This window comes from Pseudoxanthomonas beigongshangi, assembly GCF_016820515.1.
GTDB classification, from domain to species: Bacteria; Pseudomonadota; Gammaproteobacteria; order Xanthomonadales; family Xanthomonadaceae; genus Pseudoxanthomonas_A; species Pseudoxanthomonas_A beigongshangi.
In genome coordinates this window covers 1-56,414 of sequence record NZ_JADHDV010000022.1, presented here as the reverse complement: position 1 = coordinate 56,414, position 56,414 = coordinate 1, and the positions used below count along the sequence as shown (strand labels likewise).

Here is a 56,414-nt window from a genome sequence, read left to right as displayed (position 1 = left end):
CGCCGCCGCCTACTGGAAACGCGGCGCGCAGGGCGTGCACGAAAACCTGGAAGACTGATTCCATTCCCCCATTGCTCCGGTCGTCAGACCGCAAGGACGTTGCATGTATTCGTTGAGCGCTCCCCGCGAGCGTCACCTGCTCTGGCTGCTGATGCTGACCCAGTTCACCCTCATCATGGATTTCATGGTGATGATGCCGCTGGGTCCGCAGATCATGCAGGCCTTCCATATCACTCCCGCCGCGTTCGCGGCCGCGGTGTCGGCCTATTCCTGGTGTGCCGGCCTGTCCGGCCTGCTGGCCGCCACCTATATCGATCGTTTCGACCGGCGCAAGCTGATGCTGGTCGTGTACGCGCTGTTCGCGTTGTCCAACCTGGCCTGCGCGATGGCGGACAGCTACGCGCTGCTGCTGGCCTCGCGCGCGCTGGCCGGCATCAGTGGCGGCGTGCTCGGCTCGATCGTGATGGCGATCATCGCCGACGTGATTCCCGGTCCGCGCCGCGGCGCGGCCACCGGCACGGTGATGATGGCGTTCTCGCTGGCCTCGGTGCTGGGCGTACCGGCCGGCGTGTTGCTGGGCGCGCATTACAGCTGGGCTGCCCCGTTCTGGCTGCTGGTCGGCCTGTCGGTGGTGATCTGGTTCGCCGGATCGCGCGTGCTGCCGCCGCTGGATCAACACCTGGCGCGGCAGGCGGTTCCGTGGAAGCAGGCGTTCCCGAACCTGTTCGGCTTGTTCACCCAGGCGCGCTACCTCAATGCGTTCGTGCTGACGCTGCTGCTGATGGTCGCCTCGATGCTGGTGATTCCCTTCATGTCACCGGTTCTGGTCGCCAACCACGGCATCGCTCCGGATCAGTTGTCGTGGTTGTACATGGTCGGCGGCGCGGCGACGTTCTTCACCTCGCGCGCTATCGGCAAGCTGGCGGATCGGCACGGCAAGCATCGGGTGTTCCGGGTCGCGGTGCTGCTGTCGCTGGCGCCGATGCTGTTCGTGACCCATCTGCCCCACATCGGCTTCATCGCGATGCTGGCGTTCTTCCCGTTCTTCATGGTGCTGATGTCCGGCCGCATGATTCCGATGCAGGCGCTGTTGACCACGGTGCCGGCGCCGGCCGAGCGCGGCGCGTTCCTCAGCGCCAACAGCGCGGTGCAGGCGCTGGGCACCGGCTGCGGCGCCTACCTGGGCGGATTGATGCTGTCCTCGTCAACGCCCGCCGGCCCCATCGGCGGCTACGGCACCGCGGGCTGGGTGGCGGTGGCGCTGTCGTTGCTGGCGGTGTGGTGGGTGGGACGGGTGAGCGCCGACGGCGATCAACCGCAAGCGCCGGCCATCGTCGTTGAGCCCGAGCCGGACGCGCTGGCGCGGGGCGAAGGCTGAAGTTCCAGTCACCACCACGCCACTCCGAGAGCGTCCCGCATGACCGACCCCACCTCCGCGTTTTCCGACGCCGCCGCCGTGGCGCGCTACGCCGAGGGACCGCCGCGGCTGGTGCCCGGATTCGTCGGTCTGCAACGCATGGCCACGATCCTGCTGGCCGAGCGGGCGCCGGCCGATGCGCGGGTGTTGGTGCTCGGCGCAGGTGGCGGGCTGGAACTGAAGGCGTTCGCCCAGGCCCATCCGGGCTGGACCTTCACCGGCGTGGATCCGGCGCGGGCCATGCTGGATCTGGCCGCGCAAACGCTGGGACCGCTGGCGGCGCGCACGCAATGGGTGCCCGGCACCATCGACGACGCGCCCGACGGTCCCTTCGACGCGGGCGCCTGCCTGCTGACCCTGCATTTCCTGTCCGCCGGGGAGCGCCTGCGGACCCTGCGCGAGGTCCGGCGCAGGCTGCGGCCGGGTGCGCCGTTCGTGGTGGCCCACGCCAGCTTTCCGCAGGACGGGGAGCAACGCGCACGCTGGCTGTCGCGCTACGCCGCCTTCGCGGTGGCGTCCGGCATCGAACCGGCGCAGGCGACGGCCGGGCGTGACGCCATCGATCGGCACCTGCATCTGCTTGCACCCGCCGAGGACGAAGCGATCCTGGCCGACGCCTGCTTCACCGGCATCGAGCTGTTCCACGTCGGATTCACCTTTCACGGCTGGGTGGCGTACGCCTGAGCGGCGTCCCGATTGCGGTCCCCGGCGTTGATCGGCGCCTGGCGGACGACATGACGGCGCGGCTCGGCCCCGGCCTCCCGCCATTCGTCCCCGCGGCCCGCGATCCATCCCTTCCCTCTCCCGCCCCGCGCCGTTGCGCGCACACTCCGCCGGCAACGACACGGGAGCGAAGACCTATGGTGGGCAAGGCGTGGTACGGATGGGTGGGTGGCGTGGTCCTGGCATTGGCAGGCGCGGGCACCCGGGCGGCGGATGCGGACAACTGGTCCAGCTACGGTGGCGGCCCCGGCGGCGGCCAGCATTCACCGCTCACCCAGATCACCCCGGCCAACGTCGGCCGGCTGCGTATCGCCTGGTCGTTCCGCACCGGCGAACTGGGCGCGGGCCTGCCGGATCCGGAGCGGCGGCGGTTCGAAGCCAATCCGCTGGTGGTGGACGGTCGCATGTACCTCAACACCGGCACCGGCATCGCCTTCGCGCTGGACGCGGCCAGCGGTCGCGAGCTGTGGTCGTTCAACGCGAAGGTCGCACGCAACAAACGCTACAGCGATCCGGCCTCACGCGGGGTGAGCTACTGGCGCGATCCGGAAGCCGCCGCCGGCGCGGCCTGCCGCGAGCGCATCATGTTCGGCACCCTGGATGCGCGCCTGATCGCGCTGGATGCCGCCAACGGCCAGCCCTGTGCCGGATTCGGCGTGCAGGGCACGATCGATCTGCGCACCGGCATCACCCTGCACGACGAACCCGACAGCGAATGGCGCAACTACGCGGTGACCTCGCCGCCGGTGATCGCCGACGGCGTGCTGGTGGTCGGCAGCTCGGTCGGCGACAACCGCGCGCATGCACTGGAAGAAGGCGTGGTGCGCGGCTACGACGTACGCAGCGGTGCCGAGCTGTGGCGCTGGGATCCGGTACCCCGGGATCCGGCCGAAGCCGCCGCGCGCGGCTGGCAACCGGAGCAGGCACGCACCGTGGGCGCGGCCAACGCCTGGGCGCCACTGTCGGTGGATCCGGCGCTGGGGCTGGTCTACGTGCCGACCGGTTCGGCCAGCCCGGATTACCACGGCGGAGAACGCCTGGGCGAAAACCGCGATGCCAATTCGCTGGTGGCGCTGGATCTGCGCAGCGGCCGGCGCGTGTGGGCGCAGCAGCTGGTGCACCACGATCTGTGGGATTACGACCTGGCCTCGCAACCGGCCCTGGCCACCGTGCAGACCGCGCAGGGTCCGCGCGATGCGGTGTTGCAGGCGACCAAGACCGGTTTCCTGTTCGCCTTCGATCGGCGCACCGGCGAACCGGTGTTCCCGATCAGCGAAGTGCCGGTGCCCGCCTCGGATGTGCCCGGCGAGCAGGCCTGGCCGACCCAGCCGATGCCCGAGCCGTCGTTGCGCCTGGCGCGCCACGCGCCGCTGACGCCGGACGATGCCTGGGGCCCTACGCCCGGCGAGCGCCGCGACTGCGCGCAACAGATCGCGCGGCTGCGTTCGGAAGGCATCTTCACCCCGCCCAGCGTGCGCGGCACCATCGCCCTGCCCGGCTGGGCAGGCGGGGTGAACTGGGGCGGCATCGCGATCGACGCGCAGCGCCAGATCGCCATCCTGCCGGTGTCGGATCTGCCGATGCAGGTGGCGCTGATCCCGCGGCCCGACTTCGACTGGGACAAGGACGACGCCTATCCGGAGCAGGAGTTCAACAGCATGGACGGCACGCGCTACGGCATGCGCCGCGGTGTGCTGGCCTCGGCCAAGGGAACGCCGTGCGTCAAGCCGCCGTGGGGACGCGTGGTCGCGGTGGACCTGCGCGCGCGCAAGGTGCTGTGGGAGCGTCCGCTCGGAACGCTGGAGGAGGAACTGCCGTGGCTGCCATTGAACGTCGGCATGCCGGTGCTCGGCGGCGCGGTCACCACCGCCAGCGGCCTGACCTTCATCGGCGCCTCCGCCGATGCGCGCTTTCGCGCCCTCGACAGCAGGACGGGCGAGATCCTGTGGGACGCCAAGCTGCCGGCCGGCGGACAGGCCACGCCATCGATCTACGCGGTGAAAGGGCGGCAGTACGTGGTGATCGCGGCGGGCGGGCGGGAAGGCCTGGGCCCGATGGGCGACTACGTCATCGCCTACACGCTGGATGGCGAGGGCGAGGAAGTGGTGTTCCAGCATGGTGTAGCGGTCCGCATGACGGTGCTGGCGACCGCCGCGCTCGCGTTGCTGGGGGGCGTGGTCGCCCTGTGGCGATACAGGCGGCGGCGCAGGCGCCAGCGCCGGCACACCGCATGACACCACGTCAGCGTCGCCAACCGCCAAGCCGGCGTGACATGACCTGGACCTGGCGGGGCTTCGCGCTACCTGCTACCTGAAATGTATGGCACGACGTTGTTTTCATCTCCACTTCACACAGCCGACCTGCTTTTTTCATGCCTGGCCGGCACGCTGGGCCACCTCGGAAGGGAGACAAGCTCATGACCACAGACGCGCGACATCCCCGTGAACCGCATTTCGCCGGCTGGCGCCTGTTGATGTGGGGCGCCGCCGCCTGCCTGCTGTCGTTGCCGCTGATCGCCATGCAGTTCACCGACGAAGTGAACTGGACGCTGTCCGATTTCGTCGTCTTCGGCGGCATGCTCGCCGTCGCCTGCGGCGCCTGCGACGTGGCGATGCGCAAGGGCGGCAACTGGCGGTACCGGGCGGGCGCGTTGCTCGCGGTCGGCACCGCGTTCCTGCTGGTGTGGGTGAACCTGGCGGTCGGGTTCGTCGGCAGCGAAACCAATTCCTACAATCTCTGGTATGCCGGCGTGCTGGCGATCGGCGTGGCCGGTGCGTTCATCGCACGCTTCCGTCCGGGCGGCATGGCCGCCGCGCTCACCGCCACCGCCATCGCCCAGGCCACGATCGGCCTGGTTGCCCAGTTCTCCGGCATGGATCATCCGTGGCCGGCGACGGTGGTGTTCACCGGCCTGTGGCTGGTGTCGGCGGCGCTGTTCCTCGCCGCGGCGCGCTCCGGTACACGCTCCTTGTCATGACCCCGCCAGCGTCCGGGATGCGTCGGACGAACGGCGAACGAGGGGTTCCGGTTCCGATGGCAGAATCGACCCACCGGTTCGGAACCTGGTGGAGCGCCTTCCCATGAACAGCGATCGCCTCGACCGCATCCGCGATGGCCGCACCGATCTGGTGTTCGAGCATGTCGACGACGGCCATGCCGCCACCGACGCGGATAGAAATGGTGTTCGGCTCATCCAGTGGTGCGCGTACTACGGCGACGTCAGCGCCATCCGCTTCCTGCTTGCCCATGGTGAAACCCTCGCATCGCTCGGCGACAATCTCGGCCTGGGCGATGCGGTCTTCCACGGCCACTGGCCACTGTGCCAGTTCCTGATCGAACAGGGCGCCAACCCCGGCCATGTCCTGCCCGACACCGGCGAATCGCCGCTGCACCTGGCCCTGTGCAAGGCCAATCGCCCCGCCTACGACACCATCGTTGACATGCTGCTGGCCGCCGGTGCAGATCCCGATTGCGCCACCCTGCCGGGCATCGAAACCGGCAGCTTCATGCGCGATGCCCGCACCCAGGGGGAAACGCCGCTGCATCGCGCCGCCGCATTCGGCAGCGAGCGCGCCATCGATCTGCTGCTGGCCGCGGGCGCACGCATCGATGCCCGCGACCGGAATGGCGATTCACCGCTGGGCTGGGCCAGCTGGCACCTGCGGCCCGACGCCATCCTGCGCAAGCTCTGCTTCGGCGATCACTTCATCCATCCGGCGCGCAATTCCACCTACGACCATGGCACCGGCTGGGGCGTGATGGGCGTGGGCAAGCCGCATCTGTCGCGCCGCTAGCGCAGCTCGATGCCCGGCCGCCAGCCGCTGCGTGCGAGGAACGCCCGTGCATCCTGCAAACCGATGATGTCACGCAGCGCCTGCCGCTTGTCGCTGGCGTTCTGGTAATACGATTTCACGATCCGGTAGCCGACCCAATAACCGAGATCGCCCGGGTTTCCGGGTTTGCTGTTGTAGATCCAGTCGGACAGATCGCGCTTGTCCATGTCGGCCTGGAACTTGGTTTCGATGGCCAGCTCCTGCCCCTTCGTGTTCTGTTTCAGATGCAGGTACGCCACCTCGCCGGAGATCAGCTCGCCGACGAATTCGGCGGCACCTTCCATCAGCGCGCTCTCCAGCACCGTGGCCTGCTCGGTTTCGACGAACGCCGGCACCTGCTGGACGTGCACATATTCGTGCGCGATCACGTGGACGAAGCGATCCTCCAGGTCGGGATTGAGCCAGTCGGTCGCGCACAGCGCTTCCAGTCCGATCTGCACGCCAGTGTCGGCGCTGGCGGTGCCGACCGGCTTGCCGCGTCCCACCGCTATCGTGACCGTGGGCAGGCGCGCTTCCGGATACAGTTCCACCAGTTTCCGCAAGGAAGCCCTGAGCCGGTTCCGGGTGTCCGGCAGCACTTCCATGCAGCGCTTGGCATCGATGTAGGCCTGCGGATTCTTCGCCAGGTTCGCGGCGATCGCCTCGCCGGTGATGCGGCGGGCCTTGGCGAAGTGGTGTAGTCCCTCGGATCCAGCATCCAGGTAATCGCGCTGCAATTGTTCGGCGCTCGGGTGTCCCTGGACGCTGTCGTAGAGCCGGTAGAAGCGCTCGACATCGTCGATATCGACAACCGGATCGCCGGCCTTCGCGTCCGCCGCCCATCCTTGCGATGTGGTCGCGCCCAGCACCGCGCACACCATCACCGCCATCAATGCCAAGCGCATGTTCCGTTGCTCCGTGGGGAATGCGGACCACGCTACGGAGGGGACAGGTACCGGATCAATGGCCGTTGGTCACGGTGACTCCCGCCATGCCGCGTCATCCGCTCCAGGCGCTAGGGCCCTGGCCGGCTTTCCAGACCGATGGCCTGCCGCATGCGCGCAACCACGCTGTCGTCGGGCGCGGCGTCGGTATCGGCGCGCTCGGCATAGATGAGCATCAGTTCCTTGCGCTGCGCCGCGTCCGGCAAATGCACCAGACGGACGAAGGCCATGTGCTGCGGCAACCTGAGCTTCGCGGCGGCGACCAGCTGTTCGACCTGTTCCAGATCCGAGTCGGCGGGCGCCTCGTCGCTCAGCGCGCGACCCCAGGTGTCAAGATGGAAATCCAGTCCACCCATCTTCAGCGCGCGGGACTTGGCGTAATCGCCGGCATGGGTCAGTTCGGGCCGGCTGGGAATGTAGGCTTCCGACTGTATCCAGTACAGCCGCTGCACCATGCCCTTGGCGTCCTTCTGCGCGTATACATGCAGATCGCAATCGGCATAGCCGTACAGCACCCAGCGCCGGTTGCCGAGGTATTCGGCGGAAGCCGGCACCCGCACCGTGGCTGGCGGTTCGAACGATTCCACGCTGGCGCCATCGACGCGAAGGCGGGGTTCGACCGCGCCGGCGCCGGCAACCCAGGCCACCAGCAGCACCAGTCCCGACACACCCGGAAGCACGCGCCGGGCACACCATGGGAGAACGGAACGACACGGGTTCATCTGCTGCCTCCACCGGATGGACGTCCGGCCCGCATGCTCGAGGCGATGCCGGACGCGTGCATGTGCCGGAAGTATTCCGGCCTTTCCGCCCGTCGCGGAATACAGGTGGAGTCCGCTTGCCTGTCCGCATGCTCGTGGCGACGCGGAAGACGTCATCCTTCACGCCAGTGCTGTTGCTGCGCAACGCACCCTCGCGCCGGCGATTCGCGTTGATGCGGTCATGCCATCCACGACAGGATCTTTCCGCTCAGATACAGGCCGACGCCGAACATCGCGTGCGTCACCAGGCTGTGCAGGCGTGTGCGGCCGGGATGCGGCGCGCGGCGGGCGGCGATGCCCAGCGCCATGCCGGGCTGCATCAGCAGAAACGGCGCAACCACGGAACCGATGCCGACCATCAGGGATAGCGGAAGCGTTGGCGCGCGAAGCCACGCTTCACCTCCGAACATCAGCAGAATCGCAGCGAAGACAATCCCGGTCAGCACATGCGCCGCGATGCCAATCACCCGCTCGCCATGCACCGGTGGAGTGGCCGCGATGGGATCGTGAAGAAAACGGCCACGCGGCAACCACGCCACCCAGCGTCCAAGCAGTGTGTAGTTCAGTCCCGGCACGCCCAACCAGCGCTGGCGCAGCCAGATCCAGGCATCCATCAGCGCGGTGGCGCCCAGGCCAAGCACAATCGCATGCACGACGAATTCCGACGGCGGCATCATCGCGCTGCACTCCCTCGGCGCGCATCGATCCGCCAGCAGGCGGCGGTGAAGCGGACTTCGGATCCCCGCACGTAGGATTCGAACGCGGCACGCATGGCGCCGACGACCTGCGTTCGGGTTTCGGCATCCGCCTCCTGCAATGCCTGTCCCACCGGCCCCAGCCGGGTGAAGTAGGAAACCAACCGGGATTCGGGCAGCGAGCAGATCGGATCGACCGGACGGATCTCGATGTCGCACCAGCCGGCTTCCTCGAGCAGTCGATGGACGCGATGCGGGTCGGCGAACGCGAACTGGCCGGGACCATCCGCGCGCCGCTCGGGCAAGGCAAGCCACGGTGCGGCGGCACGTTCCGCCGTGGTCATGAACGGATTGTCCGCGGCGCTGCGCCAGGCGATGAAACACAATCGTGCATCCGGCCTTGCCGATCGGTGAAGGTTGGCGAACGCCCGTACCGGATCGGCGAAGAACATCACGCCGAAGCGCGAGATGATCCGATCGAAGTGTTCCGCTGGAAACGGGTATGTCTGCGCGTCGGCCTGGACGAACCGCACGCGCAGGTCTTCGCGCTGCGCACGCTCGCGGGCCAGCGCCAGCATCGGCGCGGAAATGTCGACACCGATGCACTCGCCCTGCCCCGCCAGCACCCGCGCCATCGCCAGGGTGGTGGCACCGGTGCCGCAGCCAATGTCCAGCACCCGCGCGGCAGGCTCGTTCAATGCCTCCCGCAGGATGGGAATGAACGGTTCCAGCATCGCGTCCAGCAGCGCCTGCTGGTCCACCCAGGCTTGGCCGCCGGTGCCGTTCCAGAGCCTGGCCTGCTCATCGGCGATCGTCTTCGTATCCATGGTTTTCTGCGCCCGCTTGCGCCGGGGGAGGAGTAAGGGCACTGTGCGACTTCAAGTCGACTTGAAGTCAAGCCCATGCAGGAACTGGATATCGGCCAGGTGGCCGAACGCACCGGGGTACCCGCTTCGACCTTACGGTACTACGAGGAAAAAGGCCTGATCCGCGCCATCGGTCGGCACGGGCTGCGGCGCGTGTTCGACGCCCGCGTCCTGGACCGGCTCGCGCTGATCGCGCTGGGCCGGGCCGCCGGTTTTTCGCTGGACGAGATCGCGGCGATGTTCGCGCCCGACGGGCAGCCGCGCATCGATCGGCAGATGCTGCTGGACAAGAGCGCCGAGTTGGACCGCACCATCCGCCAGCTCGGCGCCATGCGCGATGGCCTGCGCCACGCCGCCGCCTGTCGCGCGCCCAGCCACATGGAATGCCCGACGTTCCGGCGGCTCCTGAAGGCGGCGTCGGCGGGTGCGCTCGCCACGCCCGGCCGGAACGCCAGGAAGCATCGGTCGCGTGCGCGCGTTGCGGGCCCTCGATGACCCTTGATCGGGATCGAGGATGCGAAAACGACGAAGCCGGCTTGCGCCGGCTTCGCGATCATTGCGTGTTGGATGTGGAACTCAGTCCGACTCCCACCACATCCAGAAGGCGTCCCACAGGCGCTTGAAGAAGCCGGCTTCCTCGACGGCGTTGACCGCCACCAGCGGGGCCTGGGCGACGACCTTGCCGTCCAGGGTGACCTTCACGTCGCCGATGGCCTGGCCCTTCGTGATCGGCGCGACCAGGGTCTTGGGCACGTTCATGCTCGGCTTCAGATCGGCGTAGCGGCCACGCGGCACGCTGACCAGCATCGGCTGGGCCACGCCCAGCTGCACTTCCTTGGCCTGGCCCTTCCACACGCGCTGGCTGGCGATGACCTTGCCCGGCTCGTACAGGCGGTGGGTTTCGTAGAAGCGGAAGCCCCAGTTGAGCAGCGCCAGGCTGTCGTCGGCGCGCTGCTTCTCGGAGGTCGAACCCATCACCACCGCGATCAGGCGCTGGTCACCACGCTTGGCCGAACTCATCAGGCAGTAGCCGGCGCCGGAGTGGTGCCCGGTCTTGATGCCGTCCACGCTGCCGTCGCGCCACAACAGCAGGTTGCGGTTGGGCTGGGTGATGGTGCCGACGGTGAATTCCTTGATCTTGTTGAACGCGTAGGTTTCCGGATAGTCGCGGATCAGCGCGCGGCCCAGCAGGGCCAGATCGTAGGCGGTGGAATAGTGCTCCGGCGCGGACAGGCCGTGGGCGTTGGCGAAGCGCGAGCCCTTCATGCCGATCTTGGCGGCATAGTTGTTCATCAGCGACGCGAAGGCTTCCTGGCTGCCGGCGGCGTGTTCGGCCAGCGCGATGGCGGCATCGTTGCCCGACTGCACGGCCATGCCCTTTTCCATGTCCAGCAGCGGCGCGGTCTTATTGACCGCGAAACCGCTGTAGCTGCCATCGGTGCCGGCGCCGCCCTCGCGCCAGGCGCGCTCGCTCATCATCACCTGGTCTTCCGGACGGATCTTGCCGTTCTTCTGCTCGGCCGCCAGCACGTAGGAGGTCATCACCTTGGTGATGCTGGCCGGCTCGACGCGCTGGTCGTAGTTCTCGCCCGCCAGCACCTGGCCGGTGATGTAGTCCATCAGCACCCATGCGGTGCCGACCGGCTTGGGCGGCGGCGGGATGGCGACGGATTCGGCGGGCGGGGCGACCGGCGCCGGCTGCGGTGCCGGGGTCTGCGCGATCGCCGCGCCGAAGGCGGCGGTGGCCAGGGCGGCCAGGGCGAAACGGAACTTCATCTGCTGCGAACTCCTGACTGGGCGCGGGGCCCGTTCGACGAAAACGACATTTTAGGCAGGCATTGGCGGCTGGGAATCCACCAAGGCCGAAAAACAGGCGAAAAAACCGCAGCGCGGTTCAGTCGCGGACCAGTTGCGGGCGTCCGAAGCCCAGTTTGGCGATGCGGCCGGCCAGTTCATCGGCGCCGGCCGGGTCGGTCGCGCCGACCCGCAGTCGCCACAGCACCCGTCCGTTGCTCTGCACATCGCTCAGGCTGGCCCCGGCGATGCCCGCCGCGACCAGCCGGGCCAGCGCCCGGTCGGCATTCTCGCGGCTGGCGAAGCTGCCCACCTGCAATTGCAGCGGCGCGCCCAGCGCGCGCGGGATCACGCCAGGCGCAATCGACGACGCGCCTGCCGATGTCACCGGCGTCGATGTCGATGCCGCCGCGCGGGAGGCCGCGGGCGACGCGATCGTCGTGGAGACGGCGGTGGCCTGCGTCCCGGTGGGTGCCGGTGCAGCCGGTTTGCCGGTGGCCACGCGCACGCCGTTGGCCTGCATCCACGCATCGAAGCGGTCGGCGCTGGCCGGATTCTTCGTGTCCGGAATGACCTGGTAGCGCCGGCTGCCGCGTCTATCCACCGTGGCGACGACCGCCGCGTTGGCCGCGGTAGCCGTTGCGGCAGCGGCCTGAGCCGCCGGATTCGACGCCGGCAGCTTCTCGACCAGCGCATCCATGCCGCTGCTGGCCGGGACGGCGGGCGTGGATGCGGAGCGCGCGGCGGCATAGCCACGCTCGTCCTTGCCCGGTGTCAGCGCGCGCACTTCCACCCGGCCGGTACCGCGCTGGGTGATGCCCAGCTTGTAGGCGGCGGCGTAGCTCAGATCGATCACGCGCCCGTCATGGAAGGGCCCGCGATCGTTCACCCGCACCACCACCGACTGGCCGTTGTCCAGATTGGTGACCCGCGCGAAGCTGGGCAGCGGCAGGGTCTTGTGGGCGGCGGTGAAGGCATACATGTCGTACACCTCCTGGTTGGAGGTACGGCGACCATGGAACTTGTTGCCGTAATACGAAGCGGTGCCCTGCTCGACGTAGCCATCGACCTTGTCCAGCACCTGGTACTTCTTTCCCAGCACGGTGTACGGCGAGCGGTTGCCGATCGGCGAGCGCGCCTCGGCGGTCACCATCGGCTCGGCGATGCAGTCCAGATCCGGCAGGTGGTCGGGGGTGGTGTCGGAGACGCCGGGCTTGTACAGGCCACCGGCGGTGTAGTTGCCGCGCGTGGACGGATCTTCCTGCGCCGGCGCATAGAACGAGCAGTCCTTGCCACTGGCGGGGCCGCGATCCTGGTGCGCGGTCGATGAACCCGGCTTGCCCTTGCCGGACAGTGGCGGGGGAACCGGTTTCTTCGGCGCCGTGCTGCAGGCCGCCAGGCTGAGGGTGAGCAGCGCGGGCAGAAGCCATTTCATGCGGGCGGAATCTCCCTGCCGGCGATGGCCTGGGACAGCTGGTACACGGCCATCGCGTACATCTTGGAGTTGTTGTAGCGGGTAATCGCGTAGTAGTTCTGGAAGCCCAGCCAATACTGCTTGCCGGCGCTGCCTTCCAGCGACACCAGGGTGGCGGTGGCGTCGGCGGCGACCGGCTCCAGCGGACGGTAACCGCGCTGGGCCAGATCGGCCAGGGTGTAGTCGGGGGTCCAGGTGTCCGGGTTGAACTCGGGATAGCCGGCCTGCAGTTCGGCGCGCGCCACCACCGGACCGCCCGGCACCCAGCCGCCGCGCTCGCCGCCCTTCTTGCGGAAGTAATTGGCGACCGAGGCGAACACGTCATCGACGCTGTTGAACAGATCCCGGCGGCCGTCGCCGTTGCCGTCCACCGCGAACTCGCGGTAACTGGACGGCATGAACTGGCCCATGCCCATCGCGCCGGCGTAGCTGCCGATCAGGGTGGTGATGTCCAGCTTCTCCTCGCGGCCCAGCGCGAACAGCTGCGCCAGCTCGTCGCGGAAGAACAGCTCGCGGCGCTGCTCGTAGGCGGCGCGCGCGGGATTGCCGCTGCGCGGATAGCGGAACGCCAGCGTGTACAGCGCGTCCAGCACGCGGTGCTTGCCGGTGTAGCCGCCGTAGCTGGTCTCGACGCCGATGATGGCGACGACGATCTCGGCCGGTACACCGTAGGCCTTTTCCTCGCGCGCCAGCGCGTCGCGATGCTTCGCGAGAAATGCCTGCCCGCCGCTGATGCGCGAGGCAGTGATGAAGTTGGGCCGGTACTCGCTCCATGGCTTGACCCGCTCGGCGGGCCGCGACATCAGCGCGATCACGTCGTCGCGGAACACCGCCTGCGACAGCACCGAATCGATGTACTGCGGGTCGATGCCGTAGCGCGCCGCGGTATCGCGCACGAAATTGGCGCGCGCGGTGGCGAAATCCTCCACGAGGATCGGCACGTCGGCCACGCGCTCCACCGAGGTTTCGGCCGGATTGGCCGAAGTTTTCGGAGCGGGTGACTGGGCTCCGCTCGCCGCGGGCGCGGCGGTCGGCGGGTTCTTCGGCGGAGTCGCGCAGGCAACCAGGCCGAAGGTGATCAGGCAGACAAGGGCGCGTCGAATCATCGGCGCGAGGGTAGCACGCTCAACGTGAGGAATAGTGAATGTTTTAGGGGCCGGGATTGGGGATTCGGGATACGGGATTCGTGAACAGCGAAAGCTCTGCTTCTGCTTTTGCAAATCCCCAATCCCGAATCCCCAATCCCGGCCCGATCAATACCCATGCACTGGCCGGTGCGCGCGTACCGCCATCACCAGGCCCAGGCCGGCCAGCAGCGAGACCGCCGAGGTGCCGCCGTAGCTCAGCAGCGGCATCGGCACGCCGACCACCGGCAGCAGGCCGGAGATCATGCCGCCGTTGACGATCACGTAGACGAAGAAGGCCAGGCCCAGCGAGCCGGCCAGCAGGCGCGAATAGGTGTCGCGCGCCTCGATGGCGATCCACAGGCAGCGCCCGATCACGAACAGGTACAGCGCCAGCACCACCGCCACGCCGATCCAGCCGAACTCCTCGGACAGCACCGCGAAGATGAAGTCGGTGGTGTGTTCGGGCAGGTAGTTCAGGTGCGACTGCGAGCCCTGCCCCCAGCCCTTGCCCGACAGCCCGCCACCGCCGATGGCGATCTTGGACTGGATGATGTTCCAGCCCGTGCCGAGCGGATCGTTCTCCGGATTGAGGAAGGTCAGGATGCGATCCTTCTGGTAGGGGCGCAGGAACCAGAACCACGCCACCGGCGCGGCGGCGGCCACGCTGCCCACGCCCACGCCCACCCACCACCACGGCAGGCCGGCCAGCAGCAGCGCGAACACGCCGCTGGCCGCGACCAGCATGCCGGTGCCGAAATCCGGTTGCAGCAGGATCAGGCCGGTGGGAATGGCGATCAGGATGCCGGCGATGATCACCGTCCTGATGCGCGGCGGCAGCGGCTCGCGATGCAGGTACCAGGCCATCATCATCGGCAGGGTGATCTTCAGCAGCTCGGACGGCTGCAGGTAGAACACCTTCAGGTCGATCCAGTGGCGGCCATGCTTGCCGGTGCCGATGAACAGCACCAGCAGCAGCGGCAGCAGCGAGGCGATGAACACGCCGGGCGTCCAGCCGCGCAGGCGCACCGGCGATACCCGCGACAAAGCCCACATCGCCACCAGCCCGACCGCGAAGCGCGCGCCCTGCGCCAGCAACAGGCGCGACCCCAGATCCTCGCCGCCGGCGCTGTACAGCACCGCCAGTCCGATCGCCATCAGCGCGCCGAGCGCGCCCAGCAGCGGCCAGTCCAGAGTGCGCAACAGGTAGCGCAGCAGATCGATGGCCCAGCGCAGCATTTCGATCATGGCGCGCGTCCCGGCGGCGTGGGACCGGCCGGCGATGGCGCGGCGGGCGTGGCCGCGGGCGCATTCGTCGTGGCGGGTGGTGGGGTGCCCGGTGCGGCCGTCACCGGCAGTGCTTCGGGATCGCTGCTCGCCGCTTCCGGATCATCGACCCCCTCCGGCATCTTGCCCAGCATGAAGGCATCCAGGATCTTGCGCGCGATCGGCGCGGCGGTGGTGCCGCCGTAGCCGCCGCCTTCCACCGCCACCGCGATCGCGATGGCCGGCGCATCGGCCGGAGCGAAGCCCACGAACAGCGAGCGATGGCGCAGGTGCATGGGCAGGCTCTTGGGATTGACCGCGGCGGTGCCGCGCCGGCTGATCACCTGCGCGGTGCCGGTCTTGCCCGCCATCAGGTAGGGCGCGCCACGCGCCATCGAGGCGCCGGTGCCGCCCGGCTGCATGGTCGCCATCATGCCTTCGCGTACGACCTGCACATTGGCCGGGCTCGGGCTGATCGGCAGCGGCGTGGCCACCGGCAGCGGCGTCCACGCGGCGTCGAAGCCGGTGCGCTGATCGCGCACCAGGTGCGGCTGGCGCAGGTTGCCGTCGGCGATCGCGGAGATCGCCCGCACCAGTTGCAGCGGGGTGACCTTCCAGTCGCCCTGGCCGATGGCGATGTTGACGGTGTCGCCGGGATACCAGCGCTCCTTGCGACTCTTGGCCTTGTAGGCGGGCGACGGCAGGATGCCGCTGATCTCGCCGGTCAGGTCGATGCCGGTCGGATGGCCGAAGCCATAGCGGGTCATGTAATCGTCGAAGCGTTCGATGCCCAGATCCAGCGCCAGCCGGTAGTAATAGGTGTTCACCGACTGCGCGATCGACTTGCGCAGATCGGTCCAGCCGTGGCCGCCGCGATGCGCGTCACCCCAGCCACGGCTGGTGCCGGGCAGGTAGAACATGCCGGTGGACAACACCTTGTCCTCGGGCCGGCGCAGGCCGCTGTCCAGGCCGGCCAGCGCGATCAGCGGCTTCAGCGTCGAACCGGGCGCCACGCCGCCCAGCACCAGGCGGTTGAACTGCGGGCGCGAGGGATTCTCGTTGAGCGCCTTGAAATCCTTGCTGGAGATGCCGTTGACGAACAGGTTGGGGTCGTAGCTGGGCAGGCTGACCATCGCCAGGATCTCGCCGGTGCGCGGATCCATCGCGATCGCCGAACCTTCGTGTTCGCCGAACGCGGCGACCAGCGCCTGTTGAAGTTTCAGGTCCACGCTCAGGCGCAGGTCCGTGCCCGCCACCGCCGGCACCCGGCCGACCACCCGCAGCGCGCGGCCTTCGACGTTGGTCTCGACCTTCTCGTAGCCGACCTTGCCGCGCAGCGCCTCGTCGTAATAGCGCTCCAGGCCGGTCTTGCCGATGTGGGTGAGCGCGGCGTTGCCCTCGCCGAGGACTTCCAGATCCTTCTCGTCGATGCGGCCGACGTAGCCGATGATGTGCGCGAACAGGTCGCCGTAGGGATAGCGCCGGGTCAGGTACGGCACCAGCTCCACGCCGGGGAAGCGCCAGCGATCCACCGCGAAGCGGGCCATTTCCTCTTCGCTGACGCGCAGCTTGAGGGTGATCGGGCGGAACCCGCGCGTGCTCTTGCGGGTGGCCTCGAAGCGTTCGATGTCTTCCGGCGCCAGCGCGATGACCCGACCCAGTTCGGCGATCAGGCGGGCCGGATCGCCGACCTTGTCCGGGGTGACGTCCAGGCGGAACGCCGGCACGTTCTCCGCCAGCAGCACGCCATTGCGGTCGTAGATGGCGCCACGTCCCGGCACCACCGGGCGCGGCTTGATCCGGTTGGCTTCCGAACGCGTGGCGTACTCGTCGTGATCCAGCACCTGCAGCTTGAAGTACCAGCCGCCCAGGCCGATCAGCGCCAGCGCGACCACCGCGAAGCCCAGCATCGCGCGACGCCGGAACTGCTCGGCCTCGGCGTGCGGATTCTTGGCGGCGCGGCGGCTGATCATGGCCGGATCAGTTGCGCCGGCCCTGGCGCAGCATGTCCAGCAGCACGTAGATCAACGGCCACAGCAGCATGCCCAGCAGCGGCGCCCACCAGTAATTCCAGGGCAACCGGGGTTCACCGAGCAGCCAGTGGATGGCCGCGTCGACGATACGGTCGTTGATGAGCAGGCCGCCGATGGCGAGCGCCTGCTGGGATACCGGGAAGAACCGCAGCTGCAGGCGGAACCGCTGCAGGATGAAGGCCATGATCACCAGCCGCAGCGCCTGTTCGCCCAGCAGGCTGCCGAACATCACGTCGGCGATCACGCCCACGCCCATCGCCAGTCCCAGGCCGGCGCGCTCGGGTGTTTCGATCACCCAGTAGGCCAGCACCAGCGCCAGCCAGTAGGGACGCAGCGGCTGCAGCATCTCCGGCAAGGGCAGCAGGCCCAGCAACAGGGCGACGATGAAACTGAGCGGCAGGATCCAGCCGCTGCGGATACGGCTCATCGTGCAGGCTCCGTGGCCGGAGTGGCCTGACTGGCCGACGGCGGCGGCGTCTGCGGGGAGGGCGCGGCGCTGGTGCGCGGCGGATTGGCCGATGTACCGGCGGGTGAAGGGGTGGTCGTTGCCGTGCCGACGGAGCCGGGTGTCGCGGCACCGGCCGCGTTGGCGGCGCCGCCCGTTGCCGGCGTCACGCCGTTCACGGCCGGCGTGACCGGCACGCTGTCCGGATCGACCGGTGCGTTGGCCGGACGCGTGGCCGGCAACGGCAGGCGCAGCGGCGGCGCCGAGCGCAGCAGCAGGACGTCGCGGCCGCGATCCAGTTGCGCGGCCGGGCGCACGTCGCCAACCAGGAAGGCATGGCTGTCATCCGGCCTCAGGGCGGCGATGGTCCCGACCGGGAAGCCGGCGGGGAACCGCCCGCCCAGGCCGGACGTGACCACCACGTCACCCACCTTGACCCCGCTGTTGAGCGGGATATCGGCCAGTTCCAGCAGATCGCGGCGGCCGCGCCCGTAGGCGATCAGGCGCACGCCGCTGCTGGCGACCACCACCGGCACCGCGTGATCGGGATCGGTCAGCAGCAGGACGATCGCATGCGCCGGGGTCACCTGCGTGATCTGTCCCATCAGGCCGCCGGCGTCGATGACCGGCTGGCCGATGCGCACGCCGTCGCCGCTGCCGGCATCCAGCACCAGGCGCTGGCGGGTGGGATCCAGATCGATGTCGAGGATCGGCGCCAGCTGCACGTCCAGGCCACGACTCTCGGCCACGCCCAGCAACGCGCGCAGCTGCATGTTGTCGGCCGCCGCCGTGCTGAGCCGGGTCAGGCGGGCATTGGCCACCAGCAGCTCATTGCGCAGCTGGCGGTTTTCCTCCATCAGCCGGGTGCGGGTCACCGCATCGTCCTTGACCCGCGTGCCGACCCGCCCGGGCAGGCCCGCCAGCCACCACAGCGGCTGGGTCACCACGCTGACCTGCGCACGCGCCTGCGACAGCCAGCCGCCGCGGTGATCCAGCACGATCAGGGCGATCGCCAGCGCCAGATAGCCCAGCAGGCGCAGGGTGCTGGCGACTTCTCCGGGGCGGGAGGCGACGGGAGGACCGGCGTAGGCAGGCATCAGGGCCGGGAATCGGATGGGGGGAATCGGGAAAGCCGGAATGCGCGCGGGCGGCATTCCGGGTCGGGAGTCGTTGCGGGTGTTTCAGATCCCCGTCGCGAAAACGGCGGGTGGACGCGCGAACCGGAACCACGGAAAGAACAGACACCCATTCCCCGCCCCCGGTTCCGCATCCCCAGCCTCATTCCGGCGCGAAGAACTCGTTGCCGTGCATGTCGACCAGCTCCAGGGCGCGGCCGCCGCCGCGCGCCACGCAGGTCAGCGGATCGTCGGCCACCTGCACGTGCAGGCCGGTTTCCTCGGAGATCAGGCGATCCAGGTCGCGCAGCAGGGCACCGCCACCGGTCAGCACGATGCCGCGTTCGGCGACGTCGGCGCACAGCTCCGGCGGGGTCTGTTCCAGCGCCAGCTTGACCGCGCTGACGATGCCCGACAGCGGCTCGTGCAGGGCTTCCAGCACTTCGTTGGAGTTGATCTTGATCATCTTCGGCACGCCCTCGGCGAGGTTGCGGCCGGAGATTTCCATTTCCTGCAGCTCCGGTTGCGGGTAGGCGCAGCCGATTTCCAGCTTGATCCGCTCGGCGGTGGCTTCGCCGATCAGCATGCCGTGGTTGCGGCGGACGTAGTTGGTGATGAATTCGTCGAAGCGATCGCCGCCGATGCGGACCGACTGCGAGTAGACGATGCCGTTCAGCGAAATCACCGCCACCTCGGTGGTGCCGCCGCCGATGTCGATGACCATCGAGCCGCGGGCCTCGGTGACCGGCATGCCGGCGCCGATGGCGGCAGCCATGGGTTCCTCGATCAGGTAGACGTCGCGGGCACCGGCCTCCTCGGCCGATTCCTTGATGGCGCGGCGCTCGACCTGGGTGGAGCCGGCCGGCACGCATACCAGCACGCGCGGGCTGGGGCGCAGCACGCGCGACTTGTGCACCTTCTTGATGAAGTACTTGAGCATCGCCTCGGTGTAGGTGAAGTCGGCGATCACGCCGTCCTTCATCGGCCGGATGGTGGTGATGTGGCCGGGGGTGCGGCCCAGCATCTGCTTGGCCTCGGCGCCCACCGCGGCGACCGAACGGGAGCCGCCGATCGCCCGGTCCTGGCGCACCGCCACCACCGACGGTTCGTTCAGCACGATGCCCTGTCCGCGTACGTAGATGAGGGTGTTGGCCGTGCCCAGGTCGATGGACAGGTCGTTGGAGAACATGCCGCGGAGCTTTTTGAACATCGGGGAGTGGGTCCTGCTGGTGGCGGATCGCGCAGCGGGGCTGGCGATTTTTTGGGCACGAAACGAAGTCGGCTAGCCTAGCAACCCGCCTGTGCGCGGGCAAGGAAAAATCTCGTGAAAATGCGGGGAAAAACGCGCATGGCGACGGTTCGACCGATGCGGATGGATACCGCCGGCGGCCTCCACGTACGGTTCGCCGGGGGCGGATCAAGACTGGCCCCGCGCGCCCTCAGCCGGTAACCTTCGCACCGGCCCGCCCGAACCGGGGTGGCCGTCCCGTTTTTTTCGACCGGCCAGGCATGGCCGGCCGCCGTCCACCCGCCGAGCCTTGCCGATGTCCGCACTGATTTGTGGTTCCCTCGCCTACGACACCATCATGGTGTTCCCGGACCAGTTCAAGAACCACATCCTGCCGGACAAGGTGCACATCCTGAATGTGTCCTTCCTAGTCCCGCGCATGCGCCGCGAGTTCGGCGGCTGCGCCGGCAACATCGCCTACAACCTCAAGCTGCTGGGCGGCGACCCGATCCCGATGGCCACGGTGGGCCAGGACTTCGGCCCGTACCGGGAGTGGTTCCAGGAGCAGGCCATCAACCTGAGCCAGGTCAAGGTGATCGAGGAACTGTTCACCCCGCAGGCCTTCATCACCACCGACCACGACAACAACCAGATCACCGCGTTCCATCCGGGCGCGATGATGCGCAGCTACGAGAACCACGTGAAGGACGTGCCCGGGGTGACCTTCGGCATCGTCAGCCCGGACGGGCGCGAGGGCATGCTGCAGAACGCCGCCGAGTTCGCCGGGGCCGGCATTCCCTTCATCTTCGATCCCGGCCAGGCGATGCCGCTGTTCAACGGCGAGGAACTGCGCCAGTTCATCGAACTGGCCGACTACGTGACCGTCAACGACTACGAATCCAACCTGCTGCAGGAACGCACCGGCTGGAGCGAAACCGACATCGTCAAGCGGGTCAAGGCCTACATCACCACCCGTGGCCCGCACGGCTCGCAGATCCACACCCCCGACAAGACCTACGACATCCCGCCGGCCCACGAGCGCCGGGTCACCGACCCGACCGGCTGCGGCGACGCCTTCCGCGCCGGCCTGATCTTCGGCATCGAGAAGGGCTACGACTGGCTGACCATCGGCCGCATGGGCAACCTGATGGGCGCGCTCAAGGTCGAGCACCCCGGCACCCAGAACCAGCGCTTCGACTTCGACGAGTTCAACGAGCAGTTCAAGCAGCAATTCGGCTACTCGCTCTGATTCCGGCGCGGCGGGGATGCATCCCGGGCCTGGTCCACGGCGGCGGGATGAAATCCGTCACCATTCCGGCGTAAGGTGATGGCGAAGGGCGGGTAACACGACCGTCCGCGCAAGGCGGCAATGACAGGTACGCACGCAGGACATCCCCGCAAGGGGAACTCCCAGGACACCACTCCGGCGGTTCCGCCGTCCCGTTTTTCCCTCGTTTTCCGCCAGTTCGCGGCCGCCGCCGGCATCGGCCTGCTGGTGCTGGTCGCTTCCTGGCTCGGCATCCTCAGCCGTCCCGAGCACCAGCTGGCCTCGTTCTGGCCCACCAACGCCTTGCTGCTGGGCGTGTTCGCGCGCCGGCCCGCGCTGGCGACCCCGCTGGGCTGGCTCGCCGCGGCGGCCGGTTACCTGGGCGCGGACCTGCTCACCGGCGGCAGCCTGTCCGCCACGCTGCGCCTGACCGGCGCCAACCTGGCCGGCGTGGCGGTCGGCTGCCTGCTGTTCCACCGGTTCCGGCGCGAGGATCTGGGCCTGCAGCGCGCGCAGTCGATGTTGCGGGTGCTGATGGTCTGCGCCGGGGCGGCCTTCGCCGCCGCGCTTTCGGGCTGCCTGATCGCCCGCTCGCTGATCGGCGCCGACCTGGTCCAGGCCATCGGCATCTGGTTCTCGGCCGAACTGGTCAGTTACGTGGCGCTGGTGCCGGTGATCCTGCTGCTGCCCTCCCCGCGACAGCTGCGCCACGCCTGGCGCGAACCGCTGGCGCGCTTCCTGAACATGCCCGGCCACCGCCTGCCCGCGTTGTCCCTGCTGCTGACGGTGCTGCTGGGCGTGGCGATTGGCGGTCCCGGCGCGATTGCCTTCCCGGTGCCGGCGCTGCTGTGGTGCGCACTGAGCTACCGGCTGTTCACCACCGCGACCGCCACCGCCCTGCTGTGCATCTGGACCCTGGTGGGCATCGCCAACGGCTGGATCGACCTGCACGTGCAGGACGACATGGCCGCGATCGTCTCGATGCGCATCGGCATGGCGCTGGTCGCGGTGGCGCCGCTGACCGTGGCCGGCGCCCATGCCGCGCGCAACCGGCTGCTCAACGCGCTCAACCATGCCGCCAACCACGACGCGCTGACCCAGACGCTCAGCCGCAGCGCCTTCGAGCGCCGCGGCGAGGCCGCGCTGGAACGCGCCCGCACGCAGGGTGGCGGTCTCGCCGTGCTGATGGTGGATCTGGATCACTTCAAGGCGATCAACGATCGCCACGGCCATGCCGCCGGCGACACCGTGCTGGTCGCCTTCGCCGAACGCGCGCGCGGACTGCTGCGCGAAAGCGACCTGCTGGGCCGTTTCGGCGGCGAGGAATTCGCCATCCTGGCACCGGGCGTCGGCGAGCGCGACGCGCTGCGGCTGGCCGATCAACTGCTGCGCGTGTCCGCGCAACCGTTCGCGCTCGAAGACGGCCGCCGCCTGGACATCACCATCAGCATCGGCCTGGCGATGCAGCCGCCGCTGGCCGACGGCGCCTCGCTGGAAACCCTGCTCAAGCGCGCCGATCGCGCGCTGTACCAGGCCAAGTTCAATGGCCGCAACCGGATGGAACAGGCGCCATTGCCGGCGTCGGAGTCCTAGGCTCCCGGGTTCGAGACGGACCGCGGCACGCGCGGGATCACTCCCAACCCGGCATCTGGCTGCCGTCCAGGCCGCTGGTCTCGAACACCGCCTTGCGGGTGCCCCCCGCTTTCACCGGGAATTCGATTTCCAGCACCTTGGTCTTGCCCACCAGCTTCCACAGCGCCTTCTGGTCGGTGATGAACATGGCGATCGCCTCGTCGGTGTCCGGGCGCCAGGCATCCATCGCCCGGGCCGGCGCGCCATCGGCGGTCACCTTGACCTTGCAGCCGCCCGGGCAGCGGAAGTCGCTGGCCTGCAGGACCAGATAGCTACTGCGCTTCCACTTGGGATGATCGCGGAAGATCAGCTGCACCGGCTTGGCGCCACTGCCGTCCACGTCGACCGGATCCTTGCTGTGGATGGCGGCGGTGCGCTGGGTGCCGCCATCGGTGGCGATCTGGGCGTAGTCCCACAATGCCTGCAGGCGGCGCTCCTCGCGCGCGCCCTCGGCCTTGGCCTTCACCTCTTCCAGCAGCGGCTTGATGCGCGTCGCCGCCTGGGTGTCCGGATACTGATCCAGCAGGGCCACGCCATGGATGCGCGCCATTTCCCAGTCGCGCGAGGCCTGTGCCGCATCGAACTTGCCGGCCAGCTGGGTGGCCGCCTCCTCGTTGGCGGCGGCCTGGGCCTGCGCGGCGGCGCGCTGCTCGGCCTCGCGGTCACCGCAGGCTGACAGGGCCAGGACGCTGGCCAGCATGGCCGGGACGATCAGGGTGCGTTTCATCGGGGGACTCCGTTGCGTATCAGGTAATCGACCGCGGCGGCGACGTCGTCGGGACGTTCCATGATCGACATGTGGCCGCAGTCGGACAGCCGCACTTTAACCGCTTGCGGGATGCGTTCGGCGTAAAGCTCCAGCGCGCTCGGATCGATCACCCGATCCTGCGCGCACCACAACAGCAGCGTGGGCTGGCGGACGTGCGCGGCGGCCTGTCCGGGCAGGAAGGCTTCCGGCCCGCGGCCGATGCGATCCAGCACCGCCTGCTCGAACGGCGCCTGCGCTCGGCGCCAGTCGATCAGGCCGCGCGAGGCCGGCCAGGGAATCGACGGTTTGGCTTCCTCGCGGTGGAACACCGTATCGAGGTAGCGCTTGAGCGAAGCCTCGTCATGCACCGCGAACGGATTGTGTCCGGCCAGCACCTGCTCGCCGAACACGTTGTCGCGGAAGCGCACCCCGGCCGCATCGATCAGCGCGACCCGGTCCACCAGATCCGGACGATCCGCCGCGGTCAGGGCGACGATGCCGCCGCCCATCGAATGCCCGAGCAACACCAGCGGACTGCCGGGCCGGCGCGCGACCCGGGCGATGAACTCGGCCAGCCGCCGGTTCTGCGCGTCGAAACCGTAGTCCTCGCCCGCCTTGCGTTCGCTCGCGCCCCAACCGGGCAGATCCGGAATCACCACCCGGTACTGCCCCACCAGGCGCTCGGCCAGCGGATACCAGTTTTCCTTGCTGCCGGTGAAGCCGTGGATCATCACCAGCGTCGGCGCGGCCGGGTCCTTCGCTCCGCGTTCGGCATAGGCCCAGCGATGCGCGGCCACCTCGGCGTGATGCAGGCTCAATCCCGCCATCCAGCGCTGCCGCGCCAGCTCGCCGCGCACCAGCACCATCGGATCGCGCCATACCCAGATCAGCAGCGCGCAAACGAAAACGGCCGCCGTGACGGCGACCGTTTTCCAGGAGATGCGTGGGCGACGCATCGCTTACTTGCTTTCGCCCGCCTTGGCCTTGGCCAGCAGGGCCTCGACCGACGCGGTGGTGATCGGGTGGTAGCCCGGCTTGGCGCGGGCGAAGCTCTCCTCCGCGAAGGCCAGGCCGTCCGGGGTTTTCACCAGTTCCTCGTAGATCGGCATGATCAGCTTGCGGCGACCGACGCGCTCGATGAACTTGCCCAGCTCCGGGCGCGCATCCAGGTAGCCGCTGCGCACGGTCAGCGGATACCAGCGCATGGCGATCTCGCCATTCTGGGTGCCGGTGAAGTGGTAGGCCTTGTCCAGCTGCGCCAGCTGTTCGACGGTCAGCTTCTCGCCCATGCCGTTGATGAAGCTCACCCACTGCTGGGTCACCCAGCCCGAGGTCACCTGCGGGTTCGGCAACTGGCCGCTGCCCAGCCAGGCGATGCGCGCGGTGTCGGTATTGGAGAAACCGCGCGACTGCGCCTTGGCGGCGAACTTGGGAATGCCGGGCTCGTTGAGCCAGGCGTTCAGTTCGGCCTCGGTCACCGCGTTCGGGTTCTTCGGCAGCAGGTTCTTTTTCAGGTACTCGACGAACTGGTCGGTGGTCGCGCTCTGGAAGGCGTGGTCGTCGAACCAGCCACGCAGGAACGGATCGAAGGTGGCGCGGCCGAAACGCTCTTCCAGGAACTTCAGGAACCAGGCGCCCTTGACGTAGGCGACCTGGCTCAGCGAATCATCCGGATCGCGATCGGTCAGCGGCGGCAGCGCCAGCGCCTGATCGGCCGGCGACATGTTCTTCACCTCGTCCAGCAGTTCGGTCTGGTCGATCTGGCGTTCCATCTCGGCCAGTTCCTTGCCGTACAGCGCCTCGGTGATGCGGTCCTGCACGTAGGTGGTGAAGCCTTCATTGAGCCAGATGTCCTTCCAGCTGGCGTTGGTCACCAGGTTGCCGGACCAGCTGTGCGCCAGCTCATGCGCGATCAGCGAGACCAGCGACTTGTCGCCGACGATCACGGTCGGGGTGGCGAAGGTCAGGCGCGGGTTCTCCATGCCGCCGAACGGGAACGACGGCGGCAGCACCAGCATGTCGTAGCGTTCCCAGCGGTACGGGCCGTACAGCGATTCGGCCACGCCGATCATCTTCTCGGTGTCCTCGAACTCCTTGGTCGCCTTCTCGACCATCGACGGTTCGGCCCACACGCCGCTGCGGTTCGAGATCGGCTTGAACACCAGATCACCGGCCGCGATGGCCAGCAGGTAGGACGGAATCGGCTGCGGCATCTTGAAGCTGTAATCGCCATCGCGCGACGCGGCCGGATCGTTGTCCGCGCTCATCAACACCATCACGTCCGGACGCGAGGTCACGTGCGCGCTGTAGGTGAAGCGCACGCTCGGGGTGTCCTGCAGCGGCACCCAGCTGCGCGCGTGGATGGCCTGCGACTGGCTGAACATGAAAGGCAACTGCTTGCCTTCGGTCATCGACGGCGCCAGCCACTGCAGGCCCGACGCCTGCGGCGAGGTCTTGTAGGCGATGCGCACGTGCGCGTTCTGCGCCGGCGCCTCGATGGTCAACTTGCTGCCGAAGATCTTGTCGGCCTGCGCCAGGTTGAACTGCAGCGGCGCCCAGGCGCCGGCGGCGTCCTGGCCTTCGACCTTCTCGATGCTCAGGTCGCGGGTGTCCAGGACCAGCTGCTTGGCCGCCTTGTCCTTCCATTCCAGGGTGTAGCTGGCGGTACCGCCGAGTTGCTTCTGGTCGAAATCGACCGCCAGATCCAGCGCCAGATCCTTGATGACGACCTTGGTCGGCTCGGCGTAGGAGCTTTCGTCGTGGCTGCGTTCGGTCTTCACGGCGGTCGGCGCGGGCTTGGCGGCGGGAGCTTCGGGAGCGGGGGCGGATTCTTGGGAGCAGCCGGCCGCCAGCACGGCGGCGCAGGACAGGGTCAACAGTACGGCGCGCATCAGGGATTCCTGCGACAGGGAAGCGGCAAGTTTACCCGCCCGCGCGGCGGATGCCTTGATGCGGCGCAGCTTGGGGATGGCTCCAGAAGCAAATCCCCCTCGGTCCCCCTTTTCAAAAGGGGGAGGAAAAGCCAGTCGCTGCAAGCACGTGACGACGTGATAGCCCCCTTTTAAAAAGGGGGCGGGCACCCGCGCCAGCGGGTGACGGGGGATTTGCTCTTGGCGCAGAACCTTGCTCCCCTTCCATGAAGGGGGAGGAACCGCTTAAACGCGATAACCCGTATGCACCGCGACGATGCCGGCGCTGAGGTTCTTGTAGCTGGCGCGGGCGAAGCCGGCTTCGTCCATCATCGCCTTCAGCTGTTCCTGCGGCGGATGCTTGCGGATGCTCTCGGCCAGGTACTGGTAACTGCCGGCGTCGCGGGCGAACAGCTGGCCCAGCTTCGGCAGCACCTTGAACGAGTGGAAGTCGTAGACCGGCTTGAACCACTCGGCGGTCACTTCCGAGAATTCCAGCACCCGCGCCTGGCCGCCAACCTTCAGTACCCGATGCATCTCGCGCAGCGCGGCATCCTTGTCGGTGACATTGCGCAGGCCGAAGGCGATCGTGACCAGATCGAAACTGCGGTCGGGGAACGGCAGCGCCTCGGCGTTGCATTGCACGTAGTCCATGCCCGACACCAGCCCGCGATCGGTCATGCGATCGCGGCCGACCGACAGCATGCCGGCGTTGATGTCGCCAAGCACGATCTCGCCGGTCTCGCCCACACGATCCTTCAGCAGCGCGGCGATGTCGCCGGTGCCGCCGGCCAGATCCAGCACGCGATCGCCGCGCTTGACCTGGCAGGTGCCGACGAAATAGCGCTTCCAGATCCGATGGATGCCCAGGCTCATCAGGTCGTTCATCAGGTCGTACTTGCCGGCGACCGAGGTGAACACCTCGCCGACCAGTTTCTGCTTGTCCCGGGCGTCGACGTCGCGGAAACCGAAATGGGTGGTGCCTGATTGGTAGGGGGATTCGCTCATGGGACGGATTATCGCACCGTCCGGGGGGATCTTGCCGGCGCGGCCGTGGGACAATACCGTGGTGACAACGCCATTCGTCTTCCAGAGGATGCCGACTCGCCCGTGAGCAGCCGCTATACCCCCCGCGAATGGCTGCCGCACGAGCGCCCCACGTTCCCCGGGTCGCCCTCCACCCCGCTGCACCCGGTCCGCCGGCGCATCCAGTTCGCCATCGTCGGCGTGGTGGTCGCGCTCACCGGCGGCCTGAGCAACGCCCTGGTCACCGCCAACCTGCTGAACCTGCAAGGCACCCTGGGCGCCTATGCCTGGGAGATGGCGTGGCTGCCGGCGGCCTACGTGATGACCAACGTCTCGGCCAATCTGCTGCTGGTCAAGTTCCGCCAGCAGTACGGCCTGCGGCTGTTCACCGAGATCTTCCTGGTGCTGTACGCGCTGATCGCGTTCGCCCACCTGTTCGTCAACGATCTCGGTTCGGCCATCGCGGTGCGCGCCGCGCACGGGCTGGTCGGCGCGGCGCTGAGCACGCTGGGCCTGTACTACATGATCCAGGCGTTTCCGGCGCGGATGCGGCTCAAGGCGGTGGTGATCGGGCTGGGCATGAGCCAGCTGGCGCTGCCGCTGGCGCGCATCTTCTCCACCGAGCTGCTGCAGTATGGCGAATGGCGCGGCCTGTATCTGTTCGAATTGGGCCTGGCGATCGTGGCGCTGGCCTGCGTGCTGGTGCTCAAGCTGCCGCCCAGCGATCGCACGAAGGTGTTCGAGAAGCTGGATTTCCTGACCTTCTCCCTGTTCGCCGGCGGCGCCGCCAGCCTGGCCGCGGTGCTGTCGCTGGGTCGCTATCTGTGGTGGACCGAGAATCCGTGGCTGGGGGTGACCCTGGCGATGGCGATCGTGCTGCTGATCAGTTCGGTGGCGATCGAGCATTACCGGAAGAATCCGCTCATCAACACCCGCTGGCTGGCCAGCGGCACGATGATGCGGCTGGCGCTGTCCATCGTGCTGATCCGCATCGTACTGTCCGAGCAGAGCATCGGCGCCGTGGGGTTCATGCAGAACCTGGGCCTGAACAACGACGAATTGCACACGATGTACGCGTGGGTGCTGGTCGGCTGCGTGGCCGGCGTCGCCGTCAGCGCGCTGACCATCCGCCCGCAGCACACCGGCCAGCACCTGATGTTCGCGGTGCTGCTGATCGCCACCGGCGCGTTCATGGACGCGCATTCCAGCAACCTGACCCGCCCCGAACAGATGTATTTCAGCCAGTTCCTGCTGGCGTTCGGCAGCACCTTCTTCATCGGCCCGGCGATGATCAGCGGCATCGGCGCGATCCTGTCCCAGCCCGGCAACCTGATCAGCTTCGTGGTGCTGTTCGGCATGACCCAGAACATGGGCGGCCTGCTCGGCTCCGCGCTGCTGGGCACGTTCCAGGTGGTGCGCGAGAAATTCCATGCCAGCCAGCTCGCCGAGCACATCACCCTGCTGGATCCGCAGGTGGCCGCCCGCGTGCAGGGAACGGCGGCCGGGTATGCGCACACGCTCGGCGATCCGGTCCTGCGCAACGCGCAGGGCATGCGCGCGATGGGCACGACCGTGACCCGCGAGGCCAACGTGCTGGCCTACAACGATGTCTTCCTGGTGGTGGCCTGGCTGGCCATCTTCACCCTGCTCTGGATCTACGCGGATCTGTGGTGGCGACGACTGAATCCGCCGCCCCCCACGCCCGCACCGCCTTCGCCTTCCCCTTCTCCACGGCCGACGCAAGCATGAACACAGCCGCCAATCCTCCTCCCGATGCCGAACCGGCCGCCCGCCAGGCCGCACGCCGCCGGCGCCGCCTGCTGGGCCTGACCGGATTCGCACTGCTGGCCCTGCTGGGCGTGGGCGTGGTGCTCTACGCCTGGCAACTGCCGCCCTTCACCAGCGCGCTCCAGACCACCGAGAACGCGATGGTGCGTGGACAGACGACCCTGATCAGCCCGCAGGTCAGCGGCTACGTCACCGACGTGCCGGTGCAGGATTTCCAGCATGTGCGCAAGGGCGCGCTGCTGGTGGCGATCGATGATCGGATCTACCGGCAACAGCTGGACCAGGCACGCGCGCAGTTGCAGTCCGCCGAGGCCAATCTCGCCAACTGGACCCAGCAGCACCGCAGCGCCGAGGCCAACGTCGCCCAGAGCCGCGCGGTGATCGCCAGCAACGCGGCGCAGGAACGACGCACCCGTTCGGCGCTGCGGCGCGCGGATCAGCTCGCCCACGAGCATCTGCTTTCCGAGCAGGACCGCGATACGGCCTTCGCCGCCAACGCCCAGGCCGAAGCCAACCTCAGCCAGTCCCGCGCCGGGCTGGAGGTCGCACGCCAGGGCGTGCGCAGCGTCGACGTCAACCTCGCGGTGCTGGAAGCGGCGGTCGCCAGCGCGCGCGCGGCGGTGCAACTGGCGCAGATCAATTTCGACAACACCCGCATCCACGCCCCGCGCGACGGCCAGCTCGGCCAGGTGACGGTGCGCCAGGGCGCTTACGTCACCAACGGCACCCAGCTGATGGCGCTGGTGCCGGACACGATGTGGGTGATCGCCAATTTCAAGGAAACCCAGATGGCGAAGGTGCGGCTGGGCCAGCCGGCCAGCTTCACCGTCGATGCGCTCGGCGGGGAACGCCTGCGCGGGCGCGTGCTGGAGATCTCGCCCGCCACCGGTTCCGAGTTCAGCGTGCTGCCGCCGGACAACGCCACCGGCAATTACGTGAAGATCGCCCAGCGCATTCCGGTGAAGATCGCGATCGATTCCGGCCAGGCCGCCGCGGCACGACTGCGTCCGGGCATGTCGGTGGTGGTCAGCGTGGACACCGCCGCCGCGGACCGCTGAGCGGCGCGTACATCAGCGGATCCGGCGAGGATCGCGGAAGGGCATGCGACGAAGCAGCGGCGGACGCGCGCCGATCCGACCCGGGCCGGCGACCGCAGGCGCGGGCGCACTGGCCGGCGGCGTGCCCACCCGCGCGGGCAACGGCCCGCCGGTGACCTGCCCGCCCGCGGTCAGCGTGACCAGGAATCCCCGCGCGGTGGCGCCGTCCACGCGCAGCCGGTAGCCACCATTCGGCGCGGACCACGTCTCGCCCACCTTGAACATCGTTCCCTCGTTGTTGGCCACGTTCGCCGGCGGCATGTCGGCGTCTTCGCTGTAGGCGGTGCCGCCGCGCACGCGATGCACGATCACCGCGCTGCCGGCCAGCGCCGCCTCGTAATTGCCCGACCGGCTGCGCGCCTCCAGCGTGTACGAAACCGTGAGCGCGGGATCGGCCTGCTCCGGCGTATCCAGCACCACCAACTGGCGACCGGTGCCATCGGCCAGGGCCGCATACTCCAGCTCGAACTGCCAGCTGCCCGTGAGCGTGGCGGGAACCACCCATTTGCGCGCGCCCGCCACCCAGCCCAGGCGGTCCCGCTGGATCATGTTGATGTGCTTGGGCCGCGTGCCGTAGACCGGATCGGCGACCGCGTTGCGCCAACCATCGCTCATCACGTCCCACGGATTGTCGTAGGTATCGTCGTCGCCATCCGAGTTGTCCGAATGCGGCAGCCCGTAGCCATGCCCCATCTCGTGCGCCAGCGGCGCGAGATTGGCGAACGACCACGGTGGATTCCAGGTGGTGCGCGGGCATCGGCGCGCGCCGTCCATCACCGCGCACGCGCCACCACCCCAGGCATAGCCATCCAGATCGCCGTTGAACATCATGTTGATGCCCTGCACGCCGGTAAAATCCACCTGCGCGTCCGCGGCGGCGACGCAATCCTGGAACAGGCGATCCAGATCCGCCTCGTCCTTCCCCTCGACCGTGGTCACATAGCTGGATCGCGGATTGGGCAGGCTGAACCAGCCATAGGCCGAACTGCCCGCCAGGTTGATCTGGCCATAGGAGACTTCGCTCCAGTAGTGGCCGAGCTGCCCGATCGCATTGCCATACTGGCTGGTGAAGAACGCCCGGTCCTTCTGCTCGGTGGCGATGTCGGAGAACTTGCACATCAGGGTCACCCAGCGGGTGTTGCCCATCACCGCGGCCGCGGCGGCAACCTGCTTGCCGCCCAGTACGGGCGCCGCCTGGGCCAGCCGATCCGCGGGCACGATCGCATCCACGAAGCGTTCCCGGGCGGAGACACCCCGCGCCTGCGCCGGCAACGAAACCGCGACCCGGCGATTGGCCAGCGCATACAGGTCCACCGCCGCGCGTTTGGCTTGGGCAGGATCGAGCGGGATACGGCGGCCATCATCAACCAGCAACACCGCACGCAGCCGCGCGGGGGGCGCTTTCTGCTGGCGCGGCACGGGCGCGGGATCGCCCCAGTGCAGCGCCAGGCGTCCCTGGACGATGGTGGAGCCTGCGGCCTGCGCTTGCGCATGGGCCGCGCCCAGCGCAATGCCCAGCGCGACGATGCAGGCGGACCACGCGGTCTGCCAGCGCGACCGTCGACTACGGTGTTTCATGGCTTCTCCCCTTGTCGCCGGTGACCCGGCCGCAGCCGGGGCGGAGCGGGACCCCACGCCCGTTCCGGCCTCCGAGCATGGCAGTATCACGCCCTGCCCGCCACCCGGAATCGTCCATGTTCATCGACTATCGCGCATTGCTTGAGACCGCCATCACCGAAGCCCGCCAAGGCCTGGCCGAAGGCGGCATCCCGATCGGCGCGGCGCTGTACCACGACGACGGTCGCCTGCTCGGCTGCGGCCACAACCGCCGCATCCAGGAGAACGATCCCTCCGTGCACGGCGAGACCGATGCCTTCCGCAAGGCCGGACGCCAGCGCCGCTACCGGGACACCATCATGGTCACCACCCTGGCACCGTGCTGGTACTGCAGCGGGCTGGTGCGCCAGTTCAACATCGGCACGGTGGTGGTGGGCGAATCGGTGAACTTCCGCGGCGGCATCGACTGGCTGCGCGAGAGCGGCGTCAACGTCATCGACCTGCGCAGCGAGGAATGCATCGCCCTGCTCGGCGACTACATCCGCGCCAACCCCGAGGTGTGGAACGAGGACATCGGCGAGGATTGAGGGCCGCCCGCGGCCCGGCCGTCCCCGGGCGGCCACCCGGCATTGCCGCGGCGTCATCGGGGCGACACCGGATGCAGACCCGGAATGAACGATCGGCCTGCCATAGTCCAGTTCGTCTCGGCCATGGCCGGGCCACGGTGTCATCGGGCAACACCACTCAATCAAGGGAGTCGGCTCATGAGCACACCCACCCTCGTCCTGGTCCATGGTTTCTGGGGCGGCGCGGCGCACTGGCGGAACGTCATCCTGGAACTCTCGCGCAAGGGGCACGGTCGCATCCGCGCGGTCGAACTCCCGCTCACCTCGCTGGCCGACGACGCCGAACGCACCCGCAAGATGGTCGCCCAGCAGCCCGGCCCCGTGCTGCTGGTCGGGCATTCCTACGGCGGCGCGGTGATCACCGAGGCTGGCGACCAGCCCAACGTCGCCGGCTTGGTCTACATCGCCGCTTTCGCCCCGGATGCGGGCGAAAGCCCGGGCGGCATCAGCCAGGCGCATCCACCCGCCGCGATCGCCAACCTCGCACCCGACAGCGACGGCTATCTGTGGATCCGGTACGACAAATTCCACGAGAGCTTCTGCCAGGATCTGGATGCCGACGACGCACTGGTCATGGCGATAGCGCAGAAAGCACCGTTGGCGAGTACCTTCGGCGACACCGTCACCGCACCGGCCTGGAAGAAAAAACCCAGTTGGTATCAGCTCTCGACTCAGGACCGCATGATCCATCCCGACAACCAGAAGCACATGGCCGAACGAATGAATCCGCGCGCGCTGCTGGCGCTGGATGCCAGCCACGCCTCGCTGGCCTCGCAGGCCGCGGCGGTGGCCGGATTGATCGACGAGGCGGCGCGGACGGCCGGCTGACGGGTTCGTCTCCAGGTTCCGGGTTCCACGAACGAAAACGGGCGGCGCATCCGCACCGCCCGTTCCGAAAATCGCCAGGCCGCCGCGAACGACGGCGATTCACGTAGTTACAGGATGTACCGGCTCAGATCCGGATCCTGCACCAGTTCGCCCAGGTGCGAGTCGACGTAGTCGCGGTTGATGGACACGGCCTGGCCGTCGCGGTCGGGGGCTTCGTAGCTCAGGGTATCGAGCAGGCGTTCCAGCACGGTGTGCAGGCGGCGCGCGCCGATGTTTTCCTGGCGCTCGTTGACCTGCGCGGCGATCTCGGCAAGGCGATCGACGGCGTCGTCGCTGAAGTCCAGCGCCACGCCCTCGGTCTTCATCAGCTCGACGTACTGCTTGGTCAGCGCCGCCTTGGGCTCGGTCAGGATGCGGATGAAATCCTGCTTGGACAGCGCCGACAGCTCCACCCGGATCGGGAAACGCCCCTGCAGCTCCGGAATCAGATCGCTGGGCTTGGCCAGGTGGAACGCGCCGGAGGCGATGAACAGGATGTGGTCGGTCTTGACCGTGCCGTACTTGGTGCTGACGTTGGAGCCTTCCACCAGCGGCAGCAGATCGCGCTGCACGCCCTCGCGGCTGACGTCGCCACCGCCGATGTTGTCACCGCGCTTGGCGACCTTGTCGATCTCGTCGATGAAGACGATGCCGTTCTGCTCGCAGGCTTCGATGGCCGCGGTGCGGATATCGTCCTCGTTGACCAGCTTGGCGGCCTCGTCCTCGATCAGCTGCGGACGCGCGGCCTTGATGGTCACGGTGCGCTTGTGGGTCTTGGCGCCGCCCAGGTTGGAGAACATCTGGCGCAGCTGCTGGCCCATCTCTTCCATGCCCGGCGGGGTCATGATGTCCACGCCGACATTGGCGGCCAGCTCCAGCTCGATCTCGCGGTCGTCCAGCTCGCCGTTGCGCAGCATCTTGCGGAACTTGATGCGGGTGTCGTTGTCCTGCGCCGACGGCTCGTTGCGCGCGGCTTCCGGATCGAAGCCGACGCCGACGCTGCGGCGCGGCAGCAGCGCGTCCAGGATGCGATCCTCGGCGCGCTCCTCGGCCTGGGTGCGCACGCGCACCTTGGCCTGCTCGCGATACATCTTGACCGCGGTGTCGGCCAGATCGCGCACGATCTGCTCGACATCCTTGCCGACATAGCCGACCTCGGTGAAACGGGTCGCTTCGACCTTGACGAACGGCGCGTTCGCCAGCGTCGCCAGCCGGCGCGCGATTTCGGTTTTGCCGACGCCGGTGGGGCCGATCAGCAGGATGTTCTTGGGCATCACTTCATTGCGCAGCGCCTCGGGCAACTGCATGCGGCGCCAGCGGTTGCGCAGCGCGATGGCGACCGCGCGCTTGGCCGAATGCTGGCCGACGATATGCCGGTCCAGCTCCTGCACGATCTCGCGCGGGGTCATGGTGGAAGATTCGAGATTGGCCATTGGGGATTCGTGATTCGTGGGAAACAGGGAATGAAAGAGGACGGGAGGACCAGGATCCGGACCCGCTTCCGCGAATCCCCAATCCCGAATCCCCAATCCCGGAACTAGAGCTCTTCAACCACCACGTTGCGATTGGTATAGATACAGATATCGCCCGCGATGTTCAGCGCCTCGACCGCAATCGACTTCGCATCGAGCTGGGTGTGCGCCAGCAGCGCGCGCGCAGCGGACAACGCGTAGGAACCGCCCGAACCAATCGCGATGATGCCGTCCTCCGGCTCGATGACATCGCCGGTGCCACTGATGATCAGCGAGGTTTCCTTGTCGGCCACCGCCAGCAGTGCTTCGAGCTTGCCGAGGCGGCGCTCGGTGCGCCAATCCTTGGCCAGCTCCACGGCGGCACGCTGCAACTGGCCGTGCTTCTCCAGCTTGGCCTCGAACAGTTCGAACAGGGTGAAGGCGTCGGCGGCGGCACCCGCGAAGCCGGCCAGCACCTGGCCATCACGGCCCAGCCGGCGCACCTTGCGCGCATTGCCTTTCATGACGGTATGCCCCAGCGTCACCTGCCCGTCACCGGCCACGGCGACATGACCGTCGCGGCGGACCGAGATAATGGTGGTGGCGTGGAACACGTTGGGATTCTGGCTTGGGTCCATGGAGGCCTCCGGGGGGTTCTCCCTGAGGTGGGGACGCCCGGAGGCGGATCAAGCGTGACTTTTGGGGAAGGGCGTCGCCTCAGATCCTGTCCAGGGTTGCCGCGATTGCCTGTCATAGGCACCGCGCGCACCCAGCCCGTTCCCACCCCATGATGCCAAAGCGCCGCCCCGGCGAGCTGCTCAGGAAACAGCAATCCAGAATCCGACAACCAGCGCGATGGGAACTGGTGTCATCACCAATGTCAGCCCGAATGCCCGTCTGGCTCTCGCATCCGTGATACGCAGGAAAACACGTGAAGCCGTGAATGCAAGCAGTTCGTATGAGAAATCCCGCCAGGGATTGGGTACTTGCAATCGTGCTCTTTCGTCCAGCGCGACTTTACCTAGCCGCTTCCAGCCATAAAACCAGGCGGCGTAATACACCACCAAGTCGGCGGCCATGAGGATGATCCATATCTGCATTTTCATCCCGCTCATGACGCACATCCATTTCGACAAAACCTATTTTTCAATCAATTTTCATCGTGAAATGGCCGGCAAAAGCGGAGGCCAAGCTCACCGCTTCCGCTTCGCCCTCGGATGCGCCGCGTCATACACCTTCGCCAGATGCTGGAAATCCAGATGCGTGTAGATCTGGGTGGTGGCGATGTCGGCGTGGCCGAGCAGTTCCTGCACGCCGCGCAGGTCGCCGGAGGATTCCAGGATATGGCTGGCGAAACTGTGCCGCAGCATGTGCGGGTGCACGTGCTTGAACAGGCCCTGGCGCTGCGCCAGCTGCTTGAGCCGGATCTGCACGGCGCGCTGGGAAATCGGGCCGCCGCCGCGACCGGGAAACACATGCGCCTCGCTGGTGCCGCCCTGTTCGGCGCGCCACGCCTCCAGCGCGTTGCGCGCGTGGGAGCCGACCGGCACCTTGCGCTCCTTGCTGCCCTTGCCAAGCACGGTCACGAAGCCGGAAGCCAGATCCAGATCGCGCCAGCGCAGCGCGCACAGCTCGCTCAGGCGCAGGCCGGAGGAATAGAACAGTTCCAGCAACGCGCGATCGCGCAGGCCCAGCGGCACGTCGGTCGGCACTTCCACCAGTCGCGTCGCCTCGTCGGCGTCCAGCACCTGCGGCAGCTTGCGCGGCGCCTTGGGTGCGCGCAGTGCGGCGGCTGGGCTGGCGGCGATGCGCCCGTGCTTCAACAGCCATTGATAGAAGCTGCGGCAGGCCGACAGTCGGCGTTGCAGACTCTTGGGCGACAACCCGCGCCGGTGCTCGCTGGCGACGAAGCTGCGCAGTTGCTCGGTGTGCAGGCCGATCACGTCGGCGCCCTGCTCCGTGGACCACCCCGCGAGCGCGGTCAGGTCGCGGCGATAGGCATCCAGCGTATGCGCGGACATGCGCCGCTCGACCTGCAGGTGGGCAAGGAATTCCTCGACGACACCGACCGGTTCGTCAAGACCGGCTTCGCCCTGGCGAGTTGCCGGTGCGGGCTCGATATCCGACTTGTGTTGACGGTTCCTGCTCATCGACTGCCGCGCCAGCGTCCCGCGCAATGGATTCCAGCATACGCCGGAATGACGGATCGGAGAGTTGGACGAGGCGCCGGGACGCCTTGGTCCTCAGCCCTCGAACCGTTTCAGTGCCGTGGTCAGCGCCTCGCCCATCATGCGCAGGAACAGCGTGCCCATGCCCGGGTAGAAACGGTTGCCGTCCAGGCTGCCGACCGCCACCAGGCCCACGCCCGGCAAGGGCAGCAGGGCGGAAGACTGCACTTCCTCGGCACGGGCGGCGTATAGCACGACGTTCTTTTCCGGCTGCAGGCGGCCACAGATCGGCTCGCCGTCCTTCAGGCAATCGCGGAACGGCGCCAGGATGGCGTTGCCTTCGGCAATCACCTGCAACCATTCCGCCCCTTCCAGGCCGGCCACCGGCTTGAGCAGCACGATGCTGACGCGGTCGCCGTTGAAGTCCTCGGCCAGCGAGGCGGCCATCGCGCGCAGGGTGTCGGCGGCGCTGTTCTGCTTGAGCAACGACAGGGTCAGCTGGTGCGTGCGCACCGCCAGCCGCTCGTTTTCCTGCGCGTTGGCGAACAGATCGTTCAGGCGCTTGGACAACTCGCGGTTCTTGTCGCGCAGCACTTCCAGCTGGTAGCTGGCCAGCGAGGCGGTGCGACCATCGTCGCGCGGCACCACCATGCTCAGCGCCAGGTCCGGGAACTGCTTCAGGAAGGTGGGGTGGCGGCGCAGCCAGGCGGCGATTTCGTGGGCACCCAGCTTCTCGTTCTCGTTCATGCGTTCCATTCCCCTTCGAATACGAATGCGGTCGGGCCGGACATCACCACTTCGGCATCGTCCGCCGGCCATTGGATGTGCAGATCGCCGCCCGGCAGCGATACCGTCGCGTCGCGATCGATGCGACCACGCTTCATCAGCACCACCGCCGCGGCGCAGGCGCCGCTGCCGCAGGCCAGGGTCTCGCCGACGCCGCGCTCGTAGACGCGCAGGCGGATGCGGTCACGCGCGACCACCTCGGCGAAACCGACGTTGACCGACTCCGGAAACCACGTCGACTGCTGCAAGGCAGGGCCGACCTTCAGCACCGGCGCGTCGGCCACCGAGGGCACCTCGACGACCGCATGCGGGTTGCCCATCGACACCGCGCCGAAACGCAGCCGCAGGTCCTCGTCCAACCGCACGTCGTACTCGTCCAGCACCTGTTCGAACCCGGCGAGCGGAATCAGCGCCGGCACGAACTGCGGCACCCCCATGGCGATGGCATAACGATCGCCGCCCAGGTGTTCCACGTCGTGCGTGGTCAGCGGACTGTCGACCCGGAAGCGCTCGCCGCTGGCGACACCGTCGCGTACCAGCCAGGCCGCCACGCAGCGCGCGCCGTTGCCGCACTGCTGCGAGGTGGAGCCGTCCGAATTCCAGATCCGGTAGGACGCCACCGCGCCGGCGCTGCGCGGCGGCTCGATGGTCAGGATCTGGTCGCAGCCGACGCCGAAGTGGCGATCGGCCAGGCGCGCGGCCAGTTCGGGCCCCGGAGGCGGGATGTCGCCGCGCAGATCGAGCACGACGAAGTCGTTGCCCGCGCCGTGCATCTTGGTGAAGGAAATCATCGCCGAGGCCGGAGGCCGTGCGCTCATGGCGTGCTGGGCGGGTTGGCCGGCTCCGCGGTGGGTTCGGCGGGCGGCGTCGCCGTGTCGGTCGAATCCGTCGAATCGGCCGGCGCGGTTTCGGTGCCTTCGGCAGCCGGCTCGACCGGCGCTTCGGCCGGGATCTCGGTCTCCGGCGCCGGCTTCTCCGGCAGGAACAGCGGACCCTTGGCGCCGCAGGCGGCGAGGAGCGCCATGGCGATGGCGGCGGACAGCAGACGGAGCGATCGGTTCATGCGGCGCAGTATAGCCAGCCGGGGATGAATCGGAATGGCGTCAGCGCGGCGGTTCCGGGCGGCGCCACAGCCAGGTCCCCACCGCCGCCATGCAGCCAATCGGCAGCAACACCATCCACAGCCGGTGGGATCCGGCGATCAGCATCACCGCCAGCAGGATCAGCGCGGAGGCCAGCATCGTCCAGGTCGCCGCCCACTTGGCCCGGCGCGACACCGCGCCGTGGGCCTGCCAGTCGCGGATCATCGGCCCGAAGCGGGGATGCGACAGCAGGTAGTGGTGCAGGCGATCCGAACCGCGCGACGCCGCATAGGCCGCGATCAGGATGAAGACCGTGGTTGGCAGCCCCGGCACGAAGATACCCAGGATGCCCGTGCCCAGGCTGGCGTAGGCCAGCAGCCACCACGCCCAGCGGAAGCGTCGCGAGGAAGCCGGCGGCGGCGTGTCATTGTTCACCGGCACCTTTTACCGCATGTGGGCGGACCGCGTCAGCCACCGAGTGACGCATGCGGCGCCGTATCACATCATCCTTGTGAACCGGGCAGGCGCATCAACGTTCGATACCTGGTTCCGGTCGGCCGCTGTCATGGTGCCGGTCTGCCCCCGCCCCAGCCCTCCCCCGCTCGCGGGGGAGGGGGCAGCACTGTTTCCGTTGACAGGAAAACAAGTACGTCAGGAAAGCCCCTTCCCCGTTTACGGGGGAAGGCTGGGATGGGGGCGCTCGATAAGGAAAATCACTCCATGAGCCAGGTGCAAAAAGAAGAGCCGGGCATGGCCCGGCTCTTCTGCAAGCATCGCGATGAAGCGAGAGCGGATTACTTGACCGCGGTATCCGCCCCGAGCTGATCCAGCACGAACGCGTAGTACTCCGACATTTCCTGGTAGCGGCGGAAGCGGCCGGACTTGCCGCCGTGGCCGGCTTCCATGTTGGTGCGGAACAGCACCGGCAGCTTGCCGGTGTTGACGTCGCGCAGGCGGGCAACGTACTTGGCCGGTTCCCAGTACTGCACCTGCGAGTCCCACAGGCCGGTGCCGACGAAGATCGCCGGATACGCATGCGACTTGAGGTTGTCGTACGGCGAGTAGGTGACGATGTAGTCGTAGAACTCCTTCTTCTCCGGATTGCCCCACTCGTCGTACTCATTGGTGGTCAGTGGGATGGTCGGATCCAGCATGGTCGTCACCACGTCCACGAACGGCACCTGCGAGACGATCGCGCGGTACTTGTCCGGCGCCAGGTTGGTGATCGCGCCCATCAGCAGGCCACCGGCGCTGCCGCCCATCGCGGCGACGCGATCCTTGGCCGCGTAGCCCTGCTTGACCAGCGCGTCGGTGACGTCGACGAAGTCGTTGAAGGTGTTCTTCTTGTGCAGCAGCTTGCCGTTGTCGTACCACGCGCGGCCCATTTCCTGGCCACCGCGGATGTGGGCGATGGCATACACCATGCCGCGATCCAGCAAGCTGACCACCGGGCCGCTGAAACCCGGATCCATCGAGGCGCCATAGCTGCCGTACCCGTACTGCAGCAGGGCGGCGGTGCCGTCCTTCTTGAAGCCGTTCTTGTACACCAGCGACACCGGCACCTTGGTGCCGTCGCGGGCCTCGACCCATACGCGTTCGGTGGTGTATTTGGACGCGTCGTAGCCGATCACCGGCTGCTGCTTGAGCTGCCGGCGCTCGCCGGTCTTCGTGTTCAACTCATAGGTCGTGGCCGGCGTGGTCATCGACGTGTAGCTGTAGCGCAGCCAGTCGGTGTCGTGTTCGGAGTTGACGTCCAGGCCCATCGAATAAGCCGGCTCGTCGGCCTTCACGTACTCCTCCTTGCCGTCGGCACGCAGCAGGCGGATCCGCTCCAGGCCCTCGGAACGCTCGCTGATGGCGGTGAAGCCGTCGAACAGTTCGAAGCCCTCGATGTAGACCTTGTCGCTGTGCGGCACCCACTCCTTCCACTGCTCGCGGGAAGTGGCGCCGTCGGGCGCGGTCATGATCTTGAAGTTCTGCGCCTTCCAGTTGGTGCGGATGACCCAGCGGCCATCCAGGTGGTCGGCGCTGTACTCGACGTCGCGCTCGCGCGGCGCCAGCACGGTGAACTCGGCCGGATTGGCGGCCGGCGCGCAGCGCGATTCGGAGGACACCGTGCTTTCCACGCCGATGCAGATGAACTTGTCGTCGCGGGTACGGCCGATGCCCATGTAGAAACTGTCGTCCTTCTCCTCGTAGACCAGCACGTCCTGCGAGGCCGGCGTGCCGAGCACGTGCTTCTTCACCCGCACGGTCAGCAGGGTCTCCGGGTCGTTCTCGACATAGAACAGCGTCTTGTTGTCGTCGGCCCAGACCAGGTTGGGCGAGACGCCGGTGATTTGATCCGGGTACAACTCGCCGGTGGCCAGGTTCTTGAACCTGATGACGTATTGGCGACGGCCCACCGCATCCTCGGCGTAGGCGAGGATGCCGTTGTCCTGGGTGACCTCGTAGTCGCCCACGCTGTAGTAACCCTTGCCTTCGGCCAGCGCGTTGACGTCCAGCAGCACTTCCTCGGCCGCTTCCATGTTGGCCTTGCGACGGGCATGGACGGGATAGTCCTTGCCGGTCTCGAAACGGGTGTAGTACCAGTAGCCGCGCTCGCGGTACGGCACGCTGCTGTCATCCTGCTTGATGCGGCCGACAATCTCCTTGTAGATGGCGTCCTGCAACGGCTTGAGCGGCGCCATCAGCGCGTCGGCGTAGGCGTTCTCGGCCTTGAGGTAGGCCAGCATTTCCGGGTTCTTGCGATCGTCGTCGCGCAGCCAGTAGTACTCGTCATTGCGCTCGGCGCCGAACGGTGCCTTGACCACGTGCGGCTTCCTGGCGGCATCGGGCGGCGTGAGGTCGGCGGCGGCGGAAGCGAAGGGAGCGGTCATCAGTACGGTCGCGAACAGGAAGGAAGTCGGTTTCATGGATGGGGTCCGTTCCGGCGGGATGCAATGGTGGGAGATCGGGGGTTGGCGACCGCAGTCGCCGGGCTTGCCCCCATCCGCCCTTCGGGCACCTTCCCCCGCGGGCGGGGGAAGGGATTTGTCCGGCCTTCCCTGCGAACGGGGAAGGCATTCACGCGCTTGCGGTTACTTGGCCAGTTGCTGCCACAGGAAGGTGTAGGCCAGCGCACTCATGTGCGCGGCCTGGGCATTGTTGGCCGCGCCACCGTGGCCACCTTCGATGTTCTCGTAGTAGCGCACGTCCTTGTTGGCTTCCAGCATCTTGGCCATCATCTTGCGCGCGTGGCCGGGGTGGACGCGGTCATCGCGGGTGGAGGTGGTGAACAGGGTCGCCGGATAGGTCTTGGCCGGATCGAACAGGTGGTACGGCGAGAAGGTCTTGATGTAGTCCCAGTCGGCGGTGTCGGGATTGCCGTACTCGGCCATCCACGACGCGCCGGCCAGCAGGTGGCTGTAGCGCTTCATGTCCAGCAGCGGCACCTGCACGACGATCGCGCCGAACAGTTCCGGGTACTGGGTCAGCATGTTGCCCATCAGCAGGCCGCCGTTACTGCCGCCCTGGGTGCCCAGGCGGCTGGCGGTGGTGATCTTGCGCGCGACCAGATCCTGCGCGACCGCGGCGAAGTCCTCGTAGGCCTTGTGGCGGTTGGCCTTCAGCGCGGCCTGGTGCCAGCGCGGACCGTACTCACCGCCGCCGCGGATGTTGGCGACCACGTACACGCCCCCCTTCTCCAGCCAGCCCTTGCCGACCGCGCCGGAGTAGGCCGGGGTCAGCGAGACCTCGAAGCCGCCGTAGCCGTACAGCAGGGTCGGGGTGTTGCCGTCCAGCTTCAGGTCCTTCGGACGCACCACGAAGTAGGGCACCTTGGTGCCGTCCTTGGAGGTGGCGAAATGCTGCTCGATGACGTCCTTCGAGGCATCGAAGAAGGTCGGCATCGTCTTCAGCTGTTCCGGCTGCTTGCCGATGTCGGCCAGCGACAGGGTGGTCGGGGTCAGGTAGTCGGTGGCGGTCAGCCAGACCGCGTCGCTTTCATCCGAATCGACCGCGCTGACGCCGAGGGTGCCGAACGCGGGCGCGCCGACGAATTCGCTCTTCTTCCAGCCGCCTTCGCCGGGAGTCAGCACGCTGAGCTTGTTCTTGACGTCCTCCAGGACGTTGAGCACCAGGTGGTGGCGGGTGAAGGTGAAGCTGGCCAGCGAGGTGCGATCGGTCGGCTCGAACAGCACGTCGAACTCGCGCTTGCCGGCCATGAAGTCGTCGAGCTTGGCGACCAGCAGCGAGCCGGCCTTGTAGGTCTTGCCGCCGACGGTCCACGGTTCGCGCAGTTCCAGGGTCAGCCATTCGCGGAAGGCGCCCTTGTTGACCGAATTGGGCACGTCGATCTTGACCAGCTTGCCGTCGGCGCCGCGCAGGAAAAGTTCGTCGTTGTAGAAGGCCAGCGTGCGGCTGACGAAGTCGCGCTGGAAGCCCGGGGTGTCGTCATGGAAGGCGGCGATGTACATGTCGTCCGGCTTGCCTTCGTAGACGACGGTGGCGGCCGACAGCGGGGTGCCGCGCTTCCATTCCTTGACGATGCGCGGATAGCCGGAGGTGGTCATGCTGCCGTCGCCGAAATCGGTGAAGACATAGACGGTGTCGGCATCCTTCCAGCCCAGGCCGCCCTTGGCTTCCGGACGGTAGAAGCCGTCCTTGAGGAAGGTCTTGGTGGTCAGGTCGAATTCGCGGGTCTCGTCGGCGTCGGCGCCGCCGCGCGAGAGCGCGATCAGGCAGCGGGTGTAGTCGGGCTTGCGGCAGTCGGCGCCGTGCCAGACCCAGTTCTTGCCCTCGGCCTTGTTCAGCGCGTCCAGGTCCAGCACGGTTTCCCACTGCGGCTGGGGCTTGCGGTACTCCTCCAGGGTGGTACGGCGCCACAGGCCGCGCTCGTGCTGCTTGTCCTTCCAGAAGTTGTAGTAGTACGGGCCGATCTTCTGCACGCCCGGAATCTTGGCGTCCGAATCCAGGATGGCCAGGATGCTGGCTTCCAGTTGCTTGAACTCCGGCGTGGAAGCGATTTCAGCCTCGGCCTTCGCGTTCTGCGCCCGCACCCAGTCCAGCTGTTTCTGGCCTTCCACCTCTTCCAGCCATGCGTAGGGGTCGTTGGCCACGTTGTTCTGCTCCTGGGCGTGGCCACTGACGGCAGCGGCGGCGAGGCCTGCCGCCAGGCAGGCATGGACAAGCTTGGACATGAGGGAAACTCCGGATTGCGAAGACAATTCCTTCACGCTAGCACAAGTCCGTGGCCGCCCTCCCCTGTCGAACGTCAGTGCGCGTCAGGCCCACGGACGGCTCAGGCCGCCCGCAACCCGGCGGTACGCGGCATCCGCGCCCGGCGCCGGGCCTGCGGACGGTTCCGCCGGCGTCCGGCCGCGTCGCGGCGCACCGGCCATTGCGGCAGGCGGAAGCGGTGCAGCGCCCACCAGGCCGCCAGCGGCATGCCGACCAGCCACAGCGGCGCCCATCCCAGCCAGGGAATCTGCCCGCGGGCCAGCGGGAACAGCAGCACCAGCGCCAGGCCGATCGCAACCACGCGGCGCAACAACCTTTCGAGCTGCGGGTCCGGCGCGCGGGAGGGACGGGCGTCGGCGGAAATCGAGTGGGCAAAGTCGCGCATGGCAGGGCTCCGATGGACAGGGCTCCAGCCTGCCGCGCCGCCTTCTCACGGATTGCGACGCGATGTATCCGTTCAGAGATTCTCGCCTTCATGCCGATATGCGATATTCGCCCTGCCCACCGTTCCGGCGGCGGGTTGTGACGATCCATCACCCAGGAGTCCCGCATGTCCCCATCGCTGTGCCGTCTTCGCGCCGTCCTGACGTGCGCCCTGATTGCCGCGGTGACCGCCTGTGCCAGCCAGAGCGAGACCCGATCGATGGGCCTGGAGGCACCGGTGCAGGCGACGGACATCGACCTGCCGCGGTTCATGGGCACCTGGTACGTGACCGCGCACATTCCCTATTTCGCCGAACGCGGCCACGTGACCGGCCGGTACGAGTACACCGCCCGCGAAGGCGACCGCATCGGCGTGCGCTATCTCCACCGCGAAGGCTTCGATGAACCTGAACAAGTTCGCGAAGCGCGCGCGTCGGTGAAAGGTGGCAGCGGCAACCGCGACTGGACGCTGTGGTTCGTCGGCGTGGTACCCGCCAAGTTCCGCATCCTGGAAGTCGCGCCCGACTACTCCTGGGCGCTGATCAGCTATCCCGAGCGCGACCTCGGCTGGATCTTCTCGCGCTCCCCCGACATGGACGACGCGCTCTACCAGCAGCTCATCCGCAAGATGCGCGACCACGGCGTCAACGCACGCCAGTTGGTCCGCGAGCCGCAGCTGCCTTCGCAGGTGGGCAACCCGGGGTTTGCAGAACCGAAGAATCCCTGATTCGGGATTCGGGATTCGGGATTCGGGATTCGGGATTCGGGATTCGGGAATCAAGCTGCGCTTTGCCTCCCCCTTTGTAAAAGGGGGACCGAGGGGGATTTGCTTTTAGCGCCAAGAGCAAGCGCTCCTCAACAGCCGAAGTGGCTGGTCAAAGGGGCTCTCTCCCCATAAGGGATACAGCGTACCGGTAGAGCGGAGCTTGCTCCGCTGACCGAAACACTACCGCTCAACGCTTCCCGTAATTGGACAGCGCCAGTTCCAGCAGGGACTTGGCCTGCTCGCGCAGCACCGAAGGTTCGATGATTTCCGCGTCCGCGCCGTAATGCAGGATGTCCATCAGCAATTCGCGGGAAACGCTGTAGGGCACCTTCAACTCGTAGCGGCCGTCGGGAAGGTGGCGACCCTGCTGCTTGGAATGCCACTGCTCGTCGGCGACCCAGCGCGCGGCCTTGGGGCTGAACAGGATCGTCGCCCATCCCTTCGGTTCACCGGAAAAGATGCCGTAGCTGGACGCCAGGTGCTGGTTGAGGTCGTCGTTGGCCAGATCCTGCGCCGCCTCTTCCAGCAGGCGCGCGCCGCCGATGCGATCCACCGCGAAGCTGCGCAGCGCCCTGCGCTCGTGGTCCCAGGCATCCAGGTACCAGTTGTCGCGGTAGTGGGTGATGCGCTGCGGTGACACGGTGCGGCGGGTGCGCTCGTCGGTGGAGCGGGCGCGATACTCGAACGCGAGCTGCTTGCGCTCCAGCACGGCCGAGGCGACGGTGCGGAAGCTGGCCTCGTCCAGCCGGCGTCCGCGATGCGGAATCACCCGCACCCGATCCACCGGCCACTGGGACACGCCCGCGTGATCGGCGAGCAGCCCCTCGATGCGCTTCTGCAACGGCGCCAGCGCGCCGGACAGCACGCCGCCGCCGGTGCGCACCAGCAGCTGCTGGGCCGCCAGCAGGGCATACAGTTCTTCCGAGCTCAGCCACAGGCCGGGCAGTTCGAACCGCTCGCCTTCGGCCGCGTCGTACCGGAAACCGGCTTCGCCGTCGCCCTCGATGGGCGCCATCAACGCGTCACGCAGGTAGGCCAGATCGCGATAGACGGTGGCGCGCGAACAACCGAGTTCCTCCTGCAGGCGCTTGACCGTGACCGGATAGCGCGAGGCCTTCAGGATGCGATGCAGGGCGGTGATGCGTTCGATCTTGTCCATGCCATGATTATGGCCGAGCCGTGGCCGTTTTCGACGCCCGGTTCGCGTTGGCATCGATAGGGTCCCGGCCGCTTGGGCCCGTGCGGTGCCTGGGGCCCGGGGCGTGAACGCGCCGCCCGGACTCCCCCAACGCACGGACCCAAGCGGCCGCCGTTCCCACACCCGGAGTTCCACCATGTTCCCCAGCCGCGTGTCGCCTCCCCGACCATCCCGATTCCTTCCCTTGCTGCTGGCGACGGCTGCCCTGGCCCTGGCCGCGGCGTGCTCACGGCAACCGGAACCGGCCGCGACCGGAACGCCCGCCCCCGGACCCGACGCCGCGCGCGCCCCGGCGCCCGCGGCGCCGGCCGTGGATGCGCTGGGCGAGGTCACCGCGTCGATGGAGAAATTCCTGGCGGCGCGCAGCTTCCACGCGGTGATGACCGTGGAGGGCAGCCAGCCGATGCAGAACGAAATGGACTTCGTCGCACCGGACCGCTACCGCATGATCATGCCGGTCGGTACCCAGGTGATCATCGGCGACACCATGTACATGGAAATGCACGGCCAGCAGACCAAGGTGCCGATTCCCGAAGGCACCGTCAGCCAATGGCGCGATCCGATGAAGATCCGCGAGAACCGCAGCGGCCTGTCGGCCGAGTTCCTGGGCGAGGAGGATCTCGCCGGCCAGCGCGCGCGCCGCTATCGCGTGCGGCATACCCAACCCGAGCCCGGCGAGTTCCTGTACTGGATCGATCGCGAGGGGCGTCCGCTGCAGCTCCAGCACAGCGGCGAGACCGCCAACGGTGGCCCCTACACGATGACCCTGGCGTATTCGCGCTTCAACGATCCCACCATCACCATCGAGTCGCCCTAGCCGGTCGCGGCCGATACCCCGGCCGCGTGATCGCGCTGTGCCAAGTACTTGCCGAACGCGTAGCCGGAACCGGCGATGGCGCAGGCCAGCGCCACCAGCAACAGACCGATGAGGATTTTCCTGGGCATGGCGGATACCTGCGCTTCCGGGACAAGGTCGTGTCGCCGGCATGTTGTCGCGGCGGTGCGGGGACCGGAAAGGTCCGAAAGTCACATCGAACGAAACACCCCCACGTCTAACTCCCGTTTAACCCGCGCACGGCCACACTCCAAGGCCAGGAAAGGGGAGCGACAGGGTTGTCAGACCGCTTCAAGCACAACGGCATCGCCGTATTCGTCGTGGTCGCATTGCACGCGTTGGTGATCGGTCTGCTCTGGCGCCTGCCGGCTCCGGCGGCGATGACGGATGGCGAGTCCCGCCTGCGGCTCCGTTTCTGGCCGCGTGAATCGCCGATCACGGCGCCGGTTCCCTTCTTCGCCCCACCGGCAACATCCGATACCCCCAGATCCCCGCTTCCGGCGGCCGCTCACCATCTCCCATCCCGTCCGGCCGCGAGCCCGACCGACGACACCATCATTCCGCTGCCCGCCAATACGGATACCGGTACCGGCGGCGCGGCCGATCTCCTGGCACAGGGCGTCGCCTGGGCACGAGTGGGCGACCCGATACCGGATTTCGGCAGCGACCCGCTACGGCAACGCCGGGCTCGGCTGCCCGGTGGCGAGCGGCCCGGGCGATTCGTGATGAGCCGTTCGGTCAGCCCGGAGCAGGTGGTCAATTTCATTGGCCAATTGTTCGCGGGCCCCGGCTACGAGACCGATCCCTGCCGGCGCATCCGCCACAACGTGGACAGCCTGATGACCGACCTCAGCGACCAGGGGCGCGAGCGGCTGGGCTGGGAACTGGATGAATACGCGTTCCGATGCATGCGCTGAACCTTCTCCGTCACATCGGTGTGCGAAAACGTGAAACGCACCTGATCCGGGGGCGTCCAGACGCCACAAATGTGAATGAAAGCATGGCAGAATCGGTCACGAATCTGAATCCAAACAATCACTTGCCTTGAGGCTGGATGTTCGGATTGTTATCCTGTAACCGTTTTCAACGTTCACATGGCGACGACGCCGGAATCGCGTCCCCCGCCCGCCGAGGCCTTTCATGCCCCGTCCCAACCTGCTTGCCCTGTCCCTTTCCCTGCTGTGCCTGGCCGGCGCGCCGCTTGCGCATGCGCAGGAAAGCAACCCGCAGGTCAACAACCTGAAGACGAGCACCCAGGCCACCGGCGCGAAAGCCAAGGCCGGCGGCGCGGTGACCCAGAAGGAATCCCTCGCGGTCAGCCACAAGGGACCGCCGCTGCCGGTGCCGCCGCCGCGCCCGATGGCCGAAGCGCCGGCCGAGCCGCTGCAGCCCAGTTCCCCATGGAGCGGCGGCGGCGAACTCGGATTCGCCTCGGCCCACGGCAACAGCACCACCGAAAGCCTCAATGCGCGCCTGGATCTGAACTACGCCGATGGCGGCGCCTGGAAGTACAGCGGCAGCCTGTCCGGCCTGCGCGCCAGTTCCGAATACAAGTCGACCCAGCCCGACGGGACGATCAAGCGCGATCGCCGCACCACCGCCAACCGCTACACGCTCACCGGCAACGGCGCCTATCGCACCGATTCGCGCGGCACGGTCAATACTTCGCTGCGCCATGAGGAAGATGATTTCGGCACCTTCAGCCGGCAGACCTCGGTCAGCGTCAGCTACGGTAACCGCGTGGTCGACAACGAGCGCGCGCAACTGGATCTGCAGGTCGGCCCCGGTTTCCGCCGCGCCTACGACACCCTGGAGGAGCGCAACGAATCCAGCATGATCGGCCGCGGCCTGGTGGACCTGCGGGTTTCGCTGAGCGAGAACACCGAACTGGTCAACAAGCTGCTGGTGGAATCCGGCGAGTACAACACCTTCGCCCAGAACGATCTCGGCCTGTCGGTGACGATGAACTCGCACCTGGCACTGAAGGCCGGCTGGCAGGCACGCCACAACAGCGACGCCGCCGAGAACCTCAAGCGCACCGACACCCTGACCACCATGAACGTGGTCTACAAGTTCAAGTAGAGCGGAGCTTGCTCCGCTGTCCGGATACCCTGCTTCGCCAATCGCGGTGTCGACGGGGCCTGCTTTTTCCATGCCAGGTCTATCGGTACGATCAGTAGCCGCCTTTCTCTTCTCGCCCCGCCATCCGGCTGCTGAGAAGCAAAAAAGGCGAGCGGGTGAACTTGCCTTCCCCACTCCAGCAGGCAAATCCCCCGTCACCCGCTGGCGCGGGCGCCCGCCCCCTTTTTCCAAGGGGGCTAACGGCTTTTACCTCCTCCTTGACCAGCCATTCGGCTGTTGAGGAGCGCTTGCAAAAGGGAACTGAGGGGGATTTTGCTTTTCAGGCCAGCGCAGCATCCAGCAGATCGCCGGCGCCATCCGCCAGCAACCGCGCGGCAACCGCCTTGCCCAGTTCTTCCGGAAACCGCGACGCGCCGGTGCCGTCGGCACGCACCGCGCGGCCATCCACCGCCGATCCCACCAGGCCATGCAGATGCAGTTCGGCGCCGTCGGCCGAGAGGGTCGCGAAGGCCGCCACCGGCACATGGCAACTGCCATGCAACGCGCGGTTCATCGCCCGCTCGGCTTCCACGCAACAACGGGTATCGGCATCGTCCAGCGCGGCGAACAGTGCCATCGTCGCCGCGTCGTCGTCGCGGCATTCCACCGCGACCGCGCCCTGTGCCGGTGCCGGCAACCACGCCGGCGGCAGCAGGCGCGCGCGGATGCGCGCGTCGAAGCCCAGCCGCTGCAGGCCGGCGCAGGCCAGCACGATCGCGTCGTACTCGCCCGCATCCAGTTTCGCCAGGCGGGTGTTGACGTTGCCGCGCAGGTCCCGCAGTTGCAGATCCGGCCGGCGCGCGCGCAGCTGCGCCTGCCGGCGCAGCGAGGACGTGCCCACGATCGCGCCCTGCGGCAACGCGTCCAGATCCGCATAGCGGTTGGAAACGAAGGCGTCGGCGGCATCGGCGCGCGCCAGGATCGCGGCCAGCGCGAACGGCGGCTCCAGTTCCATCGGCACGTCCTTGAGCGAATGCACCGCGCAATCGGCTTCGCCGCGCAGCATCGCCAGTTCCAGTTCCTTGAGGAACAGGCCCTTGCCGCCGATCGCCGCCAGCGAGCGATCCAGCACCTCGTCGCCACGGGTGCTCATCGGCACCAGGTCCACTTCCAGGTCCGGATGGGCGGCGCGCAGGCGTTCGGCGACGTGTTCGCTCTGCCAGAGGGCGAGCGGGCTCTTGCGGGTGGCGATGCGGAGTTTCATCGGCGCATTATCCCGCACACCACGCCGGTGGGCACGGTCCATCGGGCAACCGGCGCCCCGAAGGCGGCGTCAGAGATGCTTGACCGTCTCGCGCAGGCCGGCCACGCAGCGGCGGCTGACTTCCAGCGGGGCCTTGCCGTGGCGCAGGATGGCCTGGACATGGCCGTCGCCGGCGCGCTTGAGTTCGACCAGTTCGTGCCGCGCCACCAGGCAGTTGCGGTGGATGCGCACGAAGCGGCCATTGAATTCCTCTTCCAGCGACTTCAGCGATTCCTCGATCAGATCCTCGCCGCGGGCGTGGTGGACCACCACGTACTTCTCCTCGGCCTGGAGGTAATGCACTTCCTCGATCGGAATCAGCCGCAGGCTGCCGCGCATCCGCGCGCACAGATGGGTACGGACCTGGCGCGCCGGACCAGGATCCTGCGCGCCGCCGCCGTTGGCGCGGCCGGCGATGAACATGCGCGCGCGCTCCAGCGCCGCCGCCAGGCGTTCGGCCCGGATCGGCTTCATCAGGTAATCGATTGCCGCGGCCTCGAAGGCGGACAGCGCATGCGCGTCGTAGGCGGTGCAGAACACCACCGCCGGGCGCGGATCGAAGGCGGCCAGATGGCGCGCGGTTTCCAGTCCGTCGACACCGGGCATGGCGATGTCCAGCAGCACCACGTCCGGCTTGTGCTCGGCGCAGGCCTGCAAGGCGCCCACGCCGTTCTCGGCCTCGGCCACCACTTCCACGCCGGGCTGTTCGGCCAGCAGTGCGCGCAGGCGCTCGCGGGCCAGCGGTTCGTCGTCGGCAATGACCACCTTCACGGCACGGGCTTCCTCACGTTCGAACGCCAGGGACGTCCTCGCCGATGGTAGCCCCCGTCGTTGCGGACGTCATCCATGGCGAAGAATCGCGATTTCTCGCGGATTTCTCCCTACAACGCGAAAACGCGCGACATCCAGTCACCGAGATCGCGGATTTCCTCGGCGCAGACCTGGTGGGCCATCGGATAGCGGTGCCAGTCCACGGCGAATCCCATGGCCTGCAGGGCCTGCGCGCTGCGTTCGGCATGGATGAGCGGGATTACCGGGTCGCCGATGCCGTGCGCCATGAATACCGGTTGGCGCGTCGCGGCCGCGTCGAGATGGCGGTGGGCCTGGTCGATGCCGGGCAGGTAGGTGGACAGGGCGATCACGCCGGCCAGCGGCTGGCCGCGGCGCAGCGCGGCCGACAGGGCGATCGCGCCACCTTGCGAGAAGCCGGCCAGCAGCAGGCGTTCCGGGGCGATGCCACGGGCCAGTTCGCGCGCGATCAGGGCCTCGACCTGGACGATCGAGGCTTCGATGCCATCGGCCTCGGCACGGGTGGCGAAGTCCATGCCGACGATGTCGTACCAGGCGCGCATGCGCACGCCGTTGTTGATGGTCACCGCGCGCACCGGCGCGTGCGGGAACACGAAGCGCAGCGCGGGCCAACCCGGGCGTACCAGTTCCGGCACGAGCGGCGCGAAATCATGGCCATCGGCGCCCAGGCCATGCAGCCACAGCACGGACCAGGCCGGCGCGGCGCCGGTTTCCTGTTCGACGGTTTCCAGCAGTTCGGTGGTGGTGTCGTTCATGCCGTCATTGTCGCCGCAGCGAACGACGGGTGCCAGCGCCGGTTACTGCGGCGGCAGGCGGAACCGCACGGTGCGCTGCCACGACTGCGCGCGTCCTGTCGCCTCGAAACGCCAGCGCGAGGCCACCGCGACGGCGGCCGCGTCGAACACGCCCTGCGGCCGTGCCGCGGTCAGGCGCACGTCGCCGACGCTGCCGTCGGGGCGGATCACGAACGCCAGTTCCACCTCGCCCTCCACGCGATTGCGCAGTGCCGGCAACGGATAACGCGGCTGCGCGTCCTGCAGCAGGCGCGGCGAGGAGGAGGTTGCAGCCATGCGCGCGGGCGCGGCTACCGGGCTCGCCACCGCCGCGCGCGCGGGTTCCGGCGGGGGAAGCGCCGGCGCAGGCGGCGGCGAAGCCATCGCGGCGTTGGGGGTTTCCGATGCATTCGGGCGAGGCACCTGCGCCGTTGCGGACGCGACGGGCGCGGAGGTCGGCGCAGGGCCCTGCGATCGGCCGGCCTGCGGCGAGATGTCCTGCGGCGGGAGGCGCGCTTGCGTGTCCGCGGTGGCCTGCGCGGGTTCCGGCGCCGCCGGCAGCGCCGTCAAGCCGGCCTGCAGACGCGGCAAGGCCGGCGCCTGCGGATCCAGCCGGCGTAACAGTTCGAACAGGCGCGCGGCCTCGGCACCGTCGCGACGCTCCAACGCCTGTTCGGTGGCGATCAGCAGGTACGGCTGGATTTCGGTCAGCGCGGCAAGGATGGCGGCGTCATCGGGACGCCGCACGCGCGCCGCCAGGTAGAACTCCACCGCGTTGTCGCCGGCCGGCGCGTACAGGCGGTTCGCCTGTAGCGCCTGGCTCGCCAGGCGCTGCAGTTCGCTGTTGTCGATGACGCCGTCCGGCGACACCGCCGGCTGCGCGGCCGCGGGCACGATCGCCGATGCCTGGGCATCGGGCGCGGCCACGGGCGGCGTGGGCTGGCAGGCGCCGAGCGCCAACAGAACGGGAAGGATTCGGTAACCGCGTGATTTCATCGTGAGACTGCCCCCTGAGCGGGCGGCAGAGTACGCGGCCTGGATGACGGAACCGCGTCAAAGCGATGATCCGGCGCGGTTCCGGCGCATCGCTCCGGCGATCACAGATCGAAGGCGAGCATGTCCCGCCCGGTGGCCGCGCGCACGATGCGCTGGTAGACGCCCGTGCCGCCGCCGCCATTCGTCATCACCACCAGTCCGCGCCGTCGCTGCGGATCTCCGACGGTGAAGGTCTTGTAGCGACCCGCGTTGGCGCCGCCGTGGAAGAACCAACGGGCATCGCCGTCGATGCGTTCCAGATTCCAGCCCAGTCCCTTGTCCAGCCAGCCGGCGCGCAGCGGCATCTGCGGCGCCAGCATCGCCTGCCGCGTGGTTTCAGTGATTGCACGCGGCGGGCCCGCATCCGGACGCATCACATGGGCGATGAAACGCGCATAGTCCTGCACCGGCCCACGCAGGCTGGCGGCGGCGTTGGCGAGCAGATCGCCGGGCCAGACGAACATGCCCGTGGGCGCGGCGGCCTGCGCCCGCGGCAACGCGCGTACCGCATCGTCCCAGACCCATTCGGGCAACGGCTTGCCCTGCGCTTCGGCGATGGGCTGCAGCAGCGACCATTGGCTACGGAAGGTCTGCACGACCGGTGTCGCGCCAGGCGCTGGCTGGCCCATCACCGAGTGCCGCGCCGCATGCGCGTTCCAGGTATAGGTGCTGTCGCGCATGCCGGCCGGTTCGAACAGGTGCCTTCGCGCCAGCCGGTCCAGGCTTTCGCCGGTCACCGTCTCGGCGACCCGCTGCAGCCAGAAGAAGGCCTCGCCCGAATAGTTCACGCCCTTGCCGGGTTCGGCCAGCGTGCGCAAGGGTTCGCGATCCGGATGTTCGCGCCAGTTCGGCAGGCCGCTGCTGTGGCGCAGGACGTCGCGCACGGTGATCCGATCCAGGCGCGGATCGTCCTTGGCCAGGTAGTCGGGGCGATGGTAATGCGCCAGGGTCCGGTCGAGTTGCAGCACGCCCGCATCGACCAATTGCAGCGCCACGTAGGCAAATACCGGTTTGCTCAGCGAGGCGCATTCGAACACGCTGTCCGCGTCCACCGCGGTGCCGCTGTCCACATCGGCCACGCCGAACGCGCGGTGCCAGGCCAACTCGCCCTCCTCGACCACCGCGATGCCCACGCCGGGCACGCCGAACGCGCGCATCCATTCGGGCAGATCGGCGAGGAAGGCATCGGAGGGAATCCACGGATGGTCGTAACGGGCCGCGTCCGCCGCGCGCAGCGGAGGCGATCGCAGTGCCGCCATCGCCGCGCAGGCCGAAGCGGCCACCAGGAAACCACGCCGGCCCATCCGGCCGGCAGCACCTTCGCGCATCTGCATCGCTCCCCGTGGTCAAGGGACCGATTGGATATCAGTCCTCGCCGCCGGGCAAGCGGATTCAGTGCGTGGCGCGCGTCCCAGCCGGCGGCGGCGCGCCCAGCGCGCGCAGTTGCTCCACCGCGTTGCGGTTGGCCGGATCGCGTTCCAGCGAAAGGCGGTAGTTGCGGATCGCCGCCTCGCGATCGCCGCTGATCGCATAGGCCTCGGCCAGCGAATCGAAGGTGTTGCCGCTTTTCGGATACAGCACGGTGTTGAGCTTCAGTACCTCGATGCCTTCCCTGCGCTGGCCGTCGGTCACCAGCCGGTAGCCCCAGGCGTTGAGATCGTCCTCGCGCAGTTCGTAGTCCGGATCCTGCTGCTTGAGCCCGGCGACGATGGAGACACCTTGATCCCAGCCGCGCGCGATCAGGCCACGCCGCAGCGCCTTGACGTTGCGCGGCAGGCCGCCGCCGTTGGCCACGCTGAAATCCGGCAGGTAGAACCCGGCGATCTCGTCGATGAATTCCTCCGGATTGGCCCCGGCCAGATTGGTCAGCACCACCACCGACAACCCATCCCGCGGATAGACGAAGAACGCCGACCGGCGGCCACCGATGCCCGCCACCGCAGGATGGTCCTCGCGGTCGATCAACGGCCAGCCCGATGCCCACGACGTGAGCCGGCCATCGTTGAACCGGCCCGGCGCCCACAGCTCACGCAGGTGTTCGCGGTCGAGCAGGCGGCCGTCCTGCAGGGCGATCAGCCAATGCGCGACGTCCTCGGCGCTGGCGTTGATGCCGGCACCGGTGCGCAGCATGGCCGGGAACTCGTCGAACGCATGCTGCAACGCGCCGGCGGCCGGCGAGGTGGCGCCGCCCGGATAACGGTAGGGCTGCGCGCGACGCGGCGTGACGTCGCGCGAGTCGCCGAAGCCGGCGTGGCGCATGCCGGCCGGCGCGAACTGGCGTTCGGCGATGAAGCGGGTGAACGGAACACCGCCCAGCGAATCGATGATCCGGCCCAGCAGGACATAGTTGGTCTGGTTGTAGCGATAGGCGCTGCCGGTTGGGAATGCCATCGGCAGTGTGCGCACCGTGTCCCAGGCCGATTCCTCGCCGCCTTCGCCCACCAGCGAGCCGGTGCCCTGCGCGCGCGGCGGCACCAGGATGTCGGGCAGGCCGGACGTGTGGTTGAGCAGTTGCCGCACCGTGATCGCCTGCCACTCGCGCGGCAGATCCGCCAGGTGGCGCGACACCGGATCGTCCAGCGACAGCTTGCCGGCCTGCGCCAGTTGCAGGATCGCCACGCCGGTGAAAGTCTTGGTGGCCGAGTTGATCGAGAACACCGTATCCGGCGTCACCGCCACGTCGTCCTGCAGGTTGGCCTTGCCGTAGCTGCGGGAAAAAACGATGCGACCGTCGCGGATCACCGCCACCTGCATGCCGGGGATGCGCCGGTTCTGCATTTTCGTCCGCAGGTAGTCGTCGAGCCCGGCCGGCGCCTGCGCCGGAGCCGTGGCACTGGCCGGCCTGTCGCCACCGCCGCCGGTGGCCGGCAACTGCAGTGAACCGGTCGATATCTGCCACAGGTTCATCAGGGCGGCGAACAGCAACGGCAGGGTTTTCATGCGCTTCCGGTCCTTTTTTGCGCTCCGCATCCGGCGGGCGACGTCCTGTTTCGATGCCGCGTGCGCGCGGAGGGTTGAAACAGGGGCGAAGAAAGAGGCGGGCCGGACCTTCCGTCCAACCCACCTTTCCCGGGATGCGGCAAACGCGGGAAGCGTCGCAGCCAATCAGGGCGCGAGTACGCGCCGGCCGGCCTCGGTAACCCAACGGCGTACCTCTTCACCGGCGGAGCCGGCCAGGCGGAACACCGACACCGCCTGTTCCAGCCCCTGCGCCTGCTGCCGCAGATCGCCGGCCGTGGCCGCCACCTCTTCCACCACCGCCGCGTTCTGCTGGGTGGTCTCGTCCATC

At 68.0% G+C, this 56,414-nt stretch carries 54 protein-coding genes (1 of these 54 running past the window's edge); 17 read left to right on the top strand and 37 right to left on the bottom strand.

Translation table 11 applies throughout. The features are described from left to right. The 6 genes from IQ458_RS15500 to IQ458_RS15475 form a co-directional block, all read left to right on the top strand. A protein-coding gene (locus tag IQ458_RS15500) for a siderophore-interacting protein (RefSeq protein WP_203323377.1) crosses the window boundary here: on the top strand, positions 1-58 show its 3' portion. 758 nt of this gene lie to the left of the window's left edge; the window shows 58 of its 816 coding nt (coding positions 759-816); its start codon lies off the left edge, out of view; its stop codon occupies positions 56-58. A 45-nt stretch (positions 59-103) separates the two neighbouring features. Continuing rightward, positions 104-1,378, top strand: a complete 1,275-nt coding sequence (locus IQ458_RS15495) for an MFS transporter (protein ID WP_203323376.1) — start codon at positions 104-106, stop codon at positions 1,376-1,378. 39 nt (positions 1,379-1,417) lie between these two features. Beyond that, positions 1,418-2,101: a class I SAM-dependent methyltransferase gene (locus IQ458_RS15490; protein WP_235996885.1), complete on the top strand. Its 684-nt coding sequence runs from the start codon at positions 1,418-1,420 to the stop codon at positions 2,099-2,101. 179 nt (positions 2,102-2,280) lie between these two features. Beyond that, a complete protein-coding gene (locus tag IQ458_RS15485) occupies positions 2,281-4,374 on the top strand; it encodes a pyrroloquinoline quinone-dependent dehydrogenase (protein WP_328805198.1) in 2,094 nt (697 codons plus the stop codon). A 182-nt stretch (positions 4,375-4,556) separates the two neighbouring features. Beyond that, entirely contained in the window at positions 4,557-5,117 is a 561-nt protein-coding gene (locus IQ458_RS15480) for a hypothetical protein (RefSeq protein WP_203323374.1), read from the top strand. Positions 5,118-5,220: 103 nt separating this feature from the next. Continuing rightward, positions 5,221-5,934 (top strand): ankyrin repeat domain-containing protein, encoded by a 714-nt coding sequence (locus tag IQ458_RS15475; protein WP_203323373.1) that lies wholly within the window; start codon positions 5,221-5,223, stop codon positions 5,932-5,934. Here IQ458_RS15475 and IQ458_RS15470 read toward each other — a convergent pair. The 4 genes from IQ458_RS15470 to IQ458_RS15455 form a co-directional block, all read right to left on the bottom strand. Continuing rightward, positions 5,931-6,857 carry a DUF2268 domain-containing putative Zn-dependent protease gene (locus IQ458_RS15470; protein WP_203323372.1) on the bottom strand — a complete coding sequence of 309 codons (927 nt, stop codon included), beginning with the start codon at positions 6,855-6,857 and terminating at the stop codon, positions 5,931-5,933. The genes IQ458_RS15475 and IQ458_RS15470 overlap by 4 nt on opposite strands. Positions 6,858-6,967: 110 nt before the next feature. Continuing rightward, complete coding sequence (locus IQ458_RS15465; protein ID WP_203323371.1) at positions 6,968-7,576, bottom strand: hypothetical protein; 609 nt, start codon at positions 7,574-7,576, stop codon at positions 6,968-6,970. Positions 7,577-7,836: 260 nt separating this feature from the next. Beyond that, positions 7,837-8,334, bottom strand: a complete 498-nt coding sequence (locus IQ458_RS15460) for a DUF2938 domain-containing protein (RefSeq protein WP_203323370.1) — start codon at positions 8,332-8,334, stop codon at positions 7,837-7,839. Further along, positions 8,331-9,179: a class I SAM-dependent methyltransferase gene (locus IQ458_RS15455; RefSeq protein WP_203323369.1), complete on the bottom strand. Its 849-nt coding sequence runs from the start codon at positions 9,177-9,179 to the stop codon at positions 8,331-8,333. The genes IQ458_RS15460 and IQ458_RS15455 overlap by 4 nt, the downstream gene beginning before the upstream one ends. 75 nt (positions 9,180-9,254) lie before the next feature. Between IQ458_RS15455 and IQ458_RS15450 the strand changes: the two genes are divergently transcribed. Then, positions 9,255-9,713, top strand: a complete 459-nt coding sequence (locus tag IQ458_RS15450) for a helix-turn-helix domain-containing protein (RefSeq protein ID WP_343227537.1) — start codon at positions 9,255-9,257, stop codon at positions 9,711-9,713. Positions 9,714-9,794: 81 nt separating this feature from the next. Here IQ458_RS15450 and IQ458_RS15445 read toward each other — a convergent pair whose 3' ends face one another. From IQ458_RS15445 to IQ458_RS15410, 8 genes are all read right to left on the bottom strand, one after another. Further along, positions 9,795-10,994 carry a D-alanyl-D-alanine carboxypeptidase family protein gene (locus IQ458_RS15445; protein ID WP_183639380.1) on the bottom strand — a complete coding sequence of 400 codons (1,200 nt, stop codon included), beginning with the start codon at positions 10,992-10,994 and terminating at the stop codon, positions 9,795-9,797. A 118-nt stretch (positions 10,995-11,112) separates the two neighbouring features. Beyond that, complete coding sequence (locus tag IQ458_RS15440; RefSeq protein WP_203323368.1) at positions 11,113-12,447, bottom strand: septal ring lytic transglycosylase RlpA family protein; 1,335 nt, start codon at positions 12,445-12,447, stop codon at positions 11,113-11,115. Next, on the bottom strand, positions 12,444-13,592 hold the full coding sequence (gene mltB / locus IQ458_RS15435; protein ID WP_183639382.1) for a lytic murein transglycosylase B: 1,149 nt from the start codon (positions 13,590-13,592) through the stop codon (positions 12,444-12,446). The genes IQ458_RS15440 and mltB overlap by 4 nt, the downstream gene beginning before the upstream one ends. A 147-nt stretch (positions 13,593-13,739) precedes the next feature. Further along, a complete protein-coding gene (gene rodA, locus IQ458_RS15430; RefSeq protein ID WP_203323367.1) occupies positions 13,740-14,858 on the bottom strand; it encodes a rod shape-determining protein RodA in 1,119 nt (372 codons plus the stop codon). Beyond that, complete coding sequence (mrdA, locus tag IQ458_RS15425; protein WP_203323366.1) at positions 14,855-16,849, bottom strand: penicillin-binding protein 2; 1,995 nt, start codon at positions 16,847-16,849, stop codon at positions 14,855-14,857. The genes rodA and mrdA overlap by 4 nt, the downstream gene beginning before the upstream one ends. Positions 16,850-16,856: 7 nt before the next feature. Then, entirely contained in the window at positions 16,857-17,336 is a 480-nt protein-coding gene (gene mreD, locus IQ458_RS15420; RefSeq protein ID WP_183639385.1) for a rod shape-determining protein MreD, read from the bottom strand. Further along, positions 17,333-18,451, bottom strand: coding sequence for a rod shape-determining protein MreC (gene mreC, locus IQ458_RS15415; RefSeq protein WP_183639386.1), 1,119 nt, complete (start codon positions 18,449-18,451; stop codon positions 17,333-17,335). Before mreC ends, mreD begins: the two co-directional genes overlap by 4 nt. A 181-nt stretch (positions 18,452-18,632) precedes the next feature. Continuing rightward, entirely contained in the window at positions 18,633-19,679 is a 1,047-nt protein-coding gene (locus tag IQ458_RS15410) for a rod shape-determining protein (protein WP_141455404.1), read from the bottom strand. 334 nt (positions 19,680-20,013) lie between these two features. Here IQ458_RS15410 and IQ458_RS15405 point away from each other — a divergent pair, with 334 nt between their 5' ends. Both IQ458_RS15405 and IQ458_RS15400 read left to right on the top strand, forming a co-directional pair. Then, positions 20,014-20,946 carry a carbohydrate kinase family protein gene (locus IQ458_RS15405; RefSeq protein WP_141455403.1) on the top strand — a complete coding sequence of 311 codons (933 nt, stop codon included), beginning with the start codon at positions 20,014-20,016 and terminating at the stop codon, positions 20,944-20,946. A gap of 120 nt (positions 20,947-21,066) precedes the next feature. Further along, positions 21,067-22,557, top strand: coding sequence for a GGDEF domain-containing protein (locus tag IQ458_RS15400; protein ID WP_203323365.1), 1,491 nt, complete (start codon positions 21,067-21,069; stop codon positions 22,555-22,557). A gap of 37 nt (positions 22,558-22,594) precedes the next feature. Here IQ458_RS15400 and IQ458_RS15395 read toward each other — a convergent pair whose 3' ends face one another. The 4 genes from IQ458_RS15395 to ubiE all read right to left on the bottom strand — a co-directional run bounded on the left by IQ458_RS15395 (position 22,595) and on the right by ubiE (position 27,261). Then, on the bottom strand, positions 22,595-23,323 hold the full coding sequence (locus IQ458_RS15395) for a hypothetical protein (protein WP_203323364.1): 729 nt from the start codon (positions 23,321-23,323) through the stop codon (positions 22,595-22,597). Then, complete coding sequence (locus IQ458_RS15390; RefSeq protein WP_203323363.1) at positions 23,320-24,300, bottom strand: alpha/beta fold hydrolase; 981 nt, start codon at positions 24,298-24,300, stop codon at positions 23,320-23,322. The genes IQ458_RS15395 and IQ458_RS15390 overlap by 4 nt, the downstream gene beginning before the upstream one ends. A 3-nt stretch (positions 24,301-24,303) precedes the next feature. After that, the gene (locus IQ458_RS15385) at positions 24,304-26,235 is read right to left on the bottom strand and encodes a M1 family metallopeptidase (RefSeq protein WP_192198071.1); all 1,932 of its coding nucleotides are present in this window, start codon (positions 26,233-26,235) and stop codon (positions 24,304-24,306) included. 264 nt (positions 26,236-26,499) lie between these two features. Continuing rightward, on the bottom strand, positions 26,500-27,261 hold the full coding sequence (gene ubiE / locus IQ458_RS15380; RefSeq protein WP_192198072.1) for a bifunctional demethylmenaquinone methyltransferase/2-methoxy-6-polyprenyl-1,4-benzoquinol methylase UbiE: 762 nt from the start codon (positions 27,259-27,261) through the stop codon (positions 26,500-26,502). 102 nt (positions 27,262-27,363) lie between these two features. Between ubiE and IQ458_RS15375 the strand changes: the two genes are divergently transcribed. Next, the gene (locus IQ458_RS15375) at positions 27,364-29,028 is read left to right on the top strand and encodes an MFS transporter (RefSeq protein WP_203323362.1); all 1,665 of its coding nucleotides are present in this window, start codon (positions 27,364-27,366) and stop codon (positions 29,026-29,028) included. Further along, positions 29,025-30,125 carry an HlyD family secretion protein gene (locus IQ458_RS15370; protein WP_183639393.1) on the top strand — a complete coding sequence of 367 codons (1,101 nt, stop codon included), beginning with the start codon at positions 29,025-29,027 and terminating at the stop codon, positions 30,123-30,125. Before IQ458_RS15375 ends, IQ458_RS15370 begins: the two co-directional genes overlap by 4 nt. 12 nt (positions 30,126-30,137) lie before the next feature. Here IQ458_RS15370 and IQ458_RS15365 read toward each other — a convergent pair whose 3' ends face one another. Continuing rightward, positions 30,138-31,742 carry a metallopeptidase domain-containing protein gene (locus IQ458_RS15365; protein WP_203323361.1) on the bottom strand — a complete coding sequence of 535 codons (1,605 nt, stop codon included), beginning with the start codon at positions 31,740-31,742 and terminating at the stop codon, positions 30,138-30,140. 116 nt (positions 31,743-31,858) lie between these two features. On the opposite strand from IQ458_RS15365, the gene IQ458_RS15360 reads away from it, so the two are divergent. Next, positions 31,859-32,308: a nucleoside deaminase gene (locus IQ458_RS15360; protein WP_203323360.1), complete on the top strand. Its 450-nt coding sequence runs from the start codon at positions 31,859-31,861 to the stop codon at positions 32,306-32,308. A gap of 177 nt (positions 32,309-32,485) precedes the next feature. Beyond that, complete coding sequence (locus IQ458_RS15355; RefSeq protein WP_203323359.1) at positions 32,486-33,175, top strand: alpha/beta hydrolase; 690 nt, start codon at positions 32,486-32,488, stop codon at positions 33,173-33,175. 107 nt (positions 33,176-33,282) lie between these two features. Here the strand turns inward: IQ458_RS15355 and hslU are convergent, their stop codons facing one another. The 11 genes from hslU to IQ458_RS15300 form a co-directional block, all read right to left on the bottom strand. After that, positions 33,283-34,647, bottom strand: coding sequence for an ATP-dependent protease ATPase subunit HslU (hslU, locus tag IQ458_RS15350; protein WP_203323358.1), 1,365 nt, complete (start codon positions 34,645-34,647; stop codon positions 33,283-33,285). Positions 34,648-34,751: 104 nt separating this feature from the next. Beyond that, positions 34,752-35,303: an ATP-dependent protease subunit HslV gene (gene hslV / locus IQ458_RS15345; RefSeq protein ID WP_141455391.1), complete on the bottom strand. Its 552-nt coding sequence runs from the start codon at positions 35,301-35,303 to the stop codon at positions 34,752-34,754. Between the two features lie 180 nt (positions 35,304-35,483). Beyond that, positions 35,484-35,780 carry a hypothetical protein gene (locus IQ458_RS15340; RefSeq protein ID WP_203323357.1) on the bottom strand — a complete coding sequence of 99 codons (297 nt, stop codon included), beginning with the start codon at positions 35,778-35,780 and terminating at the stop codon, positions 35,484-35,486. Positions 35,781-35,858: 78 nt separating this feature from the next. Continuing rightward, positions 35,859-36,815, bottom strand: a complete 957-nt coding sequence (gene xerC, locus IQ458_RS15335) for a tyrosine recombinase XerC (protein ID WP_192198077.1) — start codon at positions 36,813-36,815, stop codon at positions 35,859-35,861. A 93-nt stretch (positions 36,816-36,908) separates the two neighbouring features. Then, a complete protein-coding gene (locus IQ458_RS15330; RefSeq protein WP_425504705.1) occupies positions 36,909-37,589 on the bottom strand; it encodes a DUF484 family protein in 681 nt (226 codons plus the stop codon). Next, the gene (dapF, locus tag IQ458_RS15325) at positions 37,577-38,437 is read right to left on the bottom strand and encodes a diaminopimelate epimerase (protein ID WP_203323355.1); all 861 of its coding nucleotides are present in this window, start codon (positions 38,435-38,437) and stop codon (positions 37,577-37,579) included. Before dapF ends, IQ458_RS15330 begins: the two co-directional genes overlap by 13 nt. After that, positions 38,434-38,682 (bottom strand): LPS translocon maturation chaperone LptM, encoded by a 249-nt coding sequence (gene lptM / locus IQ458_RS15320; RefSeq protein ID WP_183639401.1) that lies wholly within the window; start codon positions 38,680-38,682, stop codon positions 38,434-38,436. The genes dapF and lptM overlap by 4 nt, the downstream gene beginning before the upstream one ends. 40 nt (positions 38,683-38,722) lie before the next feature. After that, positions 38,723-39,136, bottom strand: coding sequence for a YbaN family protein (locus IQ458_RS15315; protein ID WP_183639402.1), 414 nt, complete (start codon positions 39,134-39,136; stop codon positions 38,723-38,725). Between the two features lie 359 nt (positions 39,137-39,495). Next, positions 39,496-41,616, bottom strand: coding sequence for a S9 family peptidase (locus IQ458_RS15310; RefSeq protein ID WP_203323354.1), 2,121 nt, complete (start codon positions 41,614-41,616; stop codon positions 39,496-39,498). Between the two features lie 165 nt (positions 41,617-41,781). Next, positions 41,782-43,881: a prolyl oligopeptidase family serine peptidase gene (locus IQ458_RS15305; protein ID WP_203323353.1), complete on the bottom strand. Its 2,100-nt coding sequence runs from the start codon at positions 43,879-43,881 to the stop codon at positions 41,782-41,784. A 101-nt stretch (positions 43,882-43,982) separates the two neighbouring features. Further along, positions 43,983-44,306: a hypothetical protein gene (locus IQ458_RS15300; protein ID WP_183639405.1), complete on the bottom strand. Its 324-nt coding sequence runs from the start codon at positions 44,304-44,306 to the stop codon at positions 43,983-43,985. A gap of 165 nt (positions 44,307-44,471) precedes the next feature. Here IQ458_RS15300 and IQ458_RS15295 point away from each other — a divergent pair, with 165 nt between their 5' ends. Continuing rightward, on the top strand, positions 44,472-45,071 hold the full coding sequence (locus IQ458_RS15295; protein WP_235996884.1) for a lipocalin family protein: 600 nt from the start codon (positions 44,472-44,474) through the stop codon (positions 45,069-45,071). 226 nt (positions 45,072-45,297) lie between these two features. Here the strand turns inward: IQ458_RS15295 and IQ458_RS15290 are convergent, their stop codons facing one another. Continuing rightward, a complete protein-coding gene (locus IQ458_RS15290; RefSeq protein WP_183639406.1) occupies positions 45,298-46,269 on the bottom strand; it encodes a helix-turn-helix transcriptional regulator in 972 nt (323 codons plus the stop codon). 175 nt (positions 46,270-46,444) lie between these two features. Between IQ458_RS15290 and IQ458_RS15285 the strand changes: the two genes are divergently transcribed. Next, a complete protein-coding gene (locus IQ458_RS15285) occupies positions 46,445-47,125 on the top strand; it encodes a LolA-like protein (RefSeq protein ID WP_203323352.1) in 681 nt (226 codons plus the stop codon). On the opposite strand, the gene IQ458_RS19790 is transcribed toward IQ458_RS15285, so the two are convergent. Further along, the gene (locus tag IQ458_RS19790) at positions 47,122-47,253 is read right to left on the bottom strand and encodes a hypothetical protein (protein ID WP_268963393.1); all 132 of its coding nucleotides are present in this window, start codon (positions 47,251-47,253) and stop codon (positions 47,122-47,124) included. The two genes, IQ458_RS15285 and IQ458_RS19790, sit on opposite strands and share 4 nt — an antisense overlap. A gap of 168 nt (positions 47,254-47,421) precedes the next feature. Between IQ458_RS19790 and IQ458_RS15280 the strand changes: the two genes are divergently transcribed. Then, positions 47,422-48,060 carry a hypothetical protein gene (locus tag IQ458_RS15280; RefSeq protein ID WP_203323351.1) on the top strand — a complete coding sequence of 213 codons (639 nt, stop codon included), beginning with the start codon at positions 47,422-47,424 and terminating at the stop codon, positions 48,058-48,060. Between the two features lie 442 nt (positions 48,061-48,502). After that, positions 48,503-49,225 (top strand): DUF481 domain-containing protein, encoded by a 723-nt coding sequence (locus tag IQ458_RS15275; RefSeq protein ID WP_183641243.1) that lies wholly within the window; start codon positions 48,503-48,505, stop codon positions 49,223-49,225. A gap of 319 nt (positions 49,226-49,544) precedes the next feature. Here the strand turns inward: IQ458_RS15275 and hemC are convergent, their stop codons facing one another. From hemC to IQ458_RS15240, 7 genes are all read right to left on the bottom strand, one after another. Next, positions 49,545-50,468 (bottom strand): hydroxymethylbilane synthase, encoded by a 924-nt coding sequence (gene hemC / locus IQ458_RS15270; RefSeq protein ID WP_203323350.1) that lies wholly within the window; start codon positions 50,466-50,468, stop codon positions 49,545-49,547. A gap of 69 nt (positions 50,469-50,537) precedes the next feature. Next, positions 50,538-51,278, bottom strand: a complete 741-nt coding sequence (locus IQ458_RS15265; RefSeq protein ID WP_183639410.1) for a LytR/AlgR family response regulator transcription factor — start codon at positions 51,276-51,278, stop codon at positions 50,538-50,540. Between the two features lie 110 nt (positions 51,279-51,388). Then, the gene (locus IQ458_RS15260; RefSeq protein WP_203323349.1) at positions 51,389-52,072 is read right to left on the bottom strand and encodes an alpha/beta hydrolase; all 684 of its coding nucleotides are present in this window, start codon (positions 52,070-52,072) and stop codon (positions 51,389-51,391) included. A 42-nt stretch (positions 52,073-52,114) separates the two neighbouring features. Continuing rightward, complete coding sequence (locus IQ458_RS15255) at positions 52,115-53,086, bottom strand: energy transducer TonB (RefSeq protein ID WP_203323348.1); 972 nt, start codon at positions 53,084-53,086, stop codon at positions 52,115-52,117. A 101-nt stretch (positions 53,087-53,187) separates the two neighbouring features. Continuing rightward, entirely contained in the window at positions 53,188-54,453 is a 1,266-nt protein-coding gene (locus tag IQ458_RS15250) for a serine hydrolase domain-containing protein (protein ID WP_203323347.1), read from the bottom strand. Positions 54,454-54,517: 64 nt separating this feature from the next. Then, complete coding sequence (locus IQ458_RS15245; RefSeq protein ID WP_203323346.1) at positions 54,518-56,065, bottom strand: serine hydrolase domain-containing protein; 1,548 nt, start codon at positions 56,063-56,065, stop codon at positions 54,518-54,520. 165 nt (positions 56,066-56,230) lie between these two features. Beyond that, a partial coding sequence (locus IQ458_RS15240) for a hypothetical protein (protein ID WP_203323345.1) occupies positions 56,231-56,414 on the bottom strand: 184 nt, incomplete at its 5' end.

Bases quoted from the DNA above. Each gene is read 5' to 3' on its own strand.
- IQ458_RS15495 (WP_203323376.1), top strand. From the start codon at position 104: ATGTATTCGTTGAGCGCTCCCCGCGAGCGTCACCTGCTCTGGCTGCTG.
- IQ458_RS15490 (WP_235996885.1), top strand. From the start codon at position 1,418: ATGACCGACCCCACCTCCGCGTTTTCCGACGCCGCCGCCGTGGCGCGC.
- IQ458_RS15480 (WP_203323374.1), top strand. From the start codon at position 4,557: ATGACCACAGACGCGCGACATCCCCGTGAACCGCATTTCGCCGGCTGG.
- IQ458_RS15475 (WP_203323373.1), top strand. From the start codon at position 5,221: ATGAACAGCGATCGCCTCGACCGCATCCGCGATGGCCGCACCGATCTG.
- IQ458_RS15470 (WP_203323372.1), bottom strand. From the start codon at position 6,857: ATGCGCTTGGCATTGATGGCGGTGATGGTGTGCGCGGTGCTGGGCGCG.
- IQ458_RS15460 (WP_203323370.1), bottom strand. From the start codon at position 8,334: ATGATGCCGCCGTCGGAATTCGTCGTGCATGCGATTGTGCTTGGCCTG.
- IQ458_RS15455 (WP_203323369.1), bottom strand. From the start codon at position 9,179: ATGGATACGAAGACGATCGCCGATGAGCAGGCCAGGCTCTGGAACGGC.
- IQ458_RS15450 (WP_343227537.1), top strand. From the start codon at position 9,255: ATGCAGGAACTGGATATCGGCCAGGTGGCCGAACGCACCGGGGTACCC.
- IQ458_RS15445 (WP_183639380.1), bottom strand. From the start codon at position 10,994: ATGAAGTTCCGTTTCGCCCTGGCCGCCCTGGCCACCGCCGCCTTCGGC.
- IQ458_RS15440 (WP_203323368.1), bottom strand. From the start codon at position 12,447: ATGAAATGGCTTCTGCCCGCGCTGCTCACCCTCAGCCTGGCGGCCTGC.
- mltB (WP_183639382.1), bottom strand. From the start codon at position 13,592: ATGATTCGACGCGCCCTTGTCTGCCTGATCACCTTCGGCCTGGTTGCC.
- rodA (WP_203323367.1), bottom strand. From the start codon at position 14,858: ATGATCGAAATGCTGCGCTGGGCCATCGATCTGCTGCGCTACCTGTTG.
- mrdA (WP_203323366.1), bottom strand. From the start codon at position 16,849: ATGATCAGCCGCCGCGCCGCCAAGAATCCGCACGCCGAGGCCGAGCAG.
- mreD (WP_183639385.1), bottom strand. From the start codon at position 17,336: ATGAGCCGTATCCGCAGCGGCTGGATCCTGCCGCTCAGTTTCATCGTC.
- mreC (WP_183639386.1), bottom strand. From the start codon at position 18,451: ATGCCTGCCTACGCCGGTCCTCCCGTCGCCTCCCGCCCCGGAGAAGTC.
- IQ458_RS15410 (WP_141455404.1), bottom strand. From the start codon at position 19,679: ATGTTCAAAAAGCTCCGCGGCATGTTCTCCAACGACCTGTCCATCGAC.
- IQ458_RS15405 (WP_141455403.1), top strand. From the start codon at position 20,014: ATGTCCGCACTGATTTGTGGTTCCCTCGCCTACGACACCATCATGGTG.
- IQ458_RS15400 (WP_203323365.1), top strand. From the start codon at position 21,067: ATGACAGGTACGCACGCAGGACATCCCCGCAAGGGGAACTCCCAGGAC.
- IQ458_RS15395 (WP_203323364.1), bottom strand. From the start codon at position 23,323: ATGAAACGCACCCTGATCGTCCCGGCCATGCTGGCCAGCGTCCTGGCC.
- IQ458_RS15390 (WP_203323363.1), bottom strand. From the start codon at position 24,300: ATGCGTCGCCCACGCATCTCCTGGAAAACGGTCGCCGTCACGGCGGCC.
- IQ458_RS15385 (WP_192198071.1), bottom strand. From the start codon at position 26,235: ATGCGCGCCGTACTGTTGACCCTGTCCTGCGCCGCCGTGCTGGCGGCC.
- ubiE (WP_192198072.1), bottom strand. From the start codon at position 27,261: ATGAGCGAATCCCCCTACCAATCAGGCACCACCCATTTCGGTTTCCGC.
- IQ458_RS15370 (WP_183639393.1), top strand. From the start codon at position 29,025: ATGAACACAGCCGCCAATCCTCCTCCCGATGCCGAACCGGCCGCCCGC.
- IQ458_RS15365 (WP_203323361.1), bottom strand. From the start codon at position 31,742: ATGAAACACCGTAGTCGACGGTCGCGCTGGCAGACCGCGTGGTCCGCC.
- IQ458_RS15360 (WP_203323360.1), top strand. From the start codon at position 31,859: ATGTTCATCGACTATCGCGCATTGCTTGAGACCGCCATCACCGAAGCC.
- IQ458_RS15355 (WP_203323359.1), top strand. From the start codon at position 32,486: ATGAGCACACCCACCCTCGTCCTGGTCCATGGTTTCTGGGGCGGCGCG.
- hslU (WP_203323358.1), bottom strand. From the start codon at position 34,647: ATGGCCAATCTCGAATCTTCCACCATGACCCCGCGCGAGATCGTGCAG.
- hslV (WP_141455391.1), bottom strand. From the start codon at position 35,303: ATGGACCCAAGCCAGAATCCCAACGTGTTCCACGCCACCACCATTATC.
- IQ458_RS15340 (WP_203323357.1), bottom strand. From the start codon at position 35,780: ATGAGCGGGATGAAAATGCAGATATGGATCATCCTCATGGCCGCCGAC.
- xerC (WP_192198077.1), bottom strand. From the start codon at position 36,815: ATGAGCAGGAACCGTCAACACAAGTCGGATATCGAGCCCGCACCGGCA.
- IQ458_RS15330 (WP_425504705.1), bottom strand. From the start codon at position 37,589: ATGGAACGCATGAACGAGAACGAGAAGCTGGGTGCCCACGAAATCGCC.
- dapF (WP_203323355.1), bottom strand. From the start codon at position 38,437: ATGAGCGCACGGCCTCCGGCCTCGGCGATGATTTCCTTCACCAAGATG.
- lptM (WP_183639401.1), bottom strand. From the start codon at position 38,682: ATGAACCGATCGCTCCGTCTGCTGTCCGCCGCCATCGCCATGGCGCTC.
- IQ458_RS15310 (WP_203323354.1), bottom strand. From the start codon at position 41,616: ATGAAACCGACTTCCTTCCTGTTCGCGACCGTACTGATGACCGCTCCC.
- IQ458_RS15305 (WP_203323353.1), bottom strand. From the start codon at position 43,881: ATGTCCAAGCTTGTCCATGCCTGCCTGGCGGCAGGCCTCGCCGCCGCT.
- IQ458_RS15300 (WP_183639405.1), bottom strand. From the start codon at position 44,306: ATGCGCGACTTTGCCCACTCGATTTCCGCCGACGCCCGTCCCTCCCGC.
- IQ458_RS15295 (WP_235996884.1), top strand. From the start codon at position 44,472: ATGTCCCCATCGCTGTGCCGTCTTCGCGCCGTCCTGACGTGCGCCCTG.
- IQ458_RS15290 (WP_183639406.1), bottom strand. From the start codon at position 46,269: ATGGACAAGATCGAACGCATCACCGCCCTGCATCGCATCCTGAAGGCC.
- IQ458_RS15285 (WP_203323352.1), top strand. From the start codon at position 46,445: ATGTTCCCCAGCCGCGTGTCGCCTCCCCGACCATCCCGATTCCTTCCC.
- IQ458_RS19790 (WP_268963393.1), bottom strand. From the start codon at position 47,253: ATGCCCAGGAAAATCCTCATCGGTCTGTTGCTGGTGGCGCTGGCCTGC.
- IQ458_RS15275 (WP_183641243.1), top strand. From the start codon at position 48,503: ATGGCCGAAGCGCCGGCCGAGCCGCTGCAGCCCAGTTCCCCATGGAGC.
- hemC (WP_203323350.1), bottom strand. From the start codon at position 50,468: ATGAAACTCCGCATCGCCACCCGCAAGAGCCCGCTCGCCCTCTGGCAG.
- IQ458_RS15260 (WP_203323349.1), bottom strand. From the start codon at position 52,072: ATGAACGACACCACCACCGAACTGCTGGAAACCGTCGAACAGGAAACC.
- IQ458_RS15255 (WP_203323348.1), bottom strand. From the start codon at position 53,086: ATGAAATCACGCGGTTACCGAATCCTTCCCGTTCTGTTGGCGCTCGGC.
- IQ458_RS15250 (WP_203323347.1), bottom strand. From the start codon at position 54,453: ATGCGCGAAGGTGCTGCCGGCCGGATGGGCCGGCGTGGTTTCCTGGTG.
- IQ458_RS15245 (WP_203323346.1), bottom strand. From the start codon at position 56,065: ATGAAAACCCTGCCGTTGCTGTTCGCCGCCCTGATGAACCTGTGGCAG.